This is a genomic window from Micromonospora cathayae (assembly GCF_028993575.1).
GTDB classification, from domain to species: Bacteria; Actinomycetota; Actinomycetes; order Mycobacteriales; family Micromonosporaceae; genus Micromonospora; species Micromonospora cathayae.
On the sequence record NZ_CP118615.1, the window covers coordinates 5,657,901 to 5,715,571 of the forward strand.

Consider the following 57,671-nt stretch of genomic DNA (forward strand, 5'->3'; position numbering starts at 1 on the left):
CGGGCCGCCGGGGTGAGCACGTCGAACCCGCCCCGCAGGGCCGGCAGCCGGTCCAGGAAGCCGGTGTCGGTGAGCCGCTCGATCCGCTCCAGCAGCGGGTCCAGCGCGGCGGGCGCGGACTGCAACAGCGGGTGCGCGGCGGTGAGCAGCCCGCCGAGCATCCGGTGCAGGTGCCGACGGCTGTCCGGTCCGGTGGCCGCGTCGATCCCGCCGGCGATCCGGGTGCCCAGGGTCGCCAGGTCGGTCAGGTCGAGCAGCACCCGGGCGGCCAGGGCCGCGCCCTGCATCAGCGACGAACCCGACCGGGCCAGCTGGTCGAGCGCGTCGTCCAACCGCAGGCCGATCCGGTCCTGGCCGGCCCGGACCGCCAGGTCGACCAGGGCGGCGGCGTCGTCCGTGGCGTCGCTGCCGGCCAGGCCGGGCAACCCCCGGACCGCCGCGTCCAGCAGGACCACGGCCAGCTCGCCGGCCCGGTCCCGGCTGGCGGCGGTGGTGCCGGGCAAATGTTCCCGGCGCAGCGCCGCCAGCAGGTCCAGCGCGGTCAGCAGTTCGGGCAGGGTACCGGAGCCGGGCAGCACCACGGCGGCCAGGTCGAGCCGGTCGGTGACCAGCTCGGGCAGGTCGCACCGGGCGGCGTCCCGGAGCCCGGTGAGCAGCTGCGCGGCGGTGGGCCCACCGTCGGCGACCTCCCGGCGGAACCGCTCCCGCAGGGTGCCGGCGGCGGCCAGCGCCGCGGTCACCCCGCGTACCCCGACCAGGTCCAGGCGGGCCGCCACCGACGGGGTCCAGGCCAGCTGCCAGCGGGTGGTCAGGGCGGCCCCGTCACCGGTGCCGGCCACCGCGACCGGTTCGCCGTAGCCGACGCCGCAGACGTGCAGCCGGTGCAGCAGGATCTCCCGCCGGCTGTCCAGATCGGTGCGCAGCGGGTCCAGCCGGACCTCGCGGGCCTTCGGGCTGGCCGGGTGGGGCAGCCGCAGCGCGGCGAGCGCCGCCTCGACGGACGGGCCGAGCCCGGAGCGGGGCGTACCGGGCGCGGTCCGGCCCCGGTCCGCGCCGACCAGCACCGACTCCAGGGCGCGGGCCAGCGCCCGGCCCCGGCCGAGCAGCTCGCCCTGACCGAGCACGGTGGTCACCGCCTCCAGCACCTCGCCCCGGCCGGGCGCGGGCAGGCCGCGCAGCCGGGCCAGGTCGTCGGCCAACCGGACCGCTTCGGCGGCCTCACCGGTGCCGGCGGTGTGGCCGGCGGCGCGGAGTTCCCGGCACACGTCGGTGACCGCCCGGGCCGCGGCGGCCCGGATCCGGTCCGGGTCACCGGCGGCGGCGAGCACGGACTGCTGCCAGCGCGGGTCACGGATCCCGGCCGGGTAGCCGGAACGGGAGTCGAGCAGGTCGAACGCGTACGGCACCAGCGAGGTGACCACGGCGTTCCCACCGGCCCGTGCTGCCGTTCCACCGGCCGGGCCGGGCGACCGGTCCACGGCGCCGCCCAGCGGGCCGCCGGTCGACCCGGCCGGATCGGCGTCGGGGACGGTGCCGGACGACCCGGCGGCGAGCAGGGCCGGGGCGTGGAAGGCGCCGACAACGGCGGCGACCCGCCGGCCGTCCGCACCGGCCCCGGCCAGCACCCGGCGCATGTGCTCCTCACGGGCCAGGTCCCGGGCCGGTACGCCGTCACCGCTGGCGCTGTCGGTACGCATCGCCCAGCCCACCCCGAGGGCGGCCCGGCGGACCGCCTCCGGTGGGCAGCCCGGGGCGCGTACCTCGACCACCCGGTCCCACAGGTCGTCGCCGTCGCGGCCGGTGCCGCTGGCACCGAGCGCGGTGGCGTAGCCGGACCGGCGCGGGCCACCCGCACCCGGGGCGGCGTCGTCCCCGGTGCCCGGACCGACCGTCGGGTCCGGACCGACCGTCGGGTCCGGGTCGGTGGTCGCCCCGGGGGCGGACCACCCGGGATCGGCCAGCGGCAGGTCGCAGCAGACGACCTCGACGCCGCGCTGCCGGGCCCAGCGGATCGCGGCCAGCTCCGGCGAGAAGTCGGCGAACGGGTAGAAGCCCATCGGCCCGTCCGTACCGTGGCTGCCCACCACGGCGAGCGGGGCCCGGGCGGCCGGATCGGACAGGTACGGCAGCCAGTGCTGGAAGTCCGCCGGCAGCTCGACGGCGACCACCTCGGCCCCGGCGGCGTCCAGCAGGGCGGGCACCACCGCCGCCAGCGCGGGACTGTGGTGCCGCACCCCGATCAGGTACGGCCGGACGGAACGGGCGAGCGCGTCGACCACGACCCGCGGGTCGACGGCGGACCGGCCGTTCGCCGCTGGGTCGGCGCCGGATCGACCGGCCACGGCGGGTTCGGTGGCCGGCACGGCGGCCACCCGGGACGGCGGCGTCACCGCAGGCTCGCCCGCAGGTCCCAGAGCCGACGCCACATCGCCGAGCCGTCCTCGGCGCGCCGGCGGACCGGACCGTCCCAGTAGCCGAGCAGCCGGGCGTGGTCGTTCTCGTCGTCCTTGCGGACCACCCCGAGCAGATGCCCGGGGACCAGGTCGAGCGGGTCCGAGCCGGGGAGGAACGCGGCGGCCAGCCCCAGCGACGCCGCCACCTGCACCGCCTCGGCGGTGGACATCACGGTGCCGGGCCGTTCCACGTCCCAGCCCTCGCCCGACCGGCCGGTCCGCAGGTCCCGGAACACGGTGACCAGGGCGTCCAGCACCGCGTCGTCCACCGCGTACGGCGCGCCGGCGCGCTGGACGGCGGCGGTGGCCTGCCGACGGACCAGGTCGGTCTCGGTGTCCGCGTCCCCGATCGGGTGCACGGTCTCGAAGTTGAACCGGCGCTTGAGCGCCGAGGACATCTCCGACACCCCCCGGTCGCGCAGGTTGGCGGTGGCGATCACGGTGAACCCGGGCGTCGCCCGGATCAGGCCGTCCCCGGTGCCGGCCAGCTCCGGCACGTTCATCCGCCGGTCGGACAGGATGGACACCAGAGCGTCCTGCACCTCGGGCAGGCAGCGGGTGACCTCCTCGATCCGGGCGACCCGCCCGGTCCGCATCGCGGTCAGCACCGGCGAGTCGACCAGGGCCTGCGGGGTGGGGCCCTGGGCGAGCAGCAGCGCGTAGTTCCAGCCGTACCGGAAGGCGTCCTCGGTGGTACCGGCGGTGCCCTGCACGGTCAGCGCGCTGGTGCCGCAGACCGCGGCGGCCAGCAGCTCCGAGAGCATCGACTTGGCGGTGCCGGGCTCACCGACCAGCAGCAGGCCCCGCTCCCCGGCGAGGGTGACCACGCACCGTTCGACCAGGCTGCGTTCGCCGACGAACTTCGCGGCGATGGTCATGCTGGCCGGCAGGTCGACGCCACCCGGGCCGGTCCGCCGGTCGGCCGGCAGCGCCAGCGCCTCGCCGTCGCTGCCCTGGATGAAGGTGACCACGGCGCGCGGGGTCAGCGCCCAGCCCGGCGGCCGGGCCCCGTCGTCGTACGCGGCCAGGAAGGCCAGCTCGTCGGCGTACCGCTGCTCGGCGGAGAGCACCTGGGCGGCCTCCGGGGCCACGGTGGGGCGGACGTGTTCCGTCACGGTCACGGTGTTCCTCGATCTTTCACTGGGTCTCGGACATTCGGGCGGGGTCGGCTGGTGGGGCCGGGTCCGGCTGCACCAGCCTCAGGTGGGGGTCAGCGCGGGCTGCGGGTGGACGGGGTGTCGAGGCGGGGCCGGTCGCCGTCGCGGAGCCGTCGCCAGGCCCGCCGGTACAGGTCGGCGACCGGTTCGCCGGGCACGGTGACACCGAGCGCGGCGGTACCGTCGGGGGTCAGGTCGAACAGGGCGGCCTTCCAGCCCTCGACCGGAGGGTGTCCGCTTCCGGGCGCCAGCCACGGGCCGGGCAGGAAGAGTGACCGGCCGGCCCCGGGCCGGGTGGCCGTGACGACCAGGTCGGTGCCGGCCAGTTCGGCGCGGGCCGCCTTCAGCCGGGCCGGTTTCCAGCCGGTCCACTTCGCCGTGTTGCGGTCGGTGGGGTCCGGCATGGCGAGCAGCATCAGGTACACCGCCGCCGCGTCGGCACCCAGACCGTGTGCGGTGGCCGCCTCGGTGACCAGGTCGGGCACCGACCGGGTGGGGTCCTGCGGCCACCACGTCCCGTCGGTGGTCCGGTCGCCGTCGGCCGGGACCCCGGGGTCGGCGAGCAGCGCCGCGAACCGCGGGTCGCGGACCAGCCGCAGGGCCACCTCCGTCGGGTACGGCTGGGCCGCGTCGGGCCGCAGCGCCGGCAGGTACGGGTCGGTCCCGTCGGCGTCGAGCAGGTCCGGCCGCAGCGCCGGCGACGGCTGGTCGTCGTGGGTGGCCAGCACGATCGCGCCGTACCGCTCCCAGCCCGGACCGGTCTCCGACGGGGTGCCGGCCACCTGGCGGAAGTCGGTCAGGGAGACGTACCGGTCGAGGTCGAGCAGCAGGTGCGGGTTGGTCAGCCGGTCCCGGAGCGCGGCCAGCGCGGCCGGCAACGCGGCCCGGCACGGGTCACCGGCCGGGGTGTGGTGGGCGACCCAGGCGGCCAGCCGGACCGTCGAGACGAGCACCTCACCGGTGAAGCCGGTGGCCCGGTCGTCGACCGGGCGGGCCCGGTCACCGCTGATCTGGAAGGCCAGGTCGGTGCCCAGTTCGGCCGAACGGGCCGGGTCGAGCAGCGCCGGCAGCGCCCGGGCCGGGCTCCAGCCGGTGCGGATGGCGCGGACCGCCTCGGCGAGCAGGTGTTCGGGCACCACCACCCGGCGGCCCAGGGCGGCGTTCCAGACCGCCGCGGCGGCGGCGACGTCCGGGCCGTCGGTCCACAGCCGGGCCGGATCGTCCGGCAGCAGCGCCCCGACCACGGCCCGCCGCAGCTGCGGGCTGGCCTCGGCCAGTACGCCGAAGGCCAGCTTGACCTCGGCGGCCTGCCGGATGCCGAGCGCCTTGCGCAGCTCGGCGGGGACGCTGCCGGCCGAGTCGGCGTACGGCACACCGGCCAGCACCAGCTTCGCGGCGGTGGGGGTGACCCCGGTCAGCTCGGCGAACCGCTCGGCCGGCTCCGGCCGCCACGGCACCGGACCGCGCGTGGTCCACTCGGTGTGGAAGCGGGCCAGCCAGCCGGCCGGCCGGTCGGCGCCGACCGGGGTCGAGGAGTCCACCGTGTACGGCTCGGGCACGGCGAACACCCCGGTCGGGTCGTGGTACAGCGCGTCCAGGTGGTAGCCGGTCCGGGTGCCGCCGGCGGTGAGCACGGCGAGGAACGCCCCGTCGGGCAGCGGCAGGATGCCCGGCCGGGGATACCGGCGGTTGCCCTGCGGGTCGGTCAGGTCGTCATCGAGCAGGTGCAGCCGGAACCGGCGCCACCGGGCCGGTTCGGTCGCGGTACCCAGGTCGAGCCGGTCCAGCGCGGTGAGCAGGGCACGCAGGTCGTCCCGGTGGTCGTCCGGGGTGACCGCCGCGACCGCCCGGTAGGCGACCGCCGCCACCCCGTCCAGCAGCGGCCACCAGGACAGCGCACCGGGCAGCGCCGGCCCGTCCAGGTGCAGCCGTACGGCGGGGTCGGGGCCGCCGGTCGCGGACCGCTGGGCGGTGAACGCCTGGAACTGGGTGAAGGCGTGCGGCTGGGTGGCCTCCGGGCGGGCGGAGCCACGCAGGCCGTCCAGCGCCACGCCGAGCCGCCGGTCGGTGGGTCCGTCGACGGTGCCGGTCGACGCCGGGACCGACGCGGACAGCGCCCGGGTGATCCGTTCGGTCGTCGCGTCCAGGTCGGTACGGACCCGGGCGGCCAGCCGCAGCACGCCCGCCACCCCGGCGAGCAGCGCGGGCTGGCTGATCGCCGGCACCGTCGACCGGACCAGCTCGACCAGCGGATCGGCGGCGGGTTCCGGGGTGCCGGCCGGTGCGGCCGGTGCCCCGGCGACGGGTGCCGGGACCGCTGCGCCGACCGTGGCTGCCGGGGTGGTGCCGGGACGGCCGGTCGACGCCCCGGCCAGCGCGGCGTGGCGTTCGGCGACGGCGGCGGTGAGCAGCCCGGCCACCGTGTCCCGGTCGATCCGGCGCAGCGCGGCCGAGCCGGCCGGGTCCCGGGGCAGCAGGTTGCCGAGGAACGCCGGGCCGGGCAGCGGCATCCCCCTGGGGCCAAGGTCCCCGCCGGGTTCGCCGCCGACCGCCGACACGACACCGTCCGGGTCGAGCAGGGCCAGGTTGCTCAGCACCGCCCGGGGTCGGTCGTCACCGGGGAGCATAAGCAGCGCGACCGGTCTCTGCCCGGCCGGCACGGCGACGCTCCGGCCGGCCAGGTCCGTACCGCGCACCGAGCCGTCCGGGAGGGTGACGACCCGCCAGCCGAGCAGGCCGTCCACCGGTACGGCGGCCGGGGTGGCCCGCCCGGACAGCGCCGGCCGCAGCCAGCTCGCCCGCTCGGTGAGGCGCTCCCCGGCCGGCAGATCGGCCAGGAACCCGGGCAGGCCGCGCGGGCCGGGGCTGCCACCGACCGGGTCGTACTCGTGCCAGCCGTCTTCGCTGCCGGTGCCGTTGTCCCGGTACACCCAGTGGGTGGTGCCGTCGGTGATGACCGGCAGTTCGTCCGGGACGGCGGAGTCCCCGGGGTGCAGCACTCCCCCGCCGGTGGTCCGGCCCCCGCCGGCCAGCGGCAGGGTGACCGTGTTGCGGCGGGGCTCGCTGCCCCGGGTGCGGCCCTGGAGGGGCTGCGGCTCGTCGGGGGCCGAGTGCCAGTAGCCGCGCAGGTGGTAACCGAGGTCCGGGGAGCGCCAGTACACCAGCAGGTGGCCGTCGACGTAGTGGTAGCCGGGCCGGCCCCAGACGTCACCGGCGGGGATGCGCAGGTCGTGGCGGAGCACGATGCCCTCGGCGTCGAACACGCGTACCGTGGTCGGGCCGGCCAGGATCGCGTACGGCCAGGCTTCCTGGCGGGTCAGCTCGACCCGGTGGTCCCCGCCGGTCACCTCCTGCCAGGCCGTTTCCCAGGCCGGCCAGCCCAGCTCGGCGAAGATCCCGCCACGCAGGCTGGCGGCGGCCCGCTCGGCGAGGTCGACGCCGAGGGCCCACCCGAGGTCACCGCCCGGACCGTGGTCCGCGCGCCCGGTGGCGGTGTCCGCGCGCCCGGTGGCGGTGTCGGCGGAGATCAGTCGGAGGGCCTCGACCGGGAGTCCGCCCAGCCAGTCAAGCGACTCCGGCAGGCATGGCAGCCCGGCGGCGAACCGGTCGCGGAGCCGCTCGCGCAGCCAGTCGGCCAGTAGCGGCTGCAGGCCCGGCGTGTCGGCCACCCGGCGCAGGGTTTCCGGCTCGTTGTCGAGTCGGGCCAGCCCACGGTGCAGGGCAGCGGTGAACCGGGCGTCGCCGGCCAGCGCGAACAGGTTCCGCTCTCCCCCGGTCCGGACCCAGTGCGCCAGGTCCAGGGTGTCGCGCTCGGCCGGTGCGGTCACCGGCAGGTCGAGGGCGAGCAGCAGGTCGAGCAGGTCCAGGTCGTCGCTGACGGTGAGGGTTCCGCCCTGGTCGGCGAGTTCGGTGCGCAGCCGGTCGGCCAGCCGTTCGACCAGCGGGTACAGCGCCGTCAGCCGGCGGGGGCGGTAGCCGGAGGTGGCCCGGTCGAGGAAGCGGCGCAGCCAACCGACGGCACCGTCGCGCGGCCGGGCCGGGTCAGGGACGTCCGGGTCGGCGAGTCCGGCGAGCGCGCCGGTGTCGGTCAGCAGGGTCAGCCAGGCGACCAGTTGGTCCCGGTCGGTGGGCATCAGGTCGAGCAGGCTGCCGCGGATCGCCGGGTCGCTGGCGGCCAGCGCGGTGACCGCCGGCAGGTGGGCCTTCCACCAGCCGGCCGGCGCCTCGGCGGTGGCCGGTAGCCGGAGCAGCTCGGTCAGGTAGGCGGCCACCCGGTCGGCGGCCCCGGTGTCGGCCCGGCCGGCCGCCCGGACCAGTCGGTTCACCGCGGTGGCGGACTGGGTGGACGGGGCCACCCCGGCGGACGCGGCGCGCAGCGCCAGCCGGCAGAACCGGTCCAGGGCCTCGGCGGGCGGCAGTTGGGCAGCGAGTTCCTTCGCGTAACCGGCCAGCGCGGCCCCGGACACCACCTTGGCGGCGGCGAACTCCAGGTAGACCTCGTCGAGCCGGTTCAGGTCGATCGGCAGGCCGTGCTGGGCCTCCGCCCGGCGGGCCTTGTTGAACAGCTGCGACGCGTAGGTGTCCTGTCCGGCGGCCAGGAACGTCCGTGCCGCCTGCTCGAAGAACGTGGGCAGGACGTGCGGCAGGGTACGGGCGAACCGGTCGGCGACGGCCAGGTGTCCGTCCAGGGCGACCTTCGGCCGGGACCGGGCCTGTCTGGCGAGCCTGTCCAGTTCCGGCAGCACCGCCAGGACGTGCCGGCCGTCGGCCGGATGGTGCACCAGCACCCACTCGGGGAAGGCCAGCGGGCGGCGCGGGCCGAGCCCGACGACGGCGGGTTCGGCAGCCGGGGTCAGGCCGAGGAACCCGACGGCGGCGTCCTCGCCCGCGCCGAGGGCGGCGTCGACCAGGCGGACCACCGGGCGGTCGCCGAGGACCGGGTGCCGGTAGGCGCGGGCGGTGAGGGGCACCGCCCGGTCGCCGGCCCCGGTGGTGGTCGCCGGCAGTACCGCACCGGCGGCCAGCATGCTCCCGATCGCGCTGGTGTCCATTCCGCTCCCGGTCCTTGCGTCGTCCGTCCCGGCTCCCGCCGGACCGGTGTGCGTGCCGTTCCCGGTCGTTCGGGTGTCCGTCCCGGTCATGCCGCCCGCTCCGTTCCGGTCGCGGCGCCGGTCAGGGCCGTCGCCATCCGCATCCCCTCCGACCAGGCCACCGGCCCGACCTCGACCAACCGCAGGGTCGGACCGTCCACCACCGACCAGGTGAGACCGCCGAGGGTCGCCTCGGAGTCCCAGTAGTCCTCGTCGAACCGCAGGGCGGCCTCGACCGTCCGGCCGGCCTCCCAGACCCGGCACCTGACCTGCGCGCCGGAGACCTGGAAGCCGAACGTGGCGGCCCGGACGGCCAGTCGGTTGGGGACCCGGGTGCCCCGGAAGTCGGTGACCGTGGTGTCCCGGTCGGGCAGGTCGGCGGGCCGGTCCCAGGTCCCCCGGTGCAGTTGCGCGACCCGCTGGGTGATGTCCAGTTCGTCGGCGAACTCACGCAGGTCGGCCAGGGCGGGCAGCCGCGCCGGATGGGGCAGCCGGGCGTTGGCGGGCGTGAGCCGGACGGTCTCCCCGTCGAGGTCGACCACCCGCAGGTCGCCGGCGTCGGTGACGTCCCGGAGGAAGCCCGGCGCGGCGGGGTCGTCGCCGAGCACGACGAGGTCACGCAGCGCGTCCCGCCAGGCCGGGTCCGGCCAGACCCGGGCCAGCAGCGCGGTCGGCACCGGCAGCGAGGACACCACCCAGGCGTCGACCCGGGCCTGGCACTCGGCGGCGTGCCGGTCCAGCCACTGGGCGAGCTGCCGCAGCCGGTCCACCTCGGGATCGTCCCGGAGCGCCTTCGGCAGGGTCTTGAGTGGACGGCCGGTGGCGCGTGGGCCGGCCGACCGGGCTGCCACCTTTCCGTCCACGAGGGAGATCTCGTACGAGTCTCCCACCGCTAGCCAGCCCATCAGCCAACACCCTCCGCAGTGACGAATTCACCAGATTCCACACGAAACCCGTCATGATCGACGACTGGAGGGAGGCTAACAGTAGCGACCGACACGATCGGTCCGCCCGGTCGCTCCGGGCGGGACCCGCCTTGCCAGGACGCCCCGGTTGGCCGGAGGAGAGGACCGATCGCCGCAGCGCTGTACGCCGCCACCACCGGCTGATCCGGTGGTGCCCACCGGCCCCGGTGGGCACCCGTCCGACGGATCAGGGGCGGGCGGGCGGGCCCGGTCGGACCGGGCCGGCGGACACGCCGGCCAGCCGGGCGAACGGGCCACCGGCGGCCAGCAGGACGTCGGGCGGCCCGTACTCCACCGGCCGGCCGCCGTCGAGCACCAGCACCAGGTCGGCGTCGGCGACCGTCGACAACCGGTGCGCGATGACCACCCGGGTCACCGGCAGCGTCCGCAGGCCCGCCTCGACCGCCGCCTCGGTCACCGTGTCCAGCGCGCTGGTCGCCTCGTCCAGGATGAGCAGCACCGGTTCGGCCAGCAGCGCCCGGGCCAGCGCGACCCGCTGGCGTTGCCCGCCGGACAGGCCCGCCCCGCCGTCGCCGATCCTGGTCTGCAGTCCCATCGGCAGGGCCGCCACGTCGTCGTCCAGCGCGGCCAGCCGGATCGCCCGGGCGATGGCGGCGTCCGAGGCGTCCGGCCGGGACAGGGTCAGCGCCTCGCGCAGGGTGCCCGCGCCGACGTAGGGCTCCTGCAGGACCACCCCGATCTGCCGGCGTACCGAGGACAGGTCCAGCGTGGCCAGGTCGAGCCCGTCGAGGTGGATCCGGCCCTCGGTCGGCGGGTACAGCCCGGTCAGCAGCCCGACCAGGGTGCTCTTGCCGCTGCCGGAGCCACCGACCACCGCGACCTTCGCGCCCGGCCGGATCACGGCGGTCACCCCGCGCAGCGCCCAGGGCGACCGCCGGTCGTACCGGAAGCCCACCCCGGTCAGGGTGACCAGCCCGGTCAGCGGGGGCGCCGGCCGGCCGGGGGTGGGCTGTTCGACCGGGGCGTCCGCGATGTCGGCCAGCCGGTCCACGGTGGGTGCCAGCAGGGTGAACGACGGCAGCCGCTGCGCCAGCGCCACCGCCGGGGTGATCGCGGCGACGGCGAGCGCGGCCAGGCCGGCCGCCCGGCCCGGTGAGTCGGCGTGCCGGGCCGCCACCAGCAGCATCAGCACCGGGCTGGCCATCGACCAGGCGGCGAGGAACGCGTCGGAGGCCGCCGACAGCCGGGCCAGCCGGTACGCCGCCTCGACCCCCCGCTCGAACGACTCCTGCCAGCGCCGCAGCACCCGCTGCTGGGCTCCGGCCACCCGGATCGCCGCCATGCCCTGCACCGCGTCGGCCAGCCGGGCCGCCTCCTCACCGGAGGCGAGCAGTTCCTCCCGGTGCAGCGCGCCGGATCGGCGGCCCACCCACAGCGCCGTACCGGCCTGCACGGCGATGACAGCGGCGGCCACCAGGCCCAGCACCGGGGCCAGCACGGTCACCACGGTCAGGTAGCCGACCACCAGCAGGGCGTCGAGCGCGGTCGCCACCAGCGACGACGCCAGCAGGTCGCGGACGCCGCCCACCGCCCGGACCCGGTCGACCAGGTCACCGGCCGACCGCCGGTGGAAGTACCGGTAGACCACCTCGAACAGCCGGCGCACGGTGTCGGTGCCGAGCCGGGTGCCGATCCGGCGTTGCAGGGCGGTCACGGTCAGCCCGCGCGCCAGCGACAGCGCCCCGGTGACCACGGCCAGCGCGGCCACGGCGACCAACCACGACGTCGACGGGGGTGCCGTGGCGTCGATGATGGCGGCGGTGGCCCACGGTACGGCCAGGCCGGTCACGGTGAGCAGCGCCGAGGCCGCCGTCAGCAGGGTGAGCAGCCCGGTGTGCCGGCGCAGCACCGGCACCAGCAGGTCCCGTACCGGTGCCGGGCCCGGCACGGCCGGCGGGGCGGGACCGGCGGGTTCGGCCAGCAGCACCACCCCGGTCGTGCCGGCCGCGAACTGCGCGGGTGACAGCCGCCGCCGGCCGACGGCCGGGTCGACGACGTCGATGCCGCGCCGGTGGGCCCGTTCCACCACCACGTAGTGGTCGCCGTTCCAGTGCGCCACCAGGGGCATCGCCAGTTCCCGCAGCCGGGTGGCGTCCTGCCGCAGCGCCGGCAGCGCGATCGCCCGGCAGCGCAGCCCGTGCTCCTGCGCCGCGTCCCGCAGCTCACGCAGGCTCAGGCCGTCCCGGCCGACGTCGAGCCGGGCCCGCAGCTGCGACACGGGCACCGCCCGGCCGGACGCGGCGAGCAGCATGGCGAGCGCGCTGGGCCCGCAGTCGGTGGCGGCGACCTGTAGCACCACCGGCACCCGCCGCCGGCGGCGGATCACCGGACCCGGGTCGTCCGGTCCCGGGGCAGCCAGAACCACTCGACGTCGGTGCCGGCCCGCCGCTGCGCCAGCCACTCGTCGAACATGGCCCGTTCGGCCAGCGGACGGGTGCGGGCGTCCAGTTCGGCCGGTTCCCGGTCCACCACCACGGCCGTCACCGGGGTACCGGCGACCGTCGTCAACACCGGCCGGTCGGTGTCGCGGAGTTCGGGTGCCGCCACGGCGGCGACGGTCCGCAGCACCCCGGCCGCCCGGCCGGCGCGGACCGCCGCGGCCACCGCCGCCAGCGCCGCCTCCCGGCCGGTGGGCAGCGTTCCCTCGGCGGCCCAGGCGACCACCAGGGTGTCGAACGAGGACCGGTGCGCGGCGAACCAGGCCGGCAGCCGGTCACCCACCACCTGCTCCCGCAGCCGGCCGACCGCCACCGTGTGGGCGACCAGGTCGGCGAAGTCCTCGGCGGACAGTCCCCGCTCGGCCAGCCACCGGGCCGTCGACGCCGGGTCGAACAGGCCCTTGGCCCGGCGGTACGCGTCGGCGGCCGACTGGAGTTCGGCGTCGGTGAGGTCGACCGGGTGCTGTTCCAGGTCGGCGGCGATCAGACCGGTGTCGACCAGTCGGGCGAGCACGTCGTGGTCGTACCAGAGGAAGTCGAGCGCGGTCAGCGCCTCCCCCACCCGCAGCGTCCGGGTGCCGACCCGGGCGAGGTGGTGGTCGGAGTGCCGGACGGCCCCGCGCAGCGGCCACGGCAGCGCGGGCGCCGGGCTGTACGCCACGGAGACCGTGCCGGCGGGCTCACGCAGCAGCAGGTCGAAGGAGACCGACCCGTCGCTGGTCTCCTCGTCCCGCACGATCGCGGGTTCGGCCTGCGGCCAGCGTTCCCGCAGCGACGCGAGCCGCTGCCGGGCCTCGTCCGGTCCGGCGCGTCCGGTGGTCAGTTCCCGTACCAGGGTGAGGGCCGCGTCGAGCAGGGCCGGGTCCAGGGTGGTCATGGGGTGGCTCCGGTGGTGGGGGCGGCCCCGGTGAGCAGGTCGACCACGGCGGCCGTGATGGGCAGCCCGGTCTCCTCCTCGACCCACAGGTACTGGCCGCTGGGGTTGATCTCGATGTAGACGTACCGGTCGTCGGGGGTGACGATCAGGTCCAGGGCGCTGTAGCGCAGCCCGAGCGCGCGGGTCAGCGCCACGCACCGGGCGGCGACGTCGGCGGGCAGGTCGTACCGGCTCAACGGGGTGTTCCGGTCGTCCTGCCGCCGCCAGTCGTAGCGGGCGTGGTTGGAGCGCTGCGAGTCGATGGCCGCGGTGAACACCCGGTCGCCGACGACGGTGACCCGCAGCTCGACCCGCTTGGGTACCCGGGCCTGCGCGATGAACGGGCAGTGCCGTACCCCGTCGACGTGGACGATGTCGCGGTGGGCGACCGGTTCGGTGTAGCGCATCAGCTCGTCGCCGAGGTCGGACAGCCCGACCTGTTTGGTGATCAGGTGGCCGCCGGTGTGGGCGAACAGGTCGAGCACGGCGGCGGGGTCGTTGCCGGCCACGGTCGCCGGCACGTCGAACCCGAGGCGCAGGGCGAGCTGGAGCTGGCGGACCTTCTGCTGGGCCCGCAGCACCACCGGTCGGGCGGCGGGCAGGGTCGGCACGTCCAGGGTCTCCCAGACGTCGCCGACGAACTGCCGGCTCTCCTCGACCACGAAACCGGCGTGCGGGTCGGCGAGGTGGGCGGGGGCGACCGGGACGCCGGGGCGGCGGAACCAGACGGCGGTGACCGCGTCGAGGTCGACGACCCGGGGGGCGGCGGTGTCCGGGCCGGCGTGCCGGATCAGGGTGCGGGTCAGTCGTCCGTCCCGGAGGGCCACCGACAGGGATGCGCGGGACGGCACGTCGGCCGGGTCGAAGCGGACCCAGGCGGCCCCGCGCCGGCCCAGTTCCTTCTCGGCGGCGTCGGCGTGCACGTCGTCGGGGGCGGTCAGGATGAGGATCATGTGCGCTCCGGGCGGTCACCGCCGACGGCCGGCCGGTTCGGGCCGGCCGGCCGTCGGCGGCAGTGGATCAGAAGTCGGTGTCGGTGTCCGGTCGTCCCCCGCCGGGAATGTCGTCGATGGTCTTCGACGAGCCGGCGCCGGGACGCGGCAGGCCGCCGAGCATCCGGGCGAGCTGCTCGTCGGCCAGTTCGATCCCGTCGGCGGGAATGGTGTCGATCTGTACGGTCCTGCGCTTCATGGTGCTACCTCGATCCGCTTCGCCAACGCCGGCCGCTCGGTGGGCCGGCCGGGTGGAAGCAGTGTGTGCCGGCCGGGGCCGGGCGGGCACCAGGGAATTCCCCAGGCTTGGACCCCGGTTCTACGCTCGGCCGGTGTCCCACGAGATAGCGGCCGAGCGCCTGCTGGTCGCCGCCGACCGCGCCGACCCGGAGCGGGCCGCGCGCCTGGTCTTCCAGGCGTTCGTCGCGCTGTCCCGCACCGCCGACAGCCACCAGATGCTGCCGCTGCTGGCCCGCGTGCGGGCGGCCCGCGAGGCGGACCGGTCGGCCCGGACCGAGCTGATCTACCGGACCCTGGCGGGGACCGCGGCCACCCGGGCCCGGCTCGCCGAGGGGCCGGCACACCTCGACACCGCGGTACGGCTCTTCGACGCGAACGCCTTCGGTGACGATCCGGTGCTGGTCGAGTGCGCGTTGACCGCGGTGATGACCCTGATGCGTCCGGACGAGGCGCGGCGGTTCGCCCCGCTGGTCGCGGCTCTCGATCTCGCGCCGGCGGACCGGGCCCGGCTGCTGGCGTTGATCGGCGTCGGCGACGCGTGGGCCGGCAACCTGGTCCGGGGGCAGGCGGAACTACGGGAGGCGGCGCGGCTCGCCGCGCTCTCCGGCACCCTCGACGTGCAGGCCGAGGCGACGTCCTGGTTAGCCAAGTGCGACGCGCTGCGCGGTGACCTGGACCAGGCCGCCGTCCACCTCGACCGGGCCCGTGCGCTGGCCGCCCGGGTCGGGTCGGCCTGGGTGGCCCGGCACCTGCCCGAGTGCACGGCCGCGTTGGCGTTCGCCCGGGGTGACCGGGAGACCTGGGCCGGCCTGCTCGAACTGGTGGTGGCCACGGACACCGGCGTGACCGCCGGGCTGCAGTACGAGCACCGCTGGGAGCTGGCCACCCATCATGCCCTGACCGGCCGTCCGGAAGTGGCCGCCGATCTGCTCGCCGGGGTCGACGATCCGCCCGCCTCGTGGCCGGGCGGGTCGGTGCTGCCGGCGTGGCGGTCCTGGATCCTCGACCCGGACGCGCCGACGACGGTGGCGACGCTGACGGCCGCGCTCACCGCGCTGACCCGGCCCGCCGAGCAGCTACTGGCCGCCCGGATCGCCTGGTTGCTCGGCGTGCACCACGGGCGGGCCGGCCGGCGGGGCAACGCGGCCCGGTTGTTGGAGCAGGCGTGCGCGGGGTACGCCCGCACCGGGGCCGGCGGCATGCTCGCCCTGGTGGTGCGCGACCTGCGGCTACTCGCCGGCCCGCCGGCCACCACCGGCACCGCCGACCCGCCGAGCACCGCTACCACCGCCGGCCCGCCAGGCACCGCTGCCATCGCCGGCCCGCCCGGCACCGCCGGCCCGCAGGCTGCCACCACCCCCGCCGCCGGTCCGCCGGCCACCGCCCCCACCGCCGGCGTGCACCGCACCGCGCCGGTCGCCGGGCCGGCAGCCGGTGGGACGGGCCCGGTCGGCCGGTCGGCGACCGTCGACGCGAGGCCCGGGTTCGCGGGCCCGACCGGCCGACCGGTGCTGACCGGGGCCGAGGCGCGGGTCGCCGCCACGATCGCCGACGGGCTCAGCAACCGGGAGGCGGCCCAGCGGCTGTTCGTCTCGGTCAAGACGATCGAGTTCCACCTCGGCAACATCTTCCGCAAACTCGGGGTACGGAACCGCACCGAACTGGCCGCCCGACGGGTCGCCGCCGGCTGGAGCGGGTCCGACGGGTCGTCGGGGCCGCCGTCGGCGACGTCCCCGACGACGGTCGGGACCGGTCACAGACCGAGGTAGCTGGCGATGCCGTTGGCGTGGCCACGGGCGGTGGCGGTGATGAAGGACGCCTGCTTGAGCAGGTTCGCGTTGGAGACCGTGTCGATGAAGAGGTTCTCGGTCAGCACCGCGGGCATGGCGGTGGCGCGCAGCACGTGGAAGTTGGCGGTCTTCGTGCCGCGGTCGGTGACCGAGGCGACGGAGCGCATGCCCGCCAGGACCCGGGAGTGGATCGCGTTGTGCAGGGCGACGGTGTTGCTGCTGGTGCTGGTGTACCGGTAGCTCTCGAAGCCGGTGCCGCCGCCGGAGTTGATGTGGATGCTGACGAAGATCGTCGCGCCCCAGGCGTTGGCGTCGTCGGTGCGGTACGTGAGGCTGCGGGTGATGTCGCTGGTCCGGGACATCCGTACGTCGACGTTCCAGTTGGCCCGCAGGATGTCCCGGGTCTGCAACGCGATGCTGAGGGTGAGGTTCTTCTCGGAGAGGCCGTTGCCGACCGCACCGGGGTCGGTGCCCCCGTGCCCGGGGTCGAGGTAGATCTTGGGGACCGCCGCGTGCGCGGTGCCGGCCGCCGCCCAGGGGGCCACGACGAGGCCGGCGGCGGCGGCCAGCAGGGTGCGGCGACGCGCCGGGGAGTTACCGATCATGAGTGTTTCTCCAGGTGAGGCGGGGTGCCGAGGCGGCCACGCGCGGCCGCCCGTACCCGAGCGGGCCGGCATCACGCACTTTAATACATGTCGATATTTAAATGAAGGAGGACGCATTCCACCACCACCCCTCCCACCTGCGCCGCAGGCATACCCCCCGGGGTATGTGCTACGGTGGCGACGGAGGTGGACGAGATGAGGATGCGTCCGGAGATGACCGGCGAGGCGTTGACCCGGCTGAAGCGAGCGCGTGGGCAGCTCAACGCGGTCATCGAGATGATGGAGAACGGCCAGGACTGCCGGGAGGCGCTGATCCAGCTCGCCGCGGTGTCGAAGGCGATCGACCGGGCCGGCTTCAAGATCATCGCTTCCGGCATGCGGCACTGCTCCGGGGCCCGCGACCGCGGCGAGCAGCCGGAGATGACCGAGGAGGAGCTGGAGAAGTTGTTCCTGGCCCTGGCGTGACCCGCCGGGATTGACCGCCCCGACGCCCCGGTGGCGTTGCCGCCGGGGCGCGGTCCGGGCATGGTGGCGTGTTCGCCGCCGGGGCGGGTAAGCGCGTGTTCGAGTTCGGCCAAGGGTGACAACTGCCCTCCGCATACCCCCGGGGGTATGCGGAGGCACGAAAGGAGCAAACGGATGACAGTGCAGGTATCGGTCATCACCACCTCGTCCCTGGGTGACCGCAGCTACCTGGCGACGGACGGCCGGGTGGCCGTGGTGGTGGACCCGCAGCGGGACATCGACCGCGTCATGTACCTCGCGGGCGCCCAGGGCGTACGGATCACCCACGTGGTGGAGACCCACATCCACAACGACTACGTCTCCGGCGGCCTGCAACTGGCCCGGCTCACCGGCGCCGCGTACCTGGTCTCCGGCCACGACCAGGTGGGATTCGACCGCACGCCGGTCGCCGACGGTGACACGGTGACCGTCTCCGACCTGCTGCGGCTGCGGGTGGTCGGCACCCCCGGCCACACCTTCCACCACCTGTCGTACGTCCTCGACCGGGCCACCGGCGGCGACTGGACCCCGGTCGGCGTGTTCACCGGCGGGTCGCTGCTGTTCGGCACCACCGGCCGGACCGACCTGCTCGGCCAGCAGCACGCCCACACCCTCGCCCGGCACCAGCACGACTCGGCCCGCAAGCTCGCCGACCTGCTTCCCGACGGCGCCGAGGTCTGGCCCACCCACGGCTTCGGCAGCTTCTGCTCCGCCAGTCAGGCCGACGCCCCCGCGTCGACCATCGGCCGCGAGCGGCAGACCAACCCGGTGCTCCGGCTGGCCGCCGACCGGTTCGTCGACGAGATCCTCGCCGGGCTGGACGCCTACCCCGCCTACTACGCCCACATGGGCGTCGCCAACACCGACGGCCCCGCCCCGGTCGACCTCAGCCCGGTGACGCCCGCCGACCCCGCCGCGCTGCGGGACCGGATCGCCGCCGGCGAGTGGGTGGTCGACCTGCGGGACCGCACGGCGTACGCCACCTCGCACCTCGCCGGCACGGTCAGCCTCGGCCTGGACGGCCCCATGTCCACCTGGCTCGGCTGGCTGATCGACTGGGGAGTCCCGATCACCCTGCTGGCCGAGACCCCGGAACAGGTGGCCGACGCCCAGCGGGAACTGACCCGCATCGGTATCGACCGGCCGGCCGCCCAGGCCACCGGTACCCCGCAGCGGTGGGCCGTCGACCGGTCCGCGCTACGGGACCTGACCGTCGCCGACTTCCCGGCCCTCGCCGCCGCGCAGGCCGGGGGCACCCCGGCCGGTCTGCCGGAGCCGCAGGTCGTCCTCGACGTCCGGATGACCAACGAGTGGACCGCCGGCCACATCGACGGCGCGACCCACATCCCCCTGCCCGACCTGCCGAAACGGCTGGACCAGGTGCCCGTCGGGACGGTCTGGGTGCACTGTGGCTCCGGTTACCGGGCCAGTGCCGCGGCGTCCCTGCTGGCCAACGCCGGACGCGACGTCGTCCTGATCGACGACCGGTTCGACCGGGCCGGACCGGCCGGTGTCCGGATGGCCGCCACCGCCTGACCGGTCCACCCCACGCGTTCACCCCCAGGCCCGCCCCGAGGCCGGTGCCGCCGCACGGGCCCGCACCCGCCCGCCCCGGGGCCCGCGCCGCCCCACGCGCCCGCCGGCAGCGCCCCGCCCGTACCGCACCCATCTGACGGAAGGAACCCGATGACCATGACCCCCACCGGCCCACGGACGCTGGACGCCGCGACGCTGCGCGAGCTGATCGACTCCGGCCGCGCCCCCCGCCTGCTCGACGTCCGTACCCCCGCCGAGTTCGAGACCGCGCACATCCCCGGCTCCTACAACGTGCCGCTCGACCTGCTCCGGGAACACCGGGCGGAGCTACGCGACCACCTCGACGAGCAGGTCGTGCTGATCTGCCGCTCCGGGGCCCGCGCCAGCCAGGCCGAGCAGTCCCTCGCCGACGTCGGACTGCCCCGCCTGAAGGTCCTCACCGGTGGCATCCTGGCCTGGCAGGCCGCCCACGCCCCGGTCGTCGAGGGCCGACGCCGGTGGGATCTCGAACGCCAGGTCCGGTTGGTGGCCGGGTCGATCGTGCTGGCCAGCGTCCTCGGCTCGGTGTTCGTCCCCGGGCTGGTGTGGGTGGCCGGCCTGATCGGCGCGGGGCTCACCGTCGCCGCGCTGACCGACACCTGCGCGCTGGGCATGCTGCTCGGCCGGCTGCCCTACAACCGTGGCGCGAGCTGCGACCTGGACACCGTCGTCGGCCAACTCCGGGTGGGGCCGGTCCCCGGATCGCGGGCATGACCGGCGGTCTCGCGCTGACCGCCGGGCTGGCCCTGCTCATCGGGGTCAGCCTCGGCCTGCTCGGCGGTGGTGGCTCGATCCTCGCCGTACCGCTGCTGGTCTACGTCGCCGACCTGCCGGTGCGGGAGGCCATCGCCACCTCGCTGCTCGTCGTCGGGGTCACCAGCGCGGTCGGTGTGCTGCCGCACGCACGGGCCGGCCACATCCGCTGGCGTACCGGGCTGCTCTTCGGCGTGGCCGGCATGGCCGGCGCGTACGCCGGGGGCCGGCTGGCCGTCTTCGTGCCGGCCGGCCTGCTGCTCACCGGATTCGCGCTGATGATGCTGGCCACCGCCGCCGCGATGATCCGGGGTCGGCGCGGGAACCCGGGCCGGCCGGTGCCGCCCGAGCTGCCGGTGTTCCGGGTGGTCCTCGACGGTGTCGTGGTCGGCCTGGTCACCGGGCTGGTCGGGGCCGGCGGTGGTTTCCTGGTGGTGCCCGCCCTGGCCCTGCTCGGTGGCCTGTCGATGCCGGTCGCGGTGGGCACCTCGCTGGTCGTGATCGCGATGAAGTCCCTCGCCGGCCTGGCCGGATACCTCTCCGACGTCAGCGTGAACTGGACCCTGGCGGCCGTGGTGGCCGCCGCCGCCGTGGTCGGCAGCCTGCTCGGGGGTCGGCTCACCGGCCGGATCCCCGAGGATCTGCTCCGCCGGGCGTTCGGCTGGTTCGTCGTGCTGATGGGCGGCTTCGTGCTCGTCCAGCAGCTGCCCGAGGCGGCGCGGGTCCGTCCGCTGGGGTGGGTCGCGCTCGGGCTGGTCCTCGCGGTGGCGGCCGGCGGAACCGTCCGGCACCGCCGCCGGGGCCGGCACACCACCGGCCGGACCGTCCCGGCCGCCCACCGCTGACGACGGGCGCGGTCGCCGCCGGTGGGCGGCGCCGGCGCGGGACGGGGATACCTGCGGTGACCTGCGTCACGCGCTGTCACAGGTAGCCGGTCACCGGTGTCCTGGAGGCAGAAGCGCACGAACGGAGGAGACACCATGGCTGACAGGACCCACGTGGTCGTCATCGGCGGCGGGTACGCCGGCGTCATGGCGGCCAACCGCCTGACCCGGCGTGACGACGTGGCCGTGACGTTGGTCAACCCGCGCCGGACCTTCGTCGAGCGGATCCGGCTGCACCAGTTGGTGGGCGGCTCCGACGACGCGGTGGTCGACTTCCGGGAGGTCCTGGCCGACAGCGTCCGGCTGACGGTCGACCAGGTGACCCGGATCGACACCGCCGGGCGTCGCCTGACGTTGGCGTCGGGCGGCACGGTCGGCTACGACTACCTGATCTACGCGGTGGGCAGTGGCAGCGCCACACCGGAGGTACCCGGGGTGGCGGAGTACGCCCACCCGGTCACCAGCCTGGAGGAGGCGCAGCGGCTGCGGGAGGTCGTCGCCGCCGCACCCCCGACCACCCCGGTGGCGGTGGTCGGGGCCGGCCCGAGCGGCATCGAGACCGCCGCCGAGCTGGCCGAGGCCGGGCGGACGGTGACCCTGGTCTGCGGCGGGACGCTCGGCCCGTACCTGCACCCCCGGGCCCGACGCTCGGTCGCCCGGCGGCTGGCCGCGCTCGGGGTGACCGTCGTCGACGGTCCGGACACGACGGTGACCGCCGTGACGGCGGATGCGGTACACCTCCGGGACGGCCGCGAGGTGCCGGCCACGGTGACCGTCTGGACCGCCGGTTTCGGGGTGCCGGACCTGGCCGCGCGCAGCGGACTGAGCACCGACACCCTGGGGCGTCTCCGTACGGACGAGACGCTGACCAGCGTGGACGACGTCCGCGTCGTCGCGGCGGGAGACTCCGCCGCGCCGTCCGACCTGCCGTTCCGGATGAGCTGCCAGGCCGCGATGCAGATGGGTCCGCAGGCGGCCGAGACGGTGCTCAGCCGGATCGCGGGCGGGCAGCCGGCTCCGGTCGACGTGGGGTTCGCCGGCCAGTGCCTCAGCCTGGGGCGGCGCGCCGGGCTGATGCAGCTGGCCCGGCGGAACGACACGGTGACCGTGCTCCACCTCGGCGGCCGCACCGGCGCGCGGCTGAAGGAGTTCGTGGTCCGGAACATCGTCGCGCAACTGGCGTACGAGGCGCGCAGGCCCGGTAGGCGCAACCGGTGGATCCGGGACGGCAGGCGCCGGGCGGCGCTGCGGTCCCGGCAGGGTGCGGCCCCGGTGACCGTGGACCGGGTCGCCTGACCTGGTCAGTGGCGCGACGACGGGCGGTGACCGGCGGTGACCGGCCTCACCCGGGCCGTCGGCCCCGGTGCGCTCCGGGTTGAACACCGCCACCCGCCGCCGCAGCGCGGATCACGGTTCCTCGGCTCCCACCTGCCGGGTGACCCCGGCAGGTGGGAGCCGGCGCGATGTCAGGCCTCCACCCAGCCGTGCGTGCGGGCCCGCTCGGTCAACGCCTGCCGGATCGTGGCGATCTGGGCTCCGCTGAGCGTGGGCACCCGTTCGATCAGCAGCTCGGTCACCTCGGTCTTGAACTCGCGCGGGGAGAGCACGTCGCAGAGGCCGTCGTCGTCGCCGGACACCGCCCGGGTGTGCGCCCGCTCCCCCGCCGGGCGCTCCGCCCGGGTCGTCGGCGTGTCGAGGATCTGCACGCTGGCGGCCTTCAGACCGCGCTCGCCCTCCTCGACCTCGTACTCCACCCGCATGCCCGGATGGACCTCGTGCCGACGGTCCCCGAAGTCGTTCGCGTGGACGAACACGTCCTCGCCTCCGCTGGACGACGCGATGAACCCGTAACCACGCACGTCGTCGAAGCGAATGATCTTACCTACCAGCGCCACGGCAACCACCTGCCCCCAACACCCAAGCCTCATCACTCGATCCGGCGACACCCACCGGACCCGGACCATTGGACCACGTGCCATCGTCCGGGGGCTGACCAGCAGGCCCGGCCAGCTCACCAGTGATCAACACAACACGGTGAGTAGGGGCAGCTCAGCCCGCACGTGACATAGATCACAACGAATGGCTATTGCGGAGATCGGATCCACCGCTCCAGCGTCGGGCCACGGGGCGCCCACACCGCTCGAAAGCGGGCAACCCTCCCGTTCCCGTTCATGCACATCCCATTTCCATCAAACAATTCGCCGGCAGAAATGTCGCCAAGGGGCGTGCGGCCACACCGTCCGGGCAATCGGGTCAACCCGGATGAGCGGGTCAGTAGCCACCCGACCGGAGTCACTCTCCGTCATTCGATCCGTGCGCCCGGTTGATTGATATTGAATTTCGCGTATATCCTTGCCGGGGCGTCCCCCCAATTTATCCGCCACCATGGAATGCCCTCGACCTCATTCGTGCTCGCACGAAGTCACGGAGTCCACATGGGTGCAGTAGACAGCGTCCGCAGATCCGCCCAACGCGTCGATCGCGATTTCAGACGGGCCGACCGGGAGCACGAACCCCGTTCGTTCCAGAGTCGACTTCTCGTCTCGTCTTTGCAGGCCCAATGCGACGAAATGGCCAGGCTGGCCGCCGCCACCAGCAGAATGCTGGCCCAACTGGCCGCCGATCCGGCCAGTGAAGCAATTCCGGACGAGGCCCGGAACCTGATTCCGCGCTGGCACTTCGCCATGCTCAACGACCATGAGCGAAACGACGCCCTGGCCGTGGCCCTGGAACGGCAGATCGTGTCGGGCAGTCGGGTGCTCGACATCGGCTCCGGAACCGGGTTGCTCGCCATGATGGCGATCCGCGCCGGTGCCGCCCACGTGACCAGTTGCGAGACCAACCCGGTGATGGCGGAGATCGCCCGCGAGATCGTCGCCGACCACGGCATGTCGGACGTGATCACCATCGTTCCCAAACGCTCGACCGATCTGGTGGTCGGACGCGACCTGCCGGAACCGGTCGACTTCCTCGTCTCCGAGATCGTGGACTGCGGGCTCATCGGCGAGGGAATCCTGCCGACGATCTCCCACGCCCGGGAGCAACTCCTCGCCCCCGGAGGTCAGATGCTGCCCCGGTCGGCCCGGCTGCTGGGTTGCCTGGTCGAGAGCCCGGTGGTGATGAGCCTGAACCAGACCGGGACCGCGGCCGGCTTCGACGTCCGGCAGCTCAACACCGTCGCCACCCGGGGCCACTTCCCGGTCCGGCTGAACACCTGGCCACACCGGATCGTTTCGGACGTGGTGGAGCTGGCCAGCTTCGACCTGGCCCACGGCACGCTGGCCGACGGCAGCTCCGACGTACGTCTGACCACCACCGAACGGGGCACGGCGCACGCCCTGGTCGCCTGGTTCGAGATGGACCTCGGTGCCGGCGTGGTCATCCGCAACTCACCGGACAACCTGCGCTCCCACTGGATGCAGGCGCTCGTGCCGATCGGCGACCCGCTCGCGGTGTCCGCCGGTGACCGCGTCGCACTCACCCTGACCTGGCACGGCACCCGCCTCGGTGCCACCACCCACCACCCCGCCGACCCGGCCCCGGAGGACTGACGTGTCGTTCACCCCTGCCCCGTACACCCCGTTCGAGCTGTCGCCGGACGAGCTGACGGCAGCCGTGCTGCGGTACGCGAGCAACCCGCTCTACCTCGACAACGACGACTGGGAGAACGCCGACAACCCGTACCGGCGGCAGTTGCGGCCCCAGGTCGTGCCGCACCTGGACTTCAGTCGCGTCCTGCCCCGGGAGGAGCTGCTGAGCTACCAGGGGCTCGCCACCCAGCGCATCCTGACCACCATCTACGAGGCCGACCTCGTGTTCCTGCCGCAGGCCGGCCTGGCGGAGAAGTGGGAGGACTTCCGACGGTTCTACAACCCGACCAACCGGGTGCTCGGCGAGATCATCCGTCCCGCGCTGGAGCGGCAGGTCTTCGGGTTCCTCGACGACGAGGTCGAGGTGGCCGGGGCCTGGACCCGGGACAGCCTGGTGGAGTTCCTCCGCAACATCGACAACCGGGACCGGCAGACGCCGTCGCTGGCCGAGGCCGCGATCGAGAAGTCGGTGGACCCGCAGCGGGCGGCACGCATGTGGTTGATCCAGTTCGCCCCGGACTTCCTGTCCGAGGCGTCACCCATGATCCGCAACGTGCTCGGCAACTACGGCCCCGTCCAGTCCGAATGGTTCAAGATCATAGTCGACGAGTACGGTTACGGCGTGCACTCGACCAAGCACAGCACGCTGTTCGAGAACACGCTGCGCTCCGTCGGGCTGGAGACGGACCTGCACCACTACTGGCAGTACTACCTCAACAGCAGCCTCCTGATGAACAACTACTTCCACTACCTGGGGAAGAACCACGAGCTGCTCTTCCGGTACCTGGGCGCGCTCTACTACACCGAGACGACCCTGGTGGACTTCTGCGAACGCGCCGCCGGCCTGTTGACCCGCGTCTTCGGTGACAGCGTCGACGTGCGGTACTTCACCGAGCACGTGCACATCGACACCCACCACGGCCGGATGGCGTTGGAGAAGCTCATCCTGCCACTGGTGGACACCTACGGGGAGACCGTGATCCCCGAGATCGTGCGCGGCTTCGAGGAGTTCCAGGTGGTCGCGGACATCGCCGACCGGGACTTCGCGGCCCAGATCGAGTGGATGGACGACCGCCCCCGCTACCTGGCGCTGCACGACCCGGTCTGGGAGGCCATCCAGAGCGGCAGGGTCACCGCACCGGTCGCCCACCTGGTCGAGCCGCGCGGCGAACTGTCCAACACCCACTGCCACGACGGCGACGAGCTGTGCCACATCGTCTCCGGCACGATGCGGTTCGAGAGCGGCTTCGACTCCACCCAGATCCTGCGGGCCGGGGAGGGCACCGTCATCCGCCGCAACCGGCTGCACGGTGCCAACATCGAGTCCGCCGAGTGCGTCTACGAGATCCACTCCATCGGGGACCACCAGGCATGCCTGTCCTGACGTTCGCCGCCGAGGGGGCCGGCAACTGCGTCGTGGTACGCGACTCGGCATACGTGTTCGCGCGGACCGCGAAGGGATCGTTCGTCCTGCCGGCCGGTTGTCCGCACCGGGGCGGCCCACTGCACCTGGCCACCTTCGACGGCGGCACCCGTCTGATCTGCCCCTGGCACGAACGGGCCACCTCGGTGACCCGGGCCGTCCGGACCGGAATCCCGGCCGTCCGACGCGGCCGGGTGGTCACCGCGGTGTTCCCCGGCCCGGCGGACCTGCCGCACACCGTCGAGTACCGCCCGGTGTCCCCGTGCCTGACGGCCGGCCGCTCCGGCACGGACCGACCGCGTACCGACCGACGGGAGCCCCGGTGAGCAGCGACCAGCCCGACGCGCGCCCGACGTACCTCTATCCGGCCGGCCCGGCGGTGATCGTCGACCCGTACTCGTCGGGCGCGCTGTACGCGCCGGCCCTCACCGCCGCCGGTGTGCCGGTGGTCGCGGTGCTCAGCGCCCCGCAGCCGCCGGAGGTCTACGCCGCGTCGTACCGGCCGCACGACTTCGCCGAGACCGTCGTCGTCACCGGCGACACCGGACCGGCCGTGACCCGGCTCCGCGAGTTGCGCCCCCGGTGCGTCCTGCCCGGCACCGAGTCCGGCGTGGAGGTGGCGGACGCCATCGCCCCGCTCGTGGTACCGGAACGGGCCAACGTGCCCGGCCTCGCCGCGGCCCGACGCCACAAGGGCGAGATGGCCGCGGCGGTGCGACGGGCCGGCCTGCCGGTGCCCGCCCAGCTCTGCACCGCCGACCCGGACGAGGTCGCCCGATGGCTCGTCGCCTCCGGGCTCACCGGCCGGGACCTGGTCATCAAGCCGCCCAAGAGCGCCGGCACCGACGGTGTCACCCGGGTCCGGGCCGGCGGCGACTGGCGCGCGGCGTTCTTCGGGCTGCTCGGTACGCGCAACCAGCTCGGTATCCCCAACGACCGCGTCCTGGTGCAGGAGTACGTCAGCGGCGACGAGTACGTCGTCGACACGTTCAGCCACGACGGCAGGCACACCGTGGCCGACGTGTGCCGCTACCGCAAGATCGACAACGGTGGGCACATGGCCGTCTACGAGAGCATGGACTGGTTGCCCCCGGACGCCCCGGAGGTGACCGAGGTGGTGGCGTACGCCCGTGCCGTCCTCGACGCCGTCGGCCTCCGGTTCGGTGCCGCGCACACCGAGATCATGCGTACCCCGGACGGGTGCCGGCTCATCGAGGTCGCGGCCCGACCGCACGGCGGCGGGCACCCCCGCTTCTGCCGGGTCGCCACCGGGGACAGCCAGCTCGACCGGGCGGTCCGTCACCTCACCGGCGGCACCGTCCCGACCGGCTACACGCTGCGCCGCCACGTGCGGGTGGTGTTCCTGATCAGCCGGGCCGCCGGGACGGTCACCAACGCCGAGATCCTCGACGGTGTCCACACCGTACCGAGCCTGCTGCACGCGTCGATCGGCGTACGCACCGGCGACCGGATCGAGGTCACCACGGACCTCTTCGGCAGCCTGGACCTCGGTTTCGCGGTCCTCGCCCACGAGGACCCGGCCGTCGTCGAGGCCGACCACCGGCGGATCCGGCAGCTGGAGGGCGGGCTGCGGGTCCGCCCGGCCGACGACGACCGGCGGACCGGGGTGGCCCGTCGATGATCGTCAGCGGCGCGTTCCTGCTCAGTTCGCTGCTGGTCATCGCCAGCCCCGGGCCGGACTCGGCGCTCGTCGTGCACCGGGTGGTACGCGCCGGTCGGCGGGCACCGGCCTACCTGACCATGGCCGGCATCCTGACCGCCGGCACCCTGCACGCCACCCTCGCCGTCGTCGGCGTTGCCGAGTTGCTCGACCGGCATCCCGAGCAGCTCACCGCGCTGCGCTGGGCCGGCGCGCTCGGCCTGTTCGGCTGGGGCGCGGTGATCCTGGTGGCCTCGGTACGGACCCGGGCGGCCGCGCCGACGACCGCGCCGGCCCGGCCGAGGCTGCACCCGTACTGGCAGGGGGTGCTCTGCACCGGCACCAACCCCAAGGTCGGCGTCTTCCTGCTCGCCTTCCTGCCGCAGTTCGTGCCCGCCGGGGTCCCGCCCGACCGGGCCATGACGGTGCTGGCCGCCGTCTACCTCAGCCTGGCTGCGGTGTGGTTGGTGACCCTGACGGAGACCACCCACCGGCTGCGCCGGCGCGTCGACCGGCCGGGTCTCCTCCGCGCGGTCGAACTGGTGACCGGGGTGCTGTTCATGGGCTTCGCCGTCCGGATGGCCCTGGTGAGCTGACCCGCTCCGCCCCTCCGTCCCCACCGGTCCGGTGTCGCCGGCTGCCGGTACCCGTCACGAGGAACCTCCGGGAGAAGACCACATGGCGCAGGCAACCGTCCCCCGTCCCACCGGCGGGCTGCGCGCCGTGCCCACCCGGCAGACGGAGCGGTGACGAGGTGGGCGAGCGGACGGTACGGGCCGGGACGACCGGCCGGCGCGCGGCCACGCCGGTCGGTGAACCGGAGCAGGGCCCGTCGCCCGGCCGGGGCGGGCTGCTCGCCGTCCTGCTGGCCGGGCAGTTCATGGCGAACATGGACGGTGCGATCAGCAACGTGGCGGCCCCCGCCATCCGCGCCGATCTGGGGGCCGGTGACGCGCAGCTGGCCATGGTCATCGCCGGTTACGTGCTGGCGTACGGCACGCTGCTGATCACCGGGGCGCGACTCGGGGAGGCCCGGGGCCACCGTCGGGTCTACCTGCTGGGGTTGGGCGTCTTCACGGCGGCGTCGCTGGCCTGCGGGCTCGCGGGCCACCCGCTGGTGCTGGTCGGCGCACGGGTGGCGCAGGGGGTCGGTGCGGCCCTGCTGGTACCGCAGATCCTCACCGGGATAATGATCAGCTTCACCGGCACCGCCCGGGTACGGGCGTTGGGGGCGTACGCCGTGGTGCTGGCCGCCGGCTCGGTCGCCGGTCAGGTGCTCGGCGGGCTGATCGTCTCCGCCGACCTGTTCGGCCTGTCCTGGCGGCCCGCGTTCCTGGTCAACGTGCCGATCGGGGTGGTGCTGATGGTGGCGGGTGCCCGGCTGCTGCCGCCGCGCCGGCCGGGGCCACGGCACCGGCTGGACGTCACCGGCATGGTGCTGCTGGGCACCTCGATGGTCCTGCTGGTGCTACCGCTGGTGAGCGGGCGCGAGCAGGGCTGGCCGGCGTGGACGTGGCTGAGCCTCGCCGCCAGCGTGCCGGTGTTCTGGTTCTTCCTCGCCGGCCAGCGCGCGGGTGCCGCGCGGGGTGCTCAGCCGCTGCTCAACCTGGGCGTGCTGGGTGTTCCCGCGGTCGCCTGGGGGCTGGTCGCGATAGCGGTGGGCCAGACCACGTACGCCGCGGTGCTGTTCACCCTGCCGCTGCACCTGCAGGAGGGCCTCGGTCACGACGCCTGGTACGCCGGGTTGGCCTTCGCGCCGTGGGCCGCCGCGTTCGGGGTGGGCGGGGTGCACTGGCGTCGTCTCCCGGCGTCGGTCCGACACCTGGCCGCCCCGCTGGGCTACGGCCTGCTCGCGGCGGCCTACCTGGTGCTCGGCGCCGCCACGCTCACCGGGCTGACCGGCGGGCCGGTGCTGCCCGTCGTCCTCGCCACCGCCGGTCTCGGCCTGGGGGTGGGTTTCTGTTCGCTGATCGCGTCGTTCGGCGGTACGGTGCCCAGCCGGTACGCCGCCGACGTCAGTGGCCTGGTCAGCACGGTGCTGCAACTGTTCGCGGTGGTCGGGGTGACCGGCTTCGGCAGCGTGTACCTGGGGCTGACCGCCACGACCGGCCCGGCACCGAGCATCCGGGCGTACGCCCTGCTGTGCCTGCTCTTCGCGACCACCACCGTGGTGGCGACCCTCGCCGCCCGGCGCGCCACCGCTGTGCCACCCCCACCAGACGAGCGTCCCTGACCACGACCCACCGGAGGTGCCCGCCCGTGTACGCCCAGGGGATGACCGAGTTCATCGAGATGTTCACCAGCAGGGTGCCCGACGACATGTTCACCCTGCCCATCGAGGAGCAGCGGCGGCTGTACCGGTCACTGCCCGACGTCTTCGTCTACCCGCGCCCGCCGGGGCTGCGGGTCCGCGACGCCGTGGTGCCCGGCCCCGACGGGGACGTGCCGGTGCGGATCTACCTGCCCGACAGGCCGGTGGCCGCGGGGGTGCTCTGCTATGCCCGGGGGGACGGCTTCTGCCTGGGCGACCTGGAGACCCACGACACGGTGGCGGCGGAGCTGGCGGACCGGACCGGCCACCCGGTGGTCTCCGTCGACGTCCGTTCCGCCCCCGAGCACCCGTTCCCGGCCGCCGTGCACGACGTGCGGGCGGTCGTCGAGGCGCTTGCCGACCGGCCGGAGCGGTTCGGTGTCGAGCCGGGGCCGATCGGGCTGGTGGGCGACAGCTCCGGCGGCAACCTGATGGTCGCCAACTGCCTGCTGGCCCGGGACCGGGGCGGCCCGCGGATCGCCTGTCACGGTCTGGTCAGTCCGGTCCTCGACTTCGCCCGTTGGCAGGATGACGGGCCGGACGCGCCGATCCTCAGTTCCGGTGAGATGCGCTTCTACGCCTCCTGCTACGCACGGGACCCGCAGGATCTGCTGGACCCGCTGGTCTCCCCGCTGCGTACGGCCCGGTTCGACGGGTTGCCACCGGCGACGATCCTCGCCACCCAACTGGACTCGCTGCGCCAGGACTCGGTGGACTACGCCCAGCGCCTGATCGAGGCCGGGGTACGGGTGGAACTGCGGGTGGAACCGGGGTTGGTGCACGCGCCGCTGCGGGCCCGGAGCATGTGTCCCGCCGCAGCCCGGGCGTGGACGGACTTCTGCGCCTCGGTGGGCCGGCTGTTGCGCCAGGCCGGATCGGCCGCCGCCCACCCGCCCCTGGTCACGCAGGCCACCGACAGCCCGACGCAATAGATCGATACATTTGCATGTCTTGGCCTATTCGGGTATGAAGGCGGGAAGCACGCCTCGGTGCTGGTCCTGGGAGGAGCGACGATGAGACACACCCTGCGCCGCCTGCGAACGGCGGCAGTCGCGCTCGGCGCCTGCACGCTCGGGCTGAGCCTGCTGTCGGTACCCGCCGCCGAGGCGGCCCCGGCCCCACCGGCCGCGCCGCACTCCGAGCGGGCACCCGAGTCGGAGCAGTTCTCGGCGGAGGGCGTCACCACCGTCGGGGAGCTGCGCACCGTCGACGCCGCGCTCTCCTCCGCCCGCAGCGGCCGCACCCAGATCATCCGGCACCCCGGCGCGTCGTACGTGAAGGTGCACTTCAGCGCCCTGCGACTGGCCGACGGCGACCATGTCACCGTGTCCAGCCCGGACGGCCGGGAGAGCCACCGGTACGACCGCCACCTGAACCGGGCGACCGGCTCGGACTACACCACCGACGGGCGGCCGGGCTTCTGGGCCATGTCGGTGGAGGGCGACACCGCGGTGGTGACCCTGCACAGCAGCGGCACCCGGCGGGGCAGCACCGCGACCATCGACCGGTTCTGGCGCGGCTACGACCGCGCCGAGATCGGCACCCACAACCTCTCCACGCAGTCGGTGTGCAGCACCGACGCCCGCCGCGACGTGGCCTGCTACCAGAGCAGCCACCCCACCGAGTACGCCCGCGGCCAGGCGGTGGCCCGGCTGCTGATCAGCGGCGGCGGGATGTGCACCACCTGGCGGGTCGGCAACACCAACCGGATGCTCACCAACAAGCACTGCTTCTCGACGCAGGCCGCCGTCAGCGGCAGCGAGATGCAGTTCAACTACCAGTGCGCCACCTGCGGCGGCGCCAACCCCGGTGCCGGCACCAAGGTCAGCGGCGCCACCCTCTACAAGGTCAGCAGCGGCGGGTCCGGCGAACTGGACTATGCCCTGTTCTCGGTGAACAACTTCACCAGCATCCAGGGCTTCGGCACGCTGTACCTGGCGACCACCGCCACCACCACCGGCACCCGGATGTACATCCCCGGGCACGGCGACGGCAGCCCCAAGCGGCTGTCGATCTACGAGGACACCCAGAACGGCGCGACGTGCACCGTCAAGAACGCCAACTACAACACCTGGAACATCAGCTACAGCTGTGACACCTCGGGCGGCAACTCCGGCTCGCCGGTGCTGAACGGCAGCCACCGGGTCATCGCCCTGCACCACCTCGGCGGCTGCCCGTCCAACCAGGGCGCCAAGGCCCACCTGATCTACAACGAGATCGCCAGCCTGATCGACAACGGCTGACCGCGGCGACCGGCAGAACGGGCCGTCGGGGCGCGACACGTGCCCCGGCGGCCCGTCCGCACGTGCACGGCCCGGTGGGACCGGTACGGCTACCGGTAGTGGCGGAGCCAGGCGTGCTCGTCGAAGACCGGGACCGGGCCCGGCTGCGGGATGTCGTTCATGCTGTGCATCCGGTTCATCACCTCGGTACGCAGGAGCTGGTGGTAGTCGCGTCCGAAACCGGAGAGTTCCTTGATCCGCTGTTGCAGGCTGGCGCGCTCGGCCTCCAGCAGCCGGATCGCCTCCCGGTGCCGGTGGCGGGCCGCCTCCTCGGACTGCTGAGCGCTGCTCTGCGCGTTCTGCACCAGTGACCGCGCCTCCTCCAGCGCCTCACCGATCACCTTCTCCGCCTCACGACGGGCGTCACCGACATGCTCGTCGGCGGTCTGTTGCGCCATCTCCAGCACCTTGGTGACCTGGCCGGGCTGCCCACCGGCCTCGCCGCGCGGGCCGCCCTGCGCGTGGGCCTGGTCGAGTTCGGCGTGGAGGAGGTCCCGGGCCCGTTCGACGTCGGCCTTCTCGCGCATCGTCCGCTGCAGTCGCGACCGGAGGTCGGCCAGCTCGGCGTACCCGGCCGAGGCGCCCCGGTCACCGTCGTGGATCGGCGCACCCTGGGCGAGCCCCTGACGAAGCGATTCGTTTTCCTCGATTATCCGGGCGAGTTCGTGTTCGAGGCGGTCGAGAAAGGCATCGACCTCCTCTTCGTCGTAACCCCGCTTACCGATCGGCGGCTTCTTGAAAGCGACGTTGTGTATGTCAGCCGGAGTCAGTGGCATCTCGGCTCCCTGAAGTTTTGACCAGCGGTCACGGCATCGCGTCTGACAGGCTACCGTACCCGACAATTCGCCCCGTAGCGACCGTCACCGGTCACTACGCCCACGACCGCGACCGTCCACCGGAGCTACTCGGCGGCCCGGATGCCGGACAGCCGGACACCGGTCGGCCTTTCCCCGGGGCACCCCGTCAGGCGGCACCGCCCTCGGCCCGTCCGTTCTTCGCGCCGCCACCGGACATGTCGTTCATCAGCGCATTCAGATGTTCCGCCAGACGCTCACGGTAGTCGTGGGCGAAGTGGGTCAGAGTGGCGATCTCCCGCTGGGCCGCGGACCGGTCGGCTTCCAGCCGCTCGATGGCCTTCTTGTGACGGTCGACGGCCTGCGACTCCGTCTTCTGCGCCTTGCGCTGCGCCTCGTGGGCGAGCTTCTCAGCCCGCGCCCGCATCTCGGTGAGGAGCTGGTCGGCGTCGAGACGAGCCTTGCTCAGGCATTCGTCGGCCGTACGCTGGGCCATCACCAGCACCGGCAGCCCCGTGCCGGCGTCCTCGGGCGCGTTCCCCACCGACCGGGTACGCGCCTCCTCCAACTGCCGCTGCACCTCCTGGGCAGCCTGCTCGGCGGCCACCCGTTCGCGCTGCAACCGGTCCAGTTGCGCCCGCAGCTGCGGCAACCGGGTGGCGGCCCCGCCGTCGCCCGGACCCGCCCCGAGTTCGACCTGTGCCCGCAGAGCCGTATTCTCCTCCGCCAACCGCTCGATCTCACGTTCGACCTCGTCGAGGAATGCGTCCACCTCCTCCTCGTCGTATCCCCGCTTTCCGATCGAGGGCTTCTTGAAGGCCACATTATGAATGTCAGCCGGAGTCAACGGCATAGGAACTCCCCGATCGGTTCTCAGGCGACGGCGCCCGTCGATTCGGCGCTCGCGCCGACGCTATCGACGCAGCGGCATCCCCGTGTTAGCAGTAACGAGCGTGCGAACCAATGGGCACTATATAGCAGCGCCCTCACGTTCCACCCCGAGCCGTTCTCCCGTCCCGCGCCACGCCGTTCCGCCCTGTTCCACCGCACCGCGCCGTTCCGCGCCACCGCGCCGCGCCGGGCCGTTCTGCCGCACCACGCCGTTCCACCGCGCCGCACCACCGCAGCACGCCCGGCGGCCACGGCGGGCCGGTGCCGTCGAACGGTCAGGCGTCGACCCAGCAGTGCGAGCGGGCGTGCTCGGTCAGGTGCTGGCGGATCTGCACGATCTGCGCGCCGGTCAGTGTCGGCACCCGTTGCACGAGGATCTCGGTGACCTCGCTGGCGAACTGCCGCGAGGTGAGCACGTCACACATGCCGTCGTCCTCCCGGCCCGGCGTCGCCGCCGACCCGTCCTCGGGCCCGTCCGCGATCCGCACGGTGGCCACCTTGAGGCCCCGTTCCCCCTGCTCGACCTCGTACTCGACGCGCAGCCCCGGACGCACCTGGTGACGTTGATCGCCGAAGTCGTTGGCGTGGACGAAGACGTCCTCCCCACCAGCGGCCGGCGTGATGAAACCGTATCCCCGGACGTCGTCGAACCGAGCGACCCTACCCACAGCCACCAGAAACCACCCTCACCACCACACCCGACCACATCACCGGAGCCTCGTCAGGCCAATGTACCCGCTGGCCCGGCCGGACTCGGGCCACGCCGTGTCCGGCCACAGGCCACTCCCCCTGCCGTTCCGCCCCCGTCGACGACCACGCACCTGCCCGACCGGCACATCCGGCCGGGCACGGCCGGCGGACGCCGGGGACGACGGACGGCCCGGAACGACGGACCGCCGGGGACGACGGACGGCCGGGAACGACGGACGGGCCCCGGCCGACCACGATGGATCGACCGGGGCCCGCCGTTCCGTCGCCTGTCAGGCGAGGTCGAACCGGTCGAGTTCCATGACCTTGGTCCAGGCGGCGACGAAGTCGGACACGAACTTCCCGCGCGCGTCGTCGCTGGCGTACACCTCGGCGAGGGCCCGCAGCTGCGAGTTCGACCCGAAGATCAGGTCGACCGCGGTGGCGGTCCACCGCACCTCGTCGGTGGCGAGGTCCCGGATCTCGTACACGTGCTCGGCGGACTCCGACGCCTTCCACCGGGTGCCCGGGGAGAGCAGGTTGACGAAGAAGTCGTTGGTGAGCACACCCGGCCGGTCGGTGAGGACACCGTGCGCCGTGCCGCCGTGGTTGTTGCCGAGGGCCCGCAGACCACCGACCAGGACGGTCATCTCCGGCGCGGTCAGGTCGAGCATGTACGCCCGGTCGACGAGCAGCACCTCCGGCTGGGTCTTCTCGCCCGGCCGCAGGTAGTTGCGGAACCCGTCGGCACGCGGCTCCATCACCCGGAACGACTCGACGTCGGTCTGCTCCTGGCTGGCGTCGGTGCGGCCCGGCCGGAACGGCACGGTCACCTCGACGCCGGCGTCCCGCGCCGCCTTCTCGACGGCGGCCGAGCCGGCCAGCACGATCAGGTCGGCGAGGGAGATCTGCTTGCCACCGGCGGCGTTGAACTCCCGCTGGATGCCCTCGAGGGTCGCCAGGACGGCGGCGAGCTGCTCGGGCTGGTTGACCTCCCAGTTGCGCTGCGGCTCGAGCCGGATCCGCGCGCCGTTGGCCCCGCCGCGCTTGTCGGTGGAGCGGTAGCTGGCGGCCGAGGCCCAGGCGGTGGAGACGAGCTGGGCGATGCTCAGCCCGGACTCCAGGACCTTCACCTTGAGCGCGGCGATCTCGGCCTCACCCACCAGCTCGTGGTCGACGGCCGGCACCGGGTCCTGCCAGAGCTGGGCCTCCGGAACCCACGGCCCGAGGAACCGGCTGACCGGCCCCATGTCACGGTGCAGGAGCTTGTACCAGGCCTTGGCGAACGCCAGCGCGAACTCGTCCGGGTTCTCCAGGAACCGGCGCGAGATCTTCTCGTACGCCGGGTCGACGCGCAGCGACAGGTCGGTCGTGAGCATCGTCGGCTTGTGCTTCTTCGACGGGTCGTGGGCGTCCGGGATGATCGCCTCGGCGTCCTTGGCGACCCACTGCTTCGCACCGCCGGGGCTGGTGGTGAGCTCCCACTCGTAGCCGAAGAGGATCTCGAAGAACCGGTTGCTCCACTGCGTCGGGCGGTCGGTCCAGGTCACCTCGAGGCCGCTGGTGATGGTGTCCCCACCCTTGCCGCTGCCGTAGCTGCTCAGCCAGCCCAGGCCCTGCGCCTCCAGCGGGGCGCCCTCCGGCTCGGGGCCGACGTGGCTGTCGGCGACGCCGGCGCCGTGGGTCTTGCCGAAGGTGTGGCCGCCGGCGATCAGCGCGACGGTCTCCTCGTCGTCCATCGCCATCCGGCGGAAGGTCTCCCGGATGAAGTGCGCCGCCGCGAGCGGGTCCGCGTTGCCGCGCGGGCCCTCCGGGTTGACGTAGATCAGCCCCATCTCGGTCGCGCCGACGCCGGCCGCCATCTCCTTCTCGGAGGAGTAGCGCTCGTCACCGAGCCAGGTGTCCTCCGGGCCCCAGAAGATCTCCTCGGGCTCCCAGACGTCCTCCCGGCCGAAGCCGAAGCCGAAGGTCTTGAAGCCCATCGACTCCAGGGCGACGTTGCCGGCGAGCACGAGCAGGTCGGCCCAGGAGATCTTCTGGCCGTACTTCTGCTTGACCGGCCAGAGCAGCCGGCGGGCCTTGTCCAGGTTGGCGTTGTCCGGCCAGCTGTTGAGCGGGGCGAACCGCTGCCCGCCGTCGCCGGCCCCACCGCGACCGTCCTCGATCCGGTAGGTGCCCGCGGCGTGCCAGCTCATCCGGATCATCAGGCCGCCGTAGTGGCCGAAGTCGGCCGGCCACCAGTCCTGCGAGGTGGTGAGCACCTCGGTGATGTCCCGCTTGAGGGCCTCGACGTCGAGCTTGGCGAACTCCTTGGCGTAGCTGAAGTCCGGCCCCAGCGGGTTGCCCTTGGGCGACTGGGCGTGCAGCACCGACAGGTCGAGCTGGTTGGGCCACCAGTCCCGGTTGGTGCGCGGGCGACCACCGGTCTTCGGGGTCGGCGAGTCGATCGCCGGGTTCTCGCTCTCGCTGCCCTGCGCGGTCACCGAGTCGTGCGCGACCGGGCAGCCGGCCGCCGCCTTCTGGTCCACGCCCTGCGCGCTGGTCGGTGGGTTGTCCTGGGTGTCGCTCATCAGATTCCTTCCGGACTGGCGGATCACTGGGAGGTGCGTTCGGTCGCGCAGTCGGGGCAGACGCCCCAGTAGACGACCTCCGCCTCGTCGACCGTGAACCCGCGGTCGTCGGAGGCGGTGAGGCAGGGAGCATCGCCGACGGCGCAGTCGACGTCGGCGATCGCGCCGCAGGAGCGGCACACGACGTGGTGGTGGTTGTCCCCCACCCGCGACTCGTAGCGGGCGGTCGCGCCGGCCGGCTGGATGCGCCGCACCAGACCGGCCTCGGTGAGCGCCCGCAGCACGTCGTACACCGCCTGGTGGGACACCGTGGGGTGATCCACCCGGACCAGGGCGATCACCGTGTCGGTGTCGACGTGCGGGTGGTCACGCAGCGCGGCGAGCACCGCCAACCGGGGCCGGGTCACCCGCAACGAGACCGCCCGTAGCTGCGCCTCGAAGTCGGACGTCATACGGCGACGATAGTCCGCTCTTCTGGAACGAATCAAGTTTTTCCTCGAACTCGGCCGGCGGCCGGCCTAGGGTGACTGACATGGCCGCCCCCACACCCTCGACCGACCGTACCCCCGACCGGAACCCGCTGACCGTGCTCACGCTCGACGAACTCCGGCAACGCACCAGCGTGAAGTGGCGCACCCATCCGAACGACGTCCTCCCCCTCTGGGTCGCGGAGCAGGACGTGCCACTCGCCGCACCGGTGGCCGACGCGCTCCGCCGCGCGATCGACCTCGGCGACACCGGCTACCCGCACGGCACGGCGTACGCCGAGGCCGTCGGCGAGTTCGCCGCCCGACGTTGGGGGTGGCACGACTTCCGGGTCGACCACACCACGGTCGTACCCGACGTGATGATGGGCATCGTCGAGGTGCTCCGGCTCGTCAGCGACCCCGGTGACGCGGTGGTGGTCTGCTCCCCCGTCTACCCGCCCTTCTACGCCTTCGTCCGGCATGCCGACCGGCAGGTGATCGAGGCCCCGCTCGGCCCCGACCTGCGGATGGACCCGGCCGCTCTCGACGACGCCTTCCGCCGGGCCCGCTCCTGCGGTCGCCGACCGGTGTTCCTGCTGTGCAACCCGCACAACCCGACCGGCGTGGTGCACCGCCGCGACGAACTCGCGGCCGTCGCCGCGCTGGCCGACCGGCACGGCGTACGGGTGGTCGCCGACGAGATCCACGCCCCGCTGGTGCTGCCCGGAGCGCGCTTCACGCCGTACCTCACGGTGCCCGGAGCCGAGAACGCGTTCGCCCTGCTCTCCGCCTCCAAGGGCTGGAACCTCGCCGGCCTGAAGGCGGCGGTCGCCATCGCCGGGTCCCGGGCGGCGGCCGACCTGGACCGGATGCCGGAGGAGGTCGGTCACGGCCCCAGCCACCTGGGCGTACTCGCGCACACCGCCGCGTTCCGGGACGGCGGGGAGTGGCTGGACCTCCTCCTCGACGGCCTGGACGCCAACCGCACGCTGCTGGGCACGCTGCTGGCGGAGCACCTTCCCACCGTCGGGTACCACCGCCCCGAGGGCACCTACCTCGCCTGGCTGGACTGCGCCCGACTGGGCGTCGCCACCGGGCATCCGGACACGGCCGCCGCCGAGCGGCCGGGCACAGCCGCCGCCGAAGGTCCGGCCGGGGTCGCCGCCGGGCAGCCGGGCCTGGTCACCGCCGGGCAGCCGGGCCTGGTCACCGCCGGGCAGCCGGGCGGCGAGCCGGACCCGGACCACGGATCCGGCGGGTCCGGCACGGCCGGCGAGCCCGGCGTGGTCAGCGAGGTCGCCGGGCCGGCGAAGATGTTCCTGGACCGGGCCCGGGTCGCCCTCAGTTCGGGTCATGTCTTCGGTACCGGCGGGAGCGGCTTCGTGCGGCTCAACTTCGCCACCTCCCCGGCGATCCTCACCGACGCCGTCACCCGCATGGGCCGGGCGGTCGACTCGCTCCGGTCGCGGGCCGGCACCTCGTGACCGCACCGAAGGGCGCCAGCCCGGTGTGACCGCAGCGCCAGCCCGGTGCGACCGCAGCGAAGGGCCGGCACCACGTGACCGCACGGAAAGGTGCCGGCCCGGCCCGACCGCACCGGAGGGCCGGCACCGCGCCATGGTCCCGCCAAGCGAATTTCGATATGCAATTGCGGTGTACGTCGAATTGTCAGCAACGGATGACACAATTTCGCACTAGCCGGCCATTAATTGATATGCGACGATACTGACTCGGGTGGGGAACCGCCGCCGTCGGCCCGCGGACACGACGCGCCGACCAGGTCGGCCACCACGGGAAGGAGCGTCCGTCACCTTGTCGTCGATACTCGTTTTCATCGTCGGGGCCGCGCTGCTGATCTACAGCGCGGAGAAGCTGATCTCCTATCTGGTCGGCGCGGCGGCCGGACTGCGCGTCTCCGCCTTCCTGCTCGCGATCATCTTCACCGGAATAGAGTTCGACGACGTCGCTTTCGGGGTCGCGCTGAACCTCGAGGATCTCAGCGGCGTCGCACTCGGCACAGTTTTCGGGACGGCGATATCGATGATCGGAGTGGTGCTCGCCCTCGCGGCGATCATCTCTCCGGGCCGGGTGGACGTCCCGCGCCGGTACCTCGTACTGTTCGCCGCCGCGCCGCTGGTGATGATCCCCTTCGTGGTGTTCGGCCCGCTCACCCCGCGTTACGGCGTGCCGCTCATCCTGCTGTTCGTGCTCTTCGTCGGCTACGTGGCCAGCCAGGAACTCAGAAAGGACACCCCGCTCTTCCGGGACGCGCGTGTCCTCGAGACCCAGCAGGCCGGCCGGGGCCGGACCGGCGGCGGCGGTGCCGGCGTCGACCCACCCACCAGCAGGCCGCCCTTCGTCGTGACGATGCCATTCGACAGGGCCCGCCCGATCCCCGGCTGGGCCGCCATCGGGTTGGCCGTCGTCGCGCTGGCCGGTCTGATCGTCGGAGCCGCCATGACCAGCGCCGGCACGGCGGGAATCCTGGCGGACTACCGGATCCAGGGCGCGCTGTTCGGCGCCACCCTCGCCACCCTCGTCCTCACCCTCGAGGACGTTTTCCTGACCGTCGAACCCGCCCGCCGGGGCGCGTCCGAGATCGGGATCGCGAACGTCATCGGCAGCGTCGTGTTCGGTGTCACCGGAAAGCTCGGCATCATCCTGCTCGCCGGCGGCAGCATCGTCGTCGACGACGAGGTGCTCTCCTGGCATCTGCCCGTACTCGTCGGCATGACCGCGCTCGCGGCGTACTTCCTCCACACCCGCCGACTACGCCGGTGGCACGGATTCCTGCTGCTCGCGCTCTACGTCGCCTACTGGGCCGGCAGCTTCACCATGTTCGGTGAAGCGCCACTCGACGCGGACTGACCGGGAGGTCCGGCCGGGCCACCCCCGCCCGGCGGGGCGGACGCTGGCCCGGCCGGATCGCAAGCCGTCCCCGGAAGCTGTCCCGGCCGGGCCGAAAGCCGTCCCCAGGCACTGTCCCGGCTGGACCGCAAACCGGCCCGGCCGGGCCGGCGTCAGCGGTTGTCCGCGAGGTCGCGGCAGTCCGTCTCGTCGGGGAGCAGCGGCCGCAGGGTGAGCCGCCAGCGCCGGCCGTCCGAGGTCCACGGGGTCGCCGCGTTGGCATCAGCCGCCGCCGCCAACACCGTCCGCACCCCGTCACCGGTCACCGTCACACACCCCAACCCGAGATTCGCGGTCAGCTCGTCACCGGGCAGCGTCGGGCCCGGCCAGCGGACCTCGGGCTGGCCGCCGACCGCACCGTCGGGAACCCACGCCTCGGCGACGGCCGCGACGACGGTCGGCAGGTACGGACGTGCCTGTTCGCCCTGCACGGCGGCGAGCGGACCCGACGGGCTGGTCAACGACTCGACGAACGTCCGCAGCTCGGCGCGCGCCGACCGCTGGTCCGGGGTCAGTCCCCCGACGGCGTCGGTCGCCTCGCCGAGAGCGGGCACCTCCAGGTGTTCGACGCCGTTCGCGCCGAGCAGGGTGAAACTGGTCGACGGGGCGTCGGCCACCGACGGCGAGCCGACGTCCGTCCCGCCGTCCACGCCGTGTTCCCGGGCCAGGGCGACCAGGTTCTCCACCTCAGCGGCGGCGATCGACCCCACCCGGAGATTGGGCAACGCCGGACCGGGATAGGCCAGGGTGACCGGCCCCTGGACGATCACCCGCCCGTCGCCGTACACGCTGACCTCCGGCAGCCGGGAAGCCAGGGCGGCGGGTGTCACGAACCCGCCGACCTGTCCCATCCGGAACACGAGGGCGTCGGCGGGATAGGACGGGGCGGCGGCGTCCGGCTTCCCGGCACCGGTGGCCCCACCCTGCTGTGCGCAGGCCGTGCCGAGCAGCACCAGCAACGGGACGATCGCCAACCGCCCGCTTCGACGAATCATCATGCCCGGTCGGACGTACGCGGACGGCGCGGCGTTCCCGCCCCGGGAGTCCAGGTGCCGGGTGGTCGCCGGTGGGTGGCTCCGCTCCGCGCCCGGGGAAAACCGTTCTTACCGCTACCCGATATCGCCATCGTTGTGGCTCCGGTCCGCGCCCGGGGAACACCGGCGCGCGGGAGGGCCGCACCGTCTCCCCTGCCGGCGCCGGCCCGAACGCGGTGCTCAGGCCCCCCGCACGCGGAACTCGTTGCCGTCCGGGTCGGCCAGCACGACGCTGCCGTCCGCGCCGACCGCGAGCCGGGTGGCCCCCAGGGAGACCAGCCGGTCCACCTCGGTCGACTGGTCGGTGCCGGTCGGGGCGAGCTCGAAGCGCTGCCGCTCCGTCCCCAGCTTCGGGGCCACCGGCGGGCCACCCCAGGCGACCTTCGTACCGCCGCGCGGTGACTGGATGGCGGTCTCCTCGTTCTCGTCCCACACCAGCGGCCAGCCCAACGCCACACTCCAGAAGAGGCCGACCTCGCGGGTGCCGTCGCAGGCCACCTCGCCGAGGAACCCCGTCCCGGCGAGGTACCTGTTGCCCGCCTCGATCACGCAGAACGCGTACCCCTCGGGGTCGGCGAGGACGAGGTGCCCCTCCTCGGGGCGCTGCCCGACGTCGAGGTGACCACCGCCGAGGCGCAACACCGTCGCCACCGTCCGCTGCTGGTCGGCATCGCTGGCGCTGGTCAGATGCAGGTGGATCCGGTCCGGCCCGACCTGCTGCGCGGTACCGGGCACGAACCGGAGACCGACCTGGGTGTCGTCGCCGGGCAGGAGCAGGCCACCGGCGTCCGCCACGACCTCCCGGCCGAGCAGGTCGGCCCAGAACCGGGCGAGCCGGGCCGGGTCGTGCGCGTCGTACGTCACCGAGTGCAGTCGCAGGGGCATCGCCGTACGGTAGGTGCCGACCTGCGGGCCGGCAAGGCGATATCGCGGGTGGACGCCGGTCAGATCATGCCGGCGCGCAGCGCGTACGCGACCGCGTGCGAGCGGTTGCGCAGCTTCAGCCGGTGCGTCACGCCGTAGATGACGTTCTTGACGGTGCGCTCCGAGTAGCAGAGCCGGTCGGCGATCTCGCCGGTGTCGAGCCCGTCCGCCATCAACCGCAGCACGTCGATCTCGCGGGGGGTCAGCCCGGAGGCGTTCAGTCCGTTCGGGGCGAGCACCTCGCGCTGCAACCGCTCGATGTGCTTGAGCAGCTCCCCGACCAGGTTGGGCGGCAGCACGCCACCGCCCCTGGCCGCGGCCAGTACGCTGTGCGCCAGCCGTTCGCCGGTGACCGCCGCCCGTGGGAGGATGGCGACCACCCGGCACTCGACCGCGGTGAGCAGTTCGCTCTCGGTGATCTCCCGGAGCACCAGGACCACCGGCAGGCCGGTTTCCGCCGCCGAGCGGCGCAGCACCGTCACCACGTCCACGGTCAGTTGCTCGCAGCCGAACACGAGGACCTGCGCCCCGGCCAGGTCGTCGGCCGGCAGCAGCTCGAGCGCCGGGCTGGACCGCAGGAGGCTGGCCAGCCCCGCGTAGCTGAGCTGGTCTGACGCCTGCAGGACGAGCCGAGTCGTGTCCACCGGAACCTCCGTTCATCGTGGGTGCGGCGACAGTCTCCGGGGCCGTCCTTCAGAGAATCTCCAACCGGCCTTCACTCCGTACCGGCCGGCCGTGAAGGTCGGTGTCCACCCTGGTCAGGGGCGGACGGGCCGACCCGGGCCGGGCGTGTCCCGGCGGGCCCGACGCAGGGCCTCGATGTACCTGGGCAGTTCGGTCGCGGCCAGCTCCAGCCGGCCGGGCGCGAACTGGTCGGCGAGAAGGGCGTCGACCACGTCCGAGGCGAGGTCGTCGGGGATCTCGTCGACCCGCTGGGCGGGTGCCTGCCGCCAGATCCGCAGGATGCGGAGCCGTTCCCGAACCAGGGACAGGGTGTGTTCCAGGTCGGCGATGGCCGCGTCGGCCTGGGCCGCGTCCAGCACGAGCCGCCCGTCCCCGGCCAGGGCGAGCAGGAGGTCACCGGCGAACGGGCCCGCCGGAGGAGGGGGATCGGCCGACACCGGTCGAGTGCATCAGGTGGGCGGCGACGGCGGTAGCCCTCCGGGCGGGAACTGCCCCCGGCTCCGGCCCGCTCTGCCCGCTCGACCGTCCACACCGGGGCCGGCTCACCCGACCACCGCCCCGCCCGGGCGCCACCCTGGGTGATCCTCCCGACAGAGCGGTGCCGCCCCGGTCGGGCAAGAATGTCGGTGACGTGGCGGGATGGGGGTCCACGTTCCGGCATGCGCCACACCGGGAACGACACGGAGCCGGTCACCTGTCGACCGGCCCCGGCGTGGGTGACGTCTCGGGACAGCGGATGAGGGAAGCGATGTCGACGCAGCAGGTGGGGATCGATCTGCGGTTGTTGGGGCAGGTGCGGGTCCGGCGGGACGGTGCCGAACTCGTGCTCGGCTCGGCACGCCGTACGGCCGTGTTGTGCGTGCTCGCCCTGCACGCCGGGCGCCGGGTGTCCCGGGAGCAGCTCGTCGCCGCCGTCTGGGGGGACGACCCGCCGCCCAGCGCGACCGGCAACATCTACACGTACGTCTCCACGCTGCGACAGCTGCTGGAGCCGGCCCGGGGCCGGTGGACGGGGGGCCGGCTGCTCAGCTCCGGGGACGGCGGGTACCAGCTGCACGTCCCCCGTGACGCGGTCGACGCGCTGCGGTTCGAGTCGCTGCGCGGGACCGCCCGCCGGCACCGGTCCAGCGGGGACGGTCCGGCCGAGTTGGCCGCGCTGGCGTCGGCGCTGCGGTGCTGGCAGGGGGATGCGCTCACCGGGGTACCCGGACCGTTCGCCGACGTACAGCGGCAGCGCCTGACCGGGCTGCGGATCGCCACCGCCGAACGGCACGCCGACCTGTTGGCCGAGACGGGACACCCCGAGGATGCGCTCCGGGCGCTGCGCGAGCTGGTGGCGGCGTACCCGGACCGGGAGGACCTGGGGGCCCGGCTCGCCGCCGCCCGGCCCGGCGGTCCTGAGCCGGAGCGACCCGCCGCGGCGGCGCGGGCCGGTCGACCGGCGGGGGTGGTCACCGGAGCCGACGGAACCACCCGGAGTGGTCCGGCCGTCGACACCGGACCGGGACACCGGCCGGAGCGGGAGACGCTGTTCGGCCGGGACGTCGCTGTGCGGCGGCTCCGGCGGGCCGTGGCCGGCATCACGGACGGGCGCGGCGGCAGTCTGGTGATCGAGGGTCCGGCCGGTGTCGGCCGGACGGCGCTGCTCACGGCGGCGCTGCCCGGGGCCGGCGACCGGGGCGGGTACCGGATCGGTTGGGCGGTCGGTGACGAGGTCGCCGACCGTACTCCGCTCGGCACCCTGCTGGAGGGGGTCGAGTCCGCCCTGCGGGGTGACCCGGTCCGCCGCGAGCTGGAGCACCTCGCCGCCGGAACCGACCGGTACGCGGGCGTCGACGTCGACGTCGTGGAGCGGGCGGTGACGCTGGTCCGGCGGGCCGCGGCGGAGCAGCCGCTCACCCTCGTCATCGACGACCTGCAATGGGCGGACCCGACGACGGTGCAGGTCTGGAACCGGCTCGGCGAATCCGTGGGTGAGCTGCCGTTGCTGCTGGTGGCGGCGGTGCGATCCGGAGCGCCGGAGCGGATCACCGGGGGTGAGGTCATCGCCCTGGGCCCGCTGGAGCACGACCCGGCGGTCGCCCTGGTCCGGGCGGTCGCGGCCACTCCGCCCGAGCCCGAGGACCTGGCCCGGATCCTCGACGACGCCGGTGGGCACCCGCTCTACCTGCGGCTCCTCGCCGCCAGCGGGGCCGGTGCCGGGTCGAGCGCCGAGCTGGTCGCGGCCGTGGAGGCGCAGCTGTCGCCGTTCACCGGGGACACCCGCCAGGTGCTCCGGGCGGTCGCGCTGCTCAGCGCGTACGGGATACGGCTGCCCGGGACGCAGCCGGCCGGCTGCACCATGGGCGAACTGGCCGCGGTCACCGACCGCACCGTCGACGACCTGACCCGCGCGTTGGCCCCGGTACGGGCCGGCGGCATCCTCGCCGCCCGGGACGGGACGCTCGCCGCCGGGGACCGGCTGTGGTTCCGGCACCGGATCGTGGCCCGGACGCTGTACGAGAGCACGCCGGCCCCGCTCCGGGTCACCCTCTGCCGGCTGTACGGCAAACGGCTGGCCGCCGCCGGTGCGGCAGCCGAACGGGTGATGGGGCAACTGCTCGCCGGGGAGGTGCCGCTCGACGACGCCCTGGCCGCCTGGCTGGTCGAGCACGTCGAGCGGATCGCCGAGGCGGCGCCCCGGATGGCCGTCGTCGCGCTACGGCAGGCCCACGCCCAGCACACCCTCGACCCGGCCCGGCGACTCGTGCTCACCGCCTGGCTGGCCCGGGTGCTGCTGCGCGAGGGGCAGCACGCCGCCGCCGCGGCCGGTTGGGTCGCGGCCCGGACCAGCGAACCGGATCTGGCGGGTGAGATGCGCTGGACGGCCGCGTACAGCCACGAACGGCGGAACGAGTTCGAGGCCGCGGCGGAGATCGCCCGCACCGCGTTGCGGGAACGCCGGATCGCGGCACAGTGGATCGACCGGTTGCGGTTGCTGCTCGGCCGGGTACGCCGACAGCTGCCGGGCAACCCGACCGAGCCGCATCTCGTCCGGTCGAGGATCATGGATGGGGAGGCTCCGCTCGCCGGCTCGCCGGTCACCCGTGACCGGTGAACGGAGTCTCGCCTGGGGGGAATGCGATGGTGACGTCGCCGGACGGTTGGCTGCGGGTGTCGGTGCTGGGTCCGGTCCGGGCCTGGCGCGACGGTCGGGAACTGGCGCTGGGGCCGGCCCGGCAGCGGGTGCTGTTCGCGCTGCTCGCCGCCGCCGTCGGGCGGGAGGTCGGGCGGGACGAGCTGGTCGCCGGGATCTGGGGTCCGTCGCCGCCCACCACGGCGGTCGGCAGTGTCTACACGTACGTCTCCGGGCTGCGCCGCAGCCTGGGAGCGGGATCGGTGGCGTCGGGTCCGAGCGGGTACGCGCTGCGGTTGCGCGGGCAGGACCTGGACAGCGAACGGTTCGTGGTGCTCTGCGCCGAGGCCGCCCGGTTACGGACGGCCGGTGAACCCGCCGCCGCCGTGGCCCGGCTCGACGAGGCACTGGGGCTGTGGCACGGCGAGGCGTACGCCGGGCTGGCCAGCGGGCGTCTGGACGGGGAACGGGTCCGGTTGGCCGAGCGACGCCTCGACGCCCTCGTGCAGCGGGCCGGCATCCTGATCGGGCTGGGCGACGGGGACGTGACGGTCGAGCTGGCCGGGCTGGTCCGTGAGCATCCGCTGCACGAGCCGCTGTACGAGCTGCTGATGCTGGCGCTGCACCGCGACGGTCGGCGGCGGGAGGCGCTGGACGTCTACCGGACGGCCCGGCACACGTTACGGTCCGAGCTCGGGATCGAGCCCGGCAGCGCCCTCACCCGGATGCGCGGGCTCGTCGCCGCCGGCCCGGCCGGCACGCACGGCGGACGGAGCACGCCGGCCCGGGTGGCGGGGACCGCTGTCCCGGGGCGGCCGGACGTCCCGGGACGGGTGACGGAGGCGGCCGTTGCGGGGCGGGACGGACCGCCGACGGAGTCGCTGGCCGGCCGCGACGACGGGGTGCGTCGGCTGCGGGACCTGGTCGGGGCGCTCCGCGCCGGTGCGGGCACCGTGGTCTGGGTCGAGGGCGAACCGGGTATCGGCAAGACCGTGCTGCTGCGGGCCGCGTTCGCCGACGCGGCCGAACGGGGCTGCCGGGTCGCCTGGGGAGTCGCCGGGGACTTCGACCAGGATCTTCCGCTGCCGGTGGCGATGCGGGCACTGGGACTGGCCGCCGACGCCGGCACCGCACCCGCTGCCCGCTGGACCGACGCCGGCACCGGCCCCGCCGCCGGCTGGACCGACACCGGAACCGCACCCGCCACCGGCTGGACCGACGCCGGCACCGGGCCGGGCGCTGCCGACCTGGTGCTGGCCCGGGTACGCGCCGCCTGCGCCAGCACCCCCCTGGTACTGGTCCTCGACGGCCTGGACAGCGCCGACGGTGACGGGGTGTCCTGCTGGGAACGGCTGGTCGCGGCCACCCGGCGGCTGCCGCTGCTGCTGGTGGCCTCGGCCCGGCTGGAACCGGGCGACCGGGACCTGGCCCGGCTGCGCCGCGCGGTCCGGACCCGGCAGGGTCACCTGCTCCAGGTGGAGGCCCTGCCGTCCGACGCGGTCGAGCGGATGGTGGCCGGGCTGGTGGGCGCGCCGCCGGGGCCGCACCTGGCCGAGGCGGTGGCCGTGGCGGCGGGCAATCCCCGCTACGCCCACGAGCTGGTCACCGCGCTGCTGCGCCGGGGCGTGGTCCGGGTGGTCGACGGAGTGGCCGACATCCCCGACCCGACGCCGATCGAGGTGCCCCGGCCGCTGCTCGCCACCATCCGGGCCACCATGGACCTGCTCTCGGCGGACACCCAGGACGTGCTGCGGACCGCGGCGCTGCTCGGCGACCGCTTCGCCGTGGACGACGTCGGCGCGGTGACCGGCCGGCCCGCCGGCGACCTGGTGGCGAACCTGGAGGAGGCACTGGCCGCCAGGGTCGTGGTGGCCGCCGGCACCGAGCTGGCGTTCCGGCACACGTTGCTGCGGCAGGTGCTGTACGAGAGCATCCCGGCACCGGCCCGGTCGGCGCTGCACCGGCACACCGCCGAGGTGCTGGCGGCCGGCGACAGCCCGGTGGACCGGGTGGCGGAGCAGCTCGCCGCGACCTCGACGGTGGACGGCTGGCTGGTGTCCTGGCTGGTCGACCGGCACGCCGAGCTGGCCGGGCGGGCTCCCCGGCTCGCCACGGCGCTGCTGCGCCGGGTGCTCGACACCGACCTGCCCGACCGCCGGCAACGGGAACGGCTGCTGATCACCCTGGTCCGGTTGGAGCACCGGAGCGGGCGGCGCCCGCTGGACGAGGCGCGGGAGGCGCTCCAACTGGCCGACGACCCGGCCGACCGTGCCGAGCTGCGCCACCTGCTCGCCGTACTCTCCCACCAGGCCGGTGACGTGGCGACGGCGCTGGACGTCCTCGACGCGGCACTGGCCGACCCGACCGTACCGGCGTTCTGGCGGACCCGGCACCGGATGCTGCTGGCCGCCTTCCGGCGGGGCCCGCTGGACGACCTGGACCGGGCGGACCGGACCGCGGCGGCGGCCCACGCCACGGCGCTCGCCGCGAACCGGCCGGACGAGGCGGCCTTCGCGTTGCAGACCGGCTGGTTGACGAACACCGTACGGCGGGACCACGAACGGGCGCTGGAGTACGTCGACCGGGCGCTGGACGTGATGCGTGACCACCCGACGTTCGCCGCCCTGTACCTGGATCTGCTCGACAACCGGACCGGCACGTTGCAGAGCCTGGACCGGCTCGCGGACGCCGAGCGGACGCTGCGCGAGGCGGCCCTGTTCGCGCTGCGGCACCGGCTGCCGTCCGGACTGCACGCCGCCTCGGCCGTGCAGCACTACTGGGCGGGCCGGTGGGACGACGTGCTGTCCGTGGTCGGCGCGGTCAGCGACGACCAGCCCGGGGCCACCCTGCTGGGGGCCCGGGAGCCGGGGGCGGTGGCGATGCTGCTGCACGGTACGGCCGCCCTCGTCGCGGCACGCCGGGACGACGCCGTGCTGGCCGGTGGACACCTGGCCGCGCCGGAGCCGGTCCCGGCCACCGACGCCGAGCGGGCGAGCGGCGACTTCCTGCTGGTCGCCCGCGCGATGCTGGCCGAGCAGCAGGGCCACGGCGAGCAGGCGCTCCGGGTCCTCGAGCCACTGCTGGTGCCCGGGTACGCCCCCCTGCTGCTCCGTCACCAGTGGCTGCCCGACGTCGTCCGGCTGGCCCTGGAGGTGGGCCGGCGGGACGTGGCCGAACGGGCGGCGGCCGGCTGCGCGGACGAGGCGGCCCGGGAGGTACGGGCCGCGCGGGCGCACTGGGCGGCGGCACGCTGCCGGGCCCTGCTCACCGCTGATCCGGAACCCGCGCTGGCCGCGGCGGCGCACTACCGCGCGGTGGGTCGGGTGACCGAACTGGCCGGCACGCTGGAGGACGCGGCGGTGCTGCTCGCGGCCGACCGGCGACCGCACGACGCGGCCCGGGCCGGGACCGAGGCGACGGAGCTGTTCGCCGTACTCGGTGCCCGGTGGGACCTGCGTCGCGCGTACCGCCGGCTGGCCGGATACGGCATCGGGCTCGACGTCGACCCGGTGGCGGAGGACCGGGGTGCTCAGCGCACCTCCATCTCCCACAGGGAGTAGCCGTACTGCCCGGCGCGCTGGGTGGCGTACATCCGGACGTACCGGCCGGGCACCTGGTCGACGGTGACCCGCTCGACCCCGCCCTCGCCGGTCGAGGTCCGGTACACCGTCGTCCACCGCTGCCCGTCCGGGGAGACGTCCACCCGGTAGCCGGTGGCGTACGAGCGCTGCCAGCGCAGCACGACCTCGCTGACCTGCCACAGCCCGCCGAGGTCCACGGTCAGCCACTGGGGGTCGGCGAACTCGCTGCTCCACCGGGTGTCGGGGTCGCCGTCGACGGCGTCGGCGGCGGCCATGTGGTTGCCCTCCTGGCTGGAGGCGGTGGCGGGTCGGCCGAGGGCGATGTTGCGGCCGGACGGGTTCGCGGCGGCCCGTGCGGTGGGACCGTCGGTGGGTTCGGCCCGCTCGCCGGGGGCGGTGGTGGATTCGGCCTGCTGGCCGGACGTGGCGCCGGACCGGTCAGGGGTGGCCGGCGCTGCGGTCGGCGCGGCGGGTCGCGGGGCGGAGGGTGTCGTGGCCGACGCGATCGACGACGTGGGCGGCGCGGCCGGCGACGGGTCGGTGGACCCGGTACGGCGGTCGCCGCCGTCGCCGTCGGACAGCAGCGCGGCGACCGTCACCCCGGCGAGCAGCGGAAGCACAGCCAGGCCGCTCAGCACCGCCCGGCGGCGGCGGAGGACCGACCGGACCGGCCGTCCGGGCGGCACGGTCGGCGGCGGATCGGCGGCGGCTTGCGGGCTGTCGGTCGGTTGCCGGTCGGCACCGGTCTCCGGAGCGCCGGCCGGTTGCGGGCCGACGACCGATCGCGCAATGACAGCGGTCCGCGGGTCGGCGGCCGGTTGCGGATCGGCGGGCGGAGCCGGCTCAGCAGGCGCTTGCGGATCGGCGGGTGGTCGCAGGCCGGCAGGCGGTTGCGGATCGACGGGCGGTCGCGGACCGGCGGGCGCGGCCGGCGGGCTGCCCAGCAGCATGGCGAGCAGTTCCGGCGCGGTGGGCCGGTCCGCCGGGTCCTTCGCCAGCGCCCGCCGTACCGGTTCCAGGAGAGTTTCCGGCAGCCCGTCGAGGTTCGGCGGTTGGGTCAGGATCCGGGCCGCCGTCGCGGACGTCGAGTCCGCCTCGAACGGGGTCCTCCCGGTACCGGCGAACGTGATCACGCAGCCCCAGGCGAACACGTCGACGGCGGCGGTGACCGGGGTGGCCTGCCGGTCGGAGAACCGCTCCGGTGCCATGTAGGGCACGGTGCCGACCATGACATCGGGACGGGTGTGCCGGCTGGTGGCCTCGAACGGTCGCGCGATACCGAAGTCGATCACCTTGGGGCTGCCCGGGGGAAGCAGGACGTTGTCCGGTTTCAGGTCCCGGTGGATGATCCCCGCGCCGTGGATGCCGGTGAGCGCGGTGGCGACCCCCACCGCGAGGGAGTGCAGCGCGCCGGAGCGCAACGGTCCGCGTTCGGCGACCACCTCGTCCAGCCCCGGGCCGTCGATGTACTCGACGACCAGGTACGGCGGATCGTGGTCGAGGTCGGCGGCGAGGAACTCGGCGGCGCAGAACGACGGCACCCGACGGGACCGTGCGACCTCGCTGCGGAACCGGCCGCTGAACTCGGGGTCGGTCGCGAGGTCCGGGTGGATGAGCTTGATCGCCACGGGGGTGCCGTCGTCGGCCTCGGCGAGGTAGACGACCCCCATGCCGCCCACGCCGAGCCGGCCCACGAGCAGGTAGTCACCTATCCGCTCGGGATCGGTCGGGCGCAGCGGACTCACGCGGTACGCGGTGTCGATCATGTCTCCTTTGTAGACGAGGACGGGTGCGGCCGTGACGGCGGTGCCGGCGTCCGCCCCCGCGGCCTCCGACACCCGTACGTCGGCGGCGGTCACCCCCGGACGACGATCGTCCACTCCGGCCGCTTCCCCCGCTCGGCGCGTGGTCAGCCTACGCCGGGCACGCGGGTGAACCGGGTCACCGCCGCCCGGCCGACCCGGCTGCGCCGGCCCGTCGCCGTCCACCGGTCGTGGCTGCGCAGCAGGGACGTCAACGCGAGATCGTCGAAGGGGACGTGCTCGCGGACCGGCTCGTCGGCGGACAGCTCACGCAACAGCAGCCGGCCCGGACGGCCCGGACCCGGTTCCGCCGTCTCCAGCACCTTGAACCGGGTGCCCGGTGGGAACAGCACCCGGCTGCCGACATGGTGGTCGCCCTCCGGCTCCAGCAGCCGGGTACGGCGGGCGGTCATCGACCACAGCAGCACGTCGACGTCGCCCGGCAGGTCGACGGGCGGGTCGGTGAGCGCATGGGTGAACGCCGCGTCCGTCAGTATCCGTCGTGCGGCGATCTCCCGCAGTGCGGTCCCGGTGAGCCGGGCGGACAGGCAGGTGGCCCCCCGGTGCGACGGCAACCGCCCGATTCCGGCCGCCACGCACCGGGCGAACAGCACCGCCTCACCGGCCCGCTCGGAGCGCAGCGCCCGGTCCACGGCTTCGCCGGCCCTGGACAGATACAGGCGTACGGCGACCGCGTCGGCCACCGACCCGTCGCCGGCGTGCAGGCGGGGATGCTCGGCGAGCAGCCGGGCGACCGAACTGGCGGCGGCGTCGAACTCCTGGCTGAACCGTTGCCGCAGCCAGGAGCGTTCGGCGTCGAGTCCGTCGGAGGCGGGCAGTCCCCGGGACGACGGTACCGGCGTCGGCAGGAACTCCGTCGGCCGCTGGGCGGCACCGGACGACCGGGGCACCGGGGGCACCGGGTCAGCGAGGACGTCCTTGTCCGGGGGCAGCTCCCCTGGGGGCACCGGTTCGGCTGGCATGGTCCCCGCCGGTGCCGGTCGGGCCGGTACGACGGACGGTACCGGTCGGGCCGGCTCAGCGTCGGCCGGTGCCGGTCGGACCGGCACGGTGTCGACCGTCGGACGGGTGGGAGGGGGGCAGGGTGCGCCGGCCCCGGTGGGGGTGTCGCCGTGCTCCCGGTGCTGCCAGAGCGGGCCGACCACGGTACGTGTCGTGAGGTGGCCGGTCGTGGTCCGGCTGGTCGGCACCGGCCGCCCGGCGGTCCGGTCGGTCAGCGGAGCGGACGAACCGAGCGGAGCAGGCGCACCAGACGGAGCTGGCGGGGCGAGCCGGCCCTCGGCCGGGGCCGCTCGCCGAGTTCCCGGGTACCGTCGCCCAGGTCGGCCAGCAGCCGGTCCGAGGAGCGCAGCGACAACCGGAGCCGACGGGGCGACCGGACCCGACGGCGCGACCGGGGCCGACACGGTGACCTGGCCCGACGGCGCGACCGGAGTGGACGGGCCGATCCCCGGTGGTTCCGTCGGGGCGACGGTCGCGGCCAGGAACGCCATGGCGGTCGGGCCCACCGTGCCGCCCACCGGCGGGGTCGCCGGCAGCCAGGACGGGGACCGGGGGCCGGGAGCGGCCAGCCCGGTACGCGCCCCGACCGGTGGTGGTGCGACGTCGATCCGTTCGTCCAGGGCCAGGTCGGCGGCGGTGAAGCGCTGGGTGGTCCCGTCGCCGTGGTCCCGGGCAGCGGTGCTGGTGGACCGTCCGGGTCGGCCGGTCGCCACCGCCGAGGCGAGGTGCAGGGTGCTGCGGTCCCGGGTGGCCGGATCGAGGCGGGCCGCCAGGTCCTCGGCGATCTCCCGCAGCCGCGGTACCCGGTCCGGGTGCGTGTCGTCGACGACGATGGCGTGCCGGGCCGGGTCGGCGGGACGGGCCCGGACCCGTCCGGCGTGGCGCGGGGTCTCGGCGGCGCGGATCCAGAGCCCGGACTGGACGATCTCGACGACCGCGTCGTCGGTGTACCGGTGGGTCAACGGGCCGACCCGGTCGCCGAGCAGCGCCGGGGCCCGGTGGTCGAGGATCCGCGGTAGTCCGGCCGCCGCGCCGGGGCTGGACCGTGGGGTGAAGCCGAGTTCGCGGACGAGAACCCGCCAGCCGAGACGACCGTCCGGTGTGACGGTGTGCAGACGTGGGCCGTCGGGCCCGGCGACGGGCAGGCCACCGAAGCAGACGACGGGTGATTCCAGCACGTCGGCGAGCCGCTGGCCGAGTTGTTCCCCCGCCGGCAGCTGGACCGGCCCGTACTGGACGAACCGGGCGTGCCGGCGTCCACTGGGCGCGAGCCCGCGCCAGAACCGGGCCACGTCGTCGAGGGCGAGCGGTGGCGTACCGGGGCAGCCGAGCACGACGGTCATCGCGTCCGGTTGGCAGGGCACCGCCGACGCCAGCCACTGCCAGCGGCTGCTGACCACGGTCGGGTCGCGGGTGTCGCGGATCCAGACGCCGCCGGGGATGGGCTCGACGGCTCCGGCCGCGCTGGTGGGTACGAAGTGCGCGGCAGCGGCGTCCCAGGCCGGGGCGGGGTAGCGCCGGGACTCCCACACGGGTGCCCGGCCCGGCCGGTAGCGGACCCAGCCGCTGCCCTCGGTGGTGTGCGTGAAGAGTGTTCCGGCGGTGGCCTGGACCGTCCGTCCGTGCGGGGTGACCACGGGACGGCGGAGCCGGTCGCAGAGCCACTGGCCGGCGAGCGCACCGGTGTCCGCGGGCGCCCCGCACACGACGAGCCGGATGCCGCGCCGGGGTCGGGTCAGCGCCGCGGCGACCGACGCCCAGATGCCGGCCGGCAGGTCGTCGTGCAGGTCGAGGACGACGATGTCGTGGTCGGGGTCCTCGGGTACCGCCAGCGCCAGCGACCGGGCCGCCGGGCTGATCCGGTCCCGGGCGTGCAGCACCACCGCGTTGCCCACCGTGTGCCGGAGGATCGCCCCGGCTGGCGGGTGGCGGCGCAGAGCGTTCCGGATTCCCACTCGCTGGCCCCCTCGGCTCCTCCCCGTCGTCAGTACAGGTTGATCTCGGCCGGGCCCATCTTCTGCCCGGCGAGCGCGGCGGCGTTGGCGGCGGCGGCCCGGATCGACTGGGCGATCGCGTCCTGGAGGGCGGCGACGTCGCGGCGGTCGAAGACGACCGGGTTGACCTGGACGGCTCTGAGCTGGCCGAGGCCGGTGGCCAGGACGACGACGGTGCCGTCGGCGGACCGACCGGTGACCAGGGCGCGGTCCAGGCTGGCCTGGGCGCGGTGCAGTTGCTGCGCGAACGCGCGGCCGGCTTCGACCATCTCCTCGCGGGTGGGTCGCGGTGACGGTGACATGGCGTCTCCTCTCAGCCGACCGCCGCGAGGCCGCCGCGCTGGCGGCCCGCCGTGCTGGTCGGGTCGTTCCGGCTGGCCAGCCCGTGCAGGTCGGCCAGTGCGAGGGTGCGGGAGCCGGTGGCCCGGCTCAGGTTCCGGGAGAGCAGGTGCGCGGCGCGTACCGTCCGTTCGGGCAGTTGCGCGGCGAGGCCGGCCAGCGCGGCCCGCACGTCGTCGGGAAGGTCGTGGCCGCGTCGCACCAGGTGCCGCGCCACCACCTCGGCCAGTTCGGCGGGTTCGAGTTCCGGGATGCGCCAGGTCTGGCCGAACACCTCGGTGAGTCGGGGTACGGCGGCACCGAGGCGGGTCAGCGCGGCCGGTTCGGCGCGCAGGACCACGATCGGGTCGCCCGGCCCGGCCCGCATCTGGTCGGTCAGCGCCGCCACGGTCTCCTGCGCGTCACCGGTGCCGTCGTCGAGGTAGTCGACCAGCAGGGTGCCGCCGGTCGCGTCGTGCAGGGCGGCCCGGACCAGGCTGGGGGTCTGCCCGGACCAGTGGGGGGCGAGCTGGTCGTCGGTGGCGACGCGGACCAGGTGCCCGATCGGGACCAGGTCGAGTTCGGACAGGGCGGCGGCGTAGTGGCGGGCGAACTCGCTGCGTCCACTGCCGGGAGCACCGGCGAGCAGGACGTTGCCGTGTCTGCCGTAGGAGCGGCGGCGGTTGCGCAGGTCGCACAGCCGCAGCAGGGTCTCACCGGCCGCCTCGCGCACGTCGGGCGCGCCGACCAGTCGGCCGAGGCGCTGCCAGCTCCGGGCGGCGTTGATCGCGCCGGTCGGGTTGCGGGTCGGGTCGGGTCGGCTCTGCTGCTCGACCGGCAGGTCGTCGAGGAGGCGCAGCTCGGGCGCGAGGTCCTCGGCGGTGAGCCGGTTGATCTGGGTGTCGTGGGTCGGCGGGGTGACCGCCAGCCGGGTCGCCTGATTGTTGATCATGGCTTCGAAGAGTTTGCGCGCCACCCGGCCGTTACCGAACGTCGAGGTGCGCGGAATCCGCTCGAAGTACGTGGTCAACCCGGCGACCGCGTCGTCGGTCAGCTCGAAGTAGTGCTTGCGGCACAGGTTCGAGGTGATCGTGACCAGCTCGTCGACCGAGTAGTTGGGGAACTCGACGGTCCGGGTGAACCGGGAGGCCAGACCGGGGTTGGAGGCCAGGAACTTCTCCATCAGCTCCGAGTACCCGGCCACGATCACCACCAGCTCGTCGCGCTGGTCCTCCATGATCTTCATCAGCGCGTCGATCGCCTCCTGCCCGAAGTCCGGGCCCGACCCGCCGGAGCCGGCCGACAGGGTGTACGCCTCGTCGATGAACAGCACGCCACCGATCGCCTGCTGGACCAGTTCGGTGGTCTTGATCGCGGTGGAGCCGATGTACTGGCCGACCAGGTCCGCCCGGGCCGCCTCGATCATGTGTCCCTTGGCCAGGACCCCCAGCTCGGCCAGGACCGCGCCGTAGAGCCGGGCGACGGTGGTCTTGCCGGTACCGGGCGGGCCGGCGAAGACCAGGTGCCGGCTCATCGGCGGCATCGGCAGCCCCATCCGCTGCCGGACCTGCGCCATCCTGATCAGGTTGATCAGCGCGGTGACCTCCTGCTTCACCCCGTGCAACCCGATCAGGGAGTCGAGTTCGCGCAGCGGTTCGCTCAGCTCGCCGTCCACCGCCGCCGCAGGTTCCTCCACGCGATCGGTTGCGGGCTCCGGGTCGTACCCGGACCCGATGGGCGGCGCCGACCCGGCCGCCCGGCCGGTGGTCAGCGACGTCACGGTCAGCTGGGCGTCGTCGGCCCGGCGGACGTCCTCGCCGCCGCTGTCCCGGACGACACAGCGGATGACCGACACCGGCTCCGCGGTGTCCACGTCGAAGCCGGCCGCGCCGCTCTCCAGCACCTCGCAGTCGGTGAAGCTGCCCCGGGACCCGCGCTCCAGGCGTACCCCCGCCCGGCCGGACCGGCGGACCCGCACCCGGCTGGCGGTCACCGTCCCGGACGCGCCGACCCGCAGACCGTCACCGGTCACGTCGGCGAACTCGGTGTCCAGCAGCCGCAGTTCCGCGTCCTCGGCCACCCGCAGCCCGGCCCCGTCGAACGCCGCCGTCCGCAGGTCCAGCGTCGACCCCGAACCGACCAGCACACAGGTCTCGCCGGTACCGCTGAACCGGGCGTCGCGGATCGTGCCGCGCGCCGACTCGCGCAGGTCGACGGCGACGCCACCGCCGGCGTCGATCACCAGGTCGGTCCCGTCGACGCCGGCCCCGTCGCGGACCAGCAGCCCGGTCCCCCGGCTGACGGTGGCGCGCAGCCGGCGCACGGTCGGCGCGGCCCCACCGGTCACCAGGACCGCCTGTTCGCTGCTGTCCCGGACGGTCAGGCCCTCGAACCGGGGCGTGCTCCCGGCCTCCACGGTCACGCCGACCGGCGAGTCGACGAAGAGGCAGTCGGTGAACGTCGGTTTCGCCGCGCCGGTGACGTGCGCGGCACCGCGCCCGGCGGACCCGAAGGTGCAGCCCCGGAAGGCGGGGGCGGCACCGTCGGTGACGTGCACGGACTGGAACTTCGCCCCGGTGAACTCGGAGTCGGTGACCAGCACGTCGACGTCGCCCCGCAGGAACACGTCGACGTTGGCGCTGTCCCGCACCCGCAGTCCGGTGATCCGGGCGTGGCCCCGCTGTTCCACCACCAACGCCGGTTTGCCGGCGGCGACCACCGTGCACTGCTCGGCCACCAGACGGCCGGTGCCGTTCACGCAGACGCTGTTCGCGCCGGTCCGTTCGATGGTGCAGCGGCGCAGCGTCAACGATCCCTGGTCACTGACCACGACGCCGGACCGGGCCACGTCCCGGACCACGGTGTCCTCCACCGTGCTCGTACCCGGTGAGGTCACCACGATCGCCGCGCCGGTCGACGCGCTCACCTCGCAGTGACGCAACGCGAGCGTCCCCTGTAGGCGGGCCAGCAGCGTCACCCAGGCCGCACCGGCCACCGTGCAGCCGTCCAGCGCGGCCTCCCCGGCGTACACGTCGACCGCGGCCAGTTTCGGATCGTCGCTGGACAGCGAGATGCCGCGCAACTGGGCGCCCTCGCCGTGCACGGCCAGGACGCTGCCCTCCGCCACGTGCACCTCGACCGGGCCGCCCGGCTCGGCGGCGATGGTGATCCGGTTACCGACCACCAGCTTCTCGACGTACCGGCCCGGGTGGACGGTGATCGTGGCCCCCG

The 57,671-nt window shown here is 74.3% G+C and carries 41 protein-coding genes and 1 pseudogene (2 of these 42 cut by a window edge); 18 read left to right on the forward strand and 24 right to left on the reverse strand.

Annotated features, from left to right (window positions below):
* The 8 genes from PVK37_RS25005 to PVK37_RS25040 form a co-directional block, all read right to left on the reverse strand.
* Positions 1–2,390 carry the 5' portion of a vWA domain-containing protein gene (locus PVK37_RS25005; protein ID WP_275030254.1) on the reverse strand. 1,417 nt of this gene lie to the left of the window's left edge, so the window shows 2,390 of its 3,807 coding nt (coding positions 1–2,390); its start codon is at positions 2,388–2,390; its stop codon lies off the left edge, out of view.
* Positions 2,387–3,574: an ATP-binding protein gene (locus tag PVK37_RS25010; RefSeq protein WP_275030255.1), complete on the reverse strand. Its 1,188-nt coding sequence runs from the start codon at positions 3,572–3,574 to the stop codon at positions 2,387–2,389. Before PVK37_RS25010 ends, PVK37_RS25005 begins: the two co-directional genes overlap by 4 nt.
* An 89-nt stretch (positions 3,575–3,663) precedes the next feature.
* Positions 3,664–8,661 carry a hypothetical protein gene (locus PVK37_RS25015; RefSeq protein WP_275030256.1) on the reverse strand — a complete coding sequence of 1,666 codons (4,998 nt, stop codon included), beginning with the start codon at positions 8,659–8,661 and terminating at the stop codon, positions 3,664–3,666.
* Positions 8,662–8,747: 86 nt separating this feature from the next.
* Entirely contained in the window at positions 8,748–9,605 is an 858-nt protein-coding gene (locus PVK37_RS25020; RefSeq protein WP_275030257.1) for a DUF4132 domain-containing protein, read from the reverse strand.
* A gap of 247 nt (positions 9,606–9,852) precedes the next feature.
* Complete coding sequence (locus PVK37_RS25025) at positions 9,853–12,051, reverse strand: peptidase domain-containing ABC transporter (RefSeq protein ID WP_275030258.1); 2,199 nt, start codon at positions 12,049–12,051, stop codon at positions 9,853–9,855.
* Positions 12,009–13,001, reverse strand: coding sequence for a TIGR04500 family putative peptide maturation system protein (locus PVK37_RS25030; protein WP_275030259.1), 993 nt, complete (start codon positions 12,999–13,001; stop codon positions 12,009–12,011). The genes PVK37_RS25025 and PVK37_RS25030 overlap by 43 nt, the downstream gene beginning before the upstream one ends.
* Entirely contained in the window at positions 12,998–13,993 is a 996-nt protein-coding gene (locus PVK37_RS25035) for an ATP-grasp domain-containing protein (protein WP_275030260.1), read from the reverse strand. The genes PVK37_RS25030 and PVK37_RS25035 overlap by 4 nt, the downstream gene beginning before the upstream one ends.
* A gap of 67 nt (positions 13,994–14,060) precedes the next feature.
* Complete coding sequence (locus PVK37_RS25040; RefSeq protein WP_275030261.1) at positions 14,061–14,231, reverse strand: putative ATP-grasp target RiPP; 171 nt, start codon at positions 14,229–14,231, stop codon at positions 14,061–14,063.
* Positions 14,232–14,364: 133 nt separating this feature from the next.
* Here PVK37_RS25040 and PVK37_RS25045 point away from each other — a divergent pair, with 133 nt between their 5' ends.
* Positions 14,365–16,041, forward strand: coding sequence for a helix-turn-helix domain-containing protein (locus tag PVK37_RS25045; RefSeq protein WP_275030262.1), 1,677 nt, complete (start codon positions 14,365–14,367; stop codon positions 16,039–16,041).
* On the opposite strand, the gene PVK37_RS25050 is transcribed toward PVK37_RS25045, so the two are convergent.
* Positions 16,026–16,667, reverse strand: coding sequence for an N-acetylmuramoyl-L-alanine amidase (locus PVK37_RS25050; protein ID WP_275030263.1), 642 nt, complete (start codon positions 16,665–16,667; stop codon positions 16,026–16,028). The genes PVK37_RS25045 and PVK37_RS25050 overlap by 16 nt on opposite strands.
* A 195-nt stretch (positions 16,668–16,862) precedes the next feature.
* On the opposite strand from PVK37_RS25050, the gene PVK37_RS25055 reads away from it, so the two are divergent.
* The 5 genes from PVK37_RS25055 to PVK37_RS25075 all read left to right on the forward strand — a co-directional run bounded on the left by PVK37_RS25055 (position 16,863) and on the right by PVK37_RS25075 (position 21,679).
* On the forward strand, positions 16,863–17,132 hold the full coding sequence (locus tag PVK37_RS25055; protein WP_275030264.1) for a metal-sensitive transcriptional regulator: 270 nt from the start codon (positions 16,863–16,865) through the stop codon (positions 17,130–17,132).
* A gap of 174 nt (positions 17,133–17,306) precedes the next feature.
* Positions 17,307–18,707 carry an MBL fold metallo-hydrolase gene (locus PVK37_RS25060; RefSeq protein ID WP_275030265.1) on the forward strand — a complete coding sequence of 467 codons (1,401 nt, stop codon included), beginning with the start codon at positions 17,307–17,309 and terminating at the stop codon, positions 18,705–18,707.
* A 150-nt stretch (positions 18,708–18,857) separates the two neighbouring features.
* Positions 18,858–19,460 (forward strand): rhodanese-like domain-containing protein, encoded by a 603-nt coding sequence (locus PVK37_RS25065; RefSeq protein WP_423790838.1) that lies wholly within the window; start codon positions 18,858–18,860, stop codon positions 19,458–19,460.
* On the forward strand, positions 19,457–20,344 hold the full coding sequence (locus PVK37_RS25070) for a sulfite exporter TauE/SafE family protein (protein ID WP_275030266.1): 888 nt from the start codon (positions 19,457–19,459) through the stop codon (positions 20,342–20,344). Before PVK37_RS25065 ends, PVK37_RS25070 begins: the two co-directional genes overlap by 4 nt.
* 135 nt (positions 20,345–20,479) lie before the next feature.
* Complete coding sequence (locus PVK37_RS25075; RefSeq protein ID WP_275030267.1) at positions 20,480–21,679, forward strand: NAD(P)/FAD-dependent oxidoreductase; 1,200 nt, start codon at positions 20,480–20,482, stop codon at positions 21,677–21,679.
* 170 nt (positions 21,680–21,849) lie between these two features.
* On the opposite strand, the gene PVK37_RS25080 is transcribed toward PVK37_RS25075, so the two are convergent.
* Entirely contained in the window at positions 21,850–22,278 is a 429-nt protein-coding gene (locus PVK37_RS25080; RefSeq protein ID WP_275030268.1) for a cold-shock protein, read from the reverse strand.
* Between the two features lie 675 nt (positions 22,279–22,953).
* On the opposite strand from PVK37_RS25080, the gene PVK37_RS25085 reads away from it, so the two are divergent.
* The 8 genes from PVK37_RS25085 (at position 22,954) to PVK37_RS25120 (ending at position 31,610) form a co-directional block, all read left to right on the forward strand.
* Entirely contained in the window at positions 22,954–23,934 is a 981-nt protein-coding gene (locus PVK37_RS25085; RefSeq protein ID WP_275030269.1) for a class I SAM-dependent methyltransferase, read from the forward strand.
* 1 nt (position 23,935) lies between these two features.
* Complete coding sequence (locus PVK37_RS25090; RefSeq protein WP_275030270.1) at positions 23,936–25,357, forward strand: iron-containing redox enzyme family protein; 1,422 nt, start codon at positions 23,936–23,938, stop codon at positions 25,355–25,357.
* Positions 25,345–25,722 carry a Rieske 2Fe-2S domain-containing protein gene (locus PVK37_RS25095; RefSeq protein ID WP_275030271.1) on the forward strand — a complete coding sequence of 126 codons (378 nt, stop codon included), beginning with the start codon at positions 25,345–25,347 and terminating at the stop codon, positions 25,720–25,722. The genes PVK37_RS25090 and PVK37_RS25095 overlap by 13 nt, the downstream gene beginning before the upstream one ends.
* Complete coding sequence (locus tag PVK37_RS25100) at positions 25,719–27,038, forward strand: ATP-grasp domain-containing protein (protein ID WP_275030272.1); 1,320 nt, start codon at positions 25,719–25,721, stop codon at positions 27,036–27,038. The genes PVK37_RS25095 and PVK37_RS25100 overlap by 4 nt, the downstream gene beginning before the upstream one ends.
* Positions 27,035–27,652 (forward strand): LysE family translocator, encoded by a 618-nt coding sequence (locus PVK37_RS25105; RefSeq protein WP_275030273.1) that lies wholly within the window; start codon positions 27,035–27,037, stop codon positions 27,650–27,652. The genes PVK37_RS25100 and PVK37_RS25105 overlap by 4 nt, the downstream gene beginning before the upstream one ends.
* A 158-nt stretch (positions 27,653–27,810) precedes the next feature.
* On the forward strand, positions 27,811–29,289 hold the full coding sequence (locus PVK37_RS25110) for an MFS transporter (protein WP_275030274.1): 1,479 nt from the start codon (positions 27,811–27,813) through the stop codon (positions 29,287–29,289).
* A gap of 41 nt (positions 29,290–29,330) precedes the next feature.
* A complete protein-coding gene (locus PVK37_RS25115) occupies positions 29,331–30,299 on the forward strand; it encodes an alpha/beta hydrolase (RefSeq protein ID WP_275030275.1) in 969 nt (322 codons plus the stop codon).
* A gap of 81 nt (positions 30,300–30,380) precedes the next feature.
* Entirely contained in the window at positions 30,381–31,610 is a 1,230-nt protein-coding gene (locus tag PVK37_RS25120; protein ID WP_275030276.1) for a trypsin-like serine peptidase, read from the forward strand.
* A gap of 89 nt (positions 31,611–31,699) precedes the next feature.
* On the opposite strand, the gene PVK37_RS25125 is transcribed toward PVK37_RS25120, so the two are convergent.
* From PVK37_RS25125 to PVK37_RS25150, 6 genes and pseudogenes are all read right to left on the reverse strand, one after another.
* Entirely contained in the window at positions 31,700–32,047 is a 348-nt protein-coding gene (locus tag PVK37_RS25125; RefSeq protein WP_275035343.1) for a hypothetical protein, read from the reverse strand.
* 279 nt (positions 32,048–32,326) lie between these two features.
* A pseudogene (locus PVK37_RS25130) lies at positions 32,327–32,425 on the reverse strand (DivIVA domain-containing protein); the annotation flags it as partial.
* 187 nt (positions 32,426–32,612) lie between these two features.
* Positions 32,613–33,296 carry a DivIVA domain-containing protein gene (locus PVK37_RS25135; protein WP_275030277.1) on the reverse strand — a complete coding sequence of 228 codons (684 nt, stop codon included), beginning with the start codon at positions 33,294–33,296 and terminating at the stop codon, positions 32,613–32,615.
* Positions 33,297–33,609: 313 nt separating this feature from the next.
* Positions 33,610–34,011, reverse strand: coding sequence for a cold shock domain-containing protein (locus tag PVK37_RS25140; protein WP_423791112.1), 402 nt, complete (start codon positions 34,009–34,011; stop codon positions 33,610–33,612).
* 303 nt (positions 34,012–34,314) lie between these two features.
* Positions 34,315–36,591 (reverse strand): catalase/peroxidase HPI, encoded by a 2,277-nt coding sequence (gene katG, locus PVK37_RS25145; RefSeq protein WP_275030279.1) that lies wholly within the window; start codon positions 36,589–36,591, stop codon positions 34,315–34,317.
* A gap of 23 nt (positions 36,592–36,614) precedes the next feature.
* Positions 36,615–37,043, reverse strand: a complete 429-nt coding sequence (locus PVK37_RS25150) for a Fur family transcriptional regulator (protein ID WP_275030280.1) — start codon at positions 37,041–37,043, stop codon at positions 36,615–36,617.
* Between the two features lie 80 nt (positions 37,044–37,123).
* Between PVK37_RS25150 and PVK37_RS25155 the strand changes: the two genes are divergently transcribed.
* Positions 37,124–38,542: a MalY/PatB family protein gene (locus PVK37_RS25155; protein ID WP_275030281.1), complete on the forward strand. Its 1,419-nt coding sequence runs from the start codon at positions 37,124–37,126 to the stop codon at positions 38,540–38,542.
* Positions 38,543–38,870: 328 nt separating this feature from the next.
* Complete coding sequence (locus PVK37_RS25160; RefSeq protein WP_275030282.1) at positions 38,871–39,926, forward strand: sodium:calcium antiporter; 1,056 nt, start codon at positions 38,871–38,873, stop codon at positions 39,924–39,926.
* A 152-nt stretch (positions 39,927–40,078) separates the two neighbouring features.
* On the opposite strand, the gene PVK37_RS25165 is transcribed toward PVK37_RS25160, so the two are convergent.
* The 4 genes from PVK37_RS25165 to PVK37_RS25180 form a co-directional block, all read right to left on the reverse strand.
* Positions 40,079–40,963, reverse strand: a complete 885-nt coding sequence (locus tag PVK37_RS25165; protein WP_275030283.1) for a hypothetical protein — start codon at positions 40,961–40,963, stop codon at positions 40,079–40,081.
* Positions 40,964–41,179: 216 nt separating this feature from the next.
* Positions 41,180–41,884, reverse strand: coding sequence for a VOC family protein (locus PVK37_RS25170; RefSeq protein ID WP_275030284.1), 705 nt, complete (start codon positions 41,882–41,884; stop codon positions 41,180–41,182).
* Positions 41,885–41,943: 59 nt separating this feature from the next.
* Positions 41,944–42,567 (reverse strand): helix-turn-helix transcriptional regulator, encoded by a 624-nt coding sequence (locus tag PVK37_RS25175; RefSeq protein WP_275030285.1) that lies wholly within the window; start codon positions 42,565–42,567, stop codon positions 41,944–41,946.
* A gap of 114 nt (positions 42,568–42,681) precedes the next feature.
* On the reverse strand, positions 42,682–43,044 hold the full coding sequence (locus PVK37_RS25180) for a hypothetical protein (protein WP_275030286.1): 363 nt from the start codon (positions 43,042–43,044) through the stop codon (positions 42,682–42,684).
* A gap of 311 nt (positions 43,045–43,355) precedes the next feature.
* Here PVK37_RS25180 and PVK37_RS25185 point away from each other — a divergent pair, with 311 nt between their 5' ends.
* Positions 43,356–45,704: an ATP-binding protein gene (locus PVK37_RS25185; protein WP_275030287.1), complete on the forward strand. Its 2,349-nt coding sequence runs from the start codon at positions 43,356–43,358 to the stop codon at positions 45,702–45,704.
* A gap of 26 nt (positions 45,705–45,730) precedes the next feature.
* A complete protein-coding gene (locus PVK37_RS25190; RefSeq protein WP_275030288.1) occupies positions 45,731–49,282 on the forward strand; it encodes an ATP-binding protein in 3,552 nt (1,183 codons plus the stop codon).
* Here the strand turns inward: PVK37_RS25190 and PVK37_RS25195 are convergent.
* The 4 genes in view from PVK37_RS25195 to PVK37_RS25210 are tightly spaced (at most 29 nt apart) and all read right to left on the reverse strand, a layout consistent with a single transcriptional unit that may run on beyond the window.
* Positions 49,252–51,183, reverse strand: coding sequence for a protein kinase domain-containing protein (locus PVK37_RS25195; protein ID WP_275030289.1), 1,932 nt, complete (start codon positions 51,181–51,183; stop codon positions 49,252–49,254). The genes PVK37_RS25190 and PVK37_RS25195 overlap by 31 nt on opposite strands.
* A gap of 29 nt (positions 51,184–51,212) precedes the next feature.
* Positions 51,213–54,083 carry a hypothetical protein gene (locus tag PVK37_RS25200; protein ID WP_275030290.1) on the reverse strand — a complete coding sequence of 957 codons (2,871 nt, stop codon included), beginning with the start codon at positions 54,081–54,083 and terminating at the stop codon, positions 51,213–51,215.
* Between the two features lie 29 nt (positions 54,084–54,112).
* Positions 54,113–54,424, reverse strand: a complete 312-nt coding sequence (locus PVK37_RS25205; protein WP_275030291.1) for a YbaB/EbfC family nucleoid-associated protein — start codon at positions 54,422–54,424, stop codon at positions 54,113–54,115.
* An 11-nt stretch (positions 54,425–54,435) separates the two neighbouring features.
* Positions 54,436–57,671 carry the 3' portion of a right-handed parallel beta-helix repeat-containing protein gene (locus PVK37_RS25210; protein ID WP_275030292.1) on the reverse strand. Its footprint extends 82 nt past the window's final position, so 3,236 of the gene's 3,318 nt are visible here — the last part of the coding sequence; its start codon lies off the right edge, out of view; it ends in the stop codon at positions 54,436–54,438.

Coding starts and splice junctions, on each gene's coding strand:
- PVK37_RS25015 (WP_275030256.1), bottom strand. CDS start 8,661: ATGGACACCAGCGCGATCGGGAGCATGCTGGCCGCCGGTGCGGTACTG.
- PVK37_RS25020 (WP_275030257.1), bottom strand. CDS start 9,605: ATGGGCTGGCTAGCGGTGGGAGACTCGTACGAGATCTCCCTCGTGGAC.
- PVK37_RS25030 (WP_275030259.1), bottom strand. CDS start 13,001: ATGACCACCCTGGACCCGGCCCTGCTCGACGCGGCCCTCACCCTGGTA.
- PVK37_RS25035 (WP_275030260.1), bottom strand. CDS start 13,993: ATGATCCTCATCCTGACCGCCCCCGACGACGTGCACGCCGACGCCGCC.
- PVK37_RS25040 (WP_275030261.1), bottom strand. CDS start 14,231: ATGAAGCGCAGGACCGTACAGATCGACACCATTCCCGCCGACGGGATC.
- PVK37_RS25050 (WP_275030263.1), bottom strand. CDS start 16,667: ATGATCGGTAACTCCCCGGCGCGTCGCCGCACCCTGCTGGCCGCCGCC.
- PVK37_RS25055 (WP_275030264.1), top strand. CDS start 16,863: ATGAGGATGCGTCCGGAGATGACCGGCGAGGCGTTGACCCGGCTGAAG.
- PVK37_RS25060 (WP_275030265.1), top strand. CDS start 17,307: ATGACAGTGCAGGTATCGGTCATCACCACCTCGTCCCTGGGTGACCGC.
- PVK37_RS25065 (WP_423790838.1), top strand. CDS start 18,858: ATGACCATGACCCCCACCGGCCCACGGACGCTGGACGCCGCGACGCTG.
- PVK37_RS25070 (WP_275030266.1), top strand. CDS start 19,457: ATGACCGGCGGTCTCGCGCTGACCGCCGGGCTGGCCCTGCTCATCGGG.
- PVK37_RS25075 (WP_275030267.1), top strand. CDS start 20,480: ATGGCTGACAGGACCCACGTGGTCGTCATCGGCGGCGGGTACGCCGGC.
- PVK37_RS25085 (WP_275030269.1), top strand. CDS start 22,954: ATGGCCAGGCTGGCCGCCGCCACCAGCAGAATGCTGGCCCAACTGGCC.
- PVK37_RS25095 (WP_275030271.1), top strand. CDS start 25,345: ATGCCTGTCCTGACGTTCGCCGCCGAGGGGGCCGGCAACTGCGTCGTG.
- PVK37_RS25105 (WP_275030273.1), top strand. CDS start 27,035: ATGATCGTCAGCGGCGCGTTCCTGCTCAGTTCGCTGCTGGTCATCGCC.
- PVK37_RS25115 (WP_275030275.1), top strand. CDS start 29,331: ATGACCGAGTTCATCGAGATGTTCACCAGCAGGGTGCCCGACGACATG.
- PVK37_RS25120 (WP_275030276.1), top strand. CDS start 30,381: ATGAGACACACCCTGCGCCGCCTGCGAACGGCGGCAGTCGCGCTCGGC.
- PVK37_RS25125 (WP_275035343.1), bottom strand. CDS start 32,047: ATGGCGCAACAGACCGCCGACGAGCATGTCGGTGACGCCCGTCGTGAG.
- PVK37_RS25135 (WP_275030277.1), bottom strand. CDS start 33,296: ATGCCGTTGACTCCGGCTGACATTCATAATGTGGCCTTCAAGAAGCCC.
- katG (WP_275030279.1), bottom strand. CDS start 36,591: ATGAGCGACACCCAGGACAACCCACCGACCAGCGCGCAGGGCGTGGAC.
- PVK37_RS25150 (WP_275030280.1), bottom strand. CDS start 37,043: ATGACGTCCGACTTCGAGGCGCAGCTACGGGCGGTCTCGTTGCGGGTG.
- PVK37_RS25155 (WP_275030281.1), top strand. CDS start 37,124: ATGGCCGCCCCCACACCCTCGACCGACCGTACCCCCGACCGGAACCCG.
- PVK37_RS25165 (WP_275030283.1), bottom strand. CDS start 40,963: ATGATGATTCGTCGAAGCGGGCGGTTGGCGATCGTCCCGTTGCTGGTG.
- PVK37_RS25170 (WP_275030284.1), bottom strand. CDS start 41,884: ATGCCCCTGCGACTGCACTCGGTGACGTACGACGCGCACGACCCGGCC.
- PVK37_RS25185 (WP_275030287.1), top strand. CDS start 43,356: ATGTCGACGCAGCAGGTGGGGATCGATCTGCGGTTGTTGGGGCAGGTG.
- PVK37_RS25190 (WP_275030288.1), top strand. CDS start 45,731: ATGGTGACGTCGCCGGACGGTTGGCTGCGGGTGTCGGTGCTGGGTCCG.
- PVK37_RS25205 (WP_275030291.1), bottom strand. CDS start 54,424: ATGTCACCGTCACCGCGACCCACCCGCGAGGAGATGGTCGAAGCCGGC.